Origin of the sequence: Pseudomonas mangiferae, from assembly GCF_007109405.1 — a bacterium.
Classification (GTDB): domain Bacteria; phylum Pseudomonadota; class Gammaproteobacteria; order Pseudomonadales; family Pseudomonadaceae; genus Pseudomonas_T; species Pseudomonas_T mangiferae.
Map to the genome: position 1 here is coordinate 56874 of NZ_VJOY01000013.1, position 43221 is coordinate 100094.

The window sequence follows — 43221 nt, forward strand, 5'->3', positions numbered from 1 at the left end:
CGGCCCCGCGCCGGCCCCGACAGGAGAACCTTCCATGCGCCGCCTCGCCCTGATGCTCTTCACCCTCTGCCTGGCCCTGCCCGCCGCCGCCGAACGCATGCAGCGCTTCGGTGACCTGGAGGTGCACTACAACGCCTTCAACTCCGGCTTCCTCCAGCCGGACACCGCCGCCGCCGCGGGCCTGGTGCGCAGCAAGACCCTGGGCGTGGTCAACGTCACCGTGCTCAAGGACGGCAAGCCCGCGCCGGCCCAGGTGGGCGGCGAGATCAAGGACCTGCTGGGCAAGCGCACCCCGCTGCAATTCAAGGAAGTCCGCGAGAGCGGCGCCCTCTACCACCTGGCGCAATTTCCCATCGGCAGCCGCGAAGTGCTGAGCTTCAGCCTGGACATCCGCGGCACCGACGGCGAGGCGCACCGCATCGACTTCAACCAGGAAATCTTCCCCGACGAATGAATACCCTCGACCAACTGGTGCTGGCCAGCCACAACGCCGGCAAGCTCAAGGAACTCCAGGCCATGCTCGGCGCGCGGGTGACGCTGCGCTCCGTCGGCGAATTCAGCCAGGTGGAGCCGGAAGAGACCGGCCTGTCCTTCGTCGAGAACGCCATCCTCAAGGCGCGCAACGCGGCGCGGCTGTCCGGCCTGCCGGCCCTGGCCGATGACTCCGGCCTGGCGGTGGACGCCCTGGGCGGCGCCCCCGGCATCTATTCGGCGCGCTACGCCGACGGCCAGGGCGACGCGGCCAACAACGCCAAGCTGCTGGCGGCCCTGGCCGACGTGCCGGACGCCGCGCGCGGCGCCCAGTTCGTCTGCGTGCTGGCCCTGGTGCGGCACGCCGACGACCCGCTGCCGATCCTCTGCGAGGGGCTCTGGCAGGGGCGCATCCTGCACCAGGCCCGGGGCGACCATGGCTTCGGCTACGACCCGCTGTTCTGGGTGCCGGAGCGGGACTGCTCCAGCGCCGAGCTGGCGCCGGCGGACAAAAACCAGATCAGCCACCGCGCCCGCGCCATGGCCCTGCTGAGGCAGCGCCTGGGGCTCTGAGGAGCGCATCGCCCGGCGAGGCGGATAGGGTTTCACGATCAGGTCCGACCGGGTAGGTCCGACCGGGCAGGTCCGGCCGGATAAGCCCGGCCCGGTGAGGCCCCGCGCCTCGACACGAACACCGCCGCGCGCCCCCCGGCACGGAGCCACGCCGCTCCTCGCCGGCGACAGCTCGTCCGCCGGCATTGGTAGTTGGGCGAACTCCTGCGACCATAGCGCCCCCTTCGACGCCTAGCCGTGACCCCAGCCGTGTTCCCGCTTCCGCCCCTGGCCCTCTACGTCCACATCCCCTGGTGCGTGCGCAAGTGCCCGTACTGCGATTTCAACTCCCACGCGGCCGGCCCGGCGCTGCCGGAAGACGCTTACGTGGACGCGCTGCTGGCGGACCTGGACGTCGACCTGCCCCAGGTCCACGGCCGGCCGCTGACCTCGATCTTCTTCGGCGGCGGCACCCCCAGCCTGTTCTCGGCCCGGGCGCTTGGCCGGCTGCTGGAGGGCGTGCAGCGGCGAGTGGCATTCGCCGCGGACATCGAGATCACCCTGGAGGCCAACCCCGGCACCTTCGAGCAGGCGAAATTCCGCGACTACCGGGCGCTGGGCATCAACCGCCTGTCCATCGGCGTGCAGAGCTTCCAGGGCGACAAGCTGGCGGCCCTGGGCCGCATCCATGACGGCGACGAGGCGATCCGCGCGGCGGACATGGCCCGCGCCGCCGGCTTCGACAACCTCAACCTGGACCTCATGCACGGGCTGCCCGGGCAGACCCTGGACGACGCCCTGGCCGACCTGCGAACCGCCATCGCCCAGGCACCCACCCACCTGTCCTGGTACCAGCTGACCCTGGAGCCCAACACGGTGTTCTGGAGCCAGCCGCCGCAGTTGCCGGAGGACGACACCCTCTGGGACATCCAGGAAGCCGGCCAGGCCCTGCTGGCCGAGCACGGCTTCGCCCAGTACGAGATCTCCGCCTATGCCCGCCCCGGGCGCCGGGCGCGGCACAACCTCAACTACTGGACCTTCGGTGACTTCCTCGGCCTCGGCGCCGGCGCCCACGCCAAGCTGACCGACCCCGACGGCCGTATCCGGCGCACCTGGAAGACCCGCCTGCCCAAGGACTACCTGGCCCCGGGCAATGCCTTCCGCGCCGGTGAGCGGCATCTGGACGCGGACGAGCTGCCGTTCGAGTTCCTGATGAACGCCCTGCGCCTCACCGAGGGCGTGGCCGCCGCCGACTTCCCTGCCCGCACCGGCCTGCCCCTGGCCGGGCTCGCGGCTGGCCGCCGCGAGGCCGAGCGCCGCGGCCTGCTGCTGCCCGACCCCGAGCGCCTGGCGGCCAGCCCCCGCGGCCAGCTGTTCCTCAACGACCTGCTGCAACTGTTCCTGCCCGACGACTCGACCCCGGTACGCGGCCCCGCGGGCTGATTCGCCGTCGGGGGCTGTGCCGCTCTCGCCGGCTCCAGGGTGCCCGGCGGGGCTCGCGACATCGCCGGGCAGGCCTGCCACGCCGCTCGCCCCGGCCCGCCAGACGACGGCCAACCGCGTCCCGGAGCGATTCGCTGCAGGCCACGCCGCCCGGGGCTTGCAACGGTTTACCGGCGTCAAATTACGGGCATTCCCGCACATCACAACCGTCGGCGAAAAAGGCCTGTCGCGGTTGCGCAAAAAGCCAAGCGTTCCGGTAGGCTATGCCGCGATTTCGTCATCGGGCACACGGAGCCGGCCGAGTGTTGGATCCCCGCAGCATCATCTTCATCCTGTCCGCCCTCAGCCTGCTGATGGCCGTGGTGCTGTTCGCCATGCCACGCTCGGTGCGCGAGCGGGTGGGCGGCGCGCGCTACTGGAGCAGCGCCATGCTGATGGTGGCCACCGCCTCGCTGCTCTACGGGCTGCGCGGGATGATCCCGGACTTCTTCTCCCTGACCCTGGCCAACTTCGCCGGGCTCGGCTCCATCGCCCTGATCTGCGCCGGCGGGCGCTGCTTCTTCGAACGGCCGCCGCGCCACGCCGCCCTGCTGGGCAGCGTGCTGCTGGCCAACGCCCTGATGTTCTACTTCTTCCACGTGGAGGATCGCCTGGCGGTGCGGGTGGTGATCTTCTCCTCCCTGTCGGCGGCGCTGATGGCCTACTTCGGCCTCGACGTGCTGCGCCACCGGCCGCGCCAGCCCGACCGCGCCCAGTTCCCCTACCTGTTCACCGCCGGCAGCGTGTTCATCGACGTGGCGATCTCCGGCCTGCGCATCCTCAACGCCCTGGCGATGCCCACCCAGGGTGGCGACTTCCTCGCGCCGACGCCCATCAACGTGCTGTATTTCTCCACCCACAGCCTGCTGGCCATCTGCATCTCGGTGGGCTTCATCCTGATGCTCAACGACCGCCTGCACGCGCTGCTGATGCACCAGCTCAGCCACGACGCCCTGACCAATGCCTACACCCGCCGCATCGTGGTGGACATGGCCACCCGCGAGCTGGCCGCTGGCGCGCGGAAGCCGGCGTCCCTGCTGCTGCTGGACATCGACCACTTCAAGCGGGTCAACGACGAGCGCGGCCACCAGACCGGCGACGAAGTGCTCAAGCACGTGGTGCGGGTGCTGATCGGCGGCCTGCGGGCCAATGAGCCCCTGGGCCGCTACGGCGGCGAGGAATTCATCGTGCTGCTGCGCGGCACCGACCTCGACACCGCCCTGCAGGTGGGCGAGCGCCTGCGCGCGCGCATCGCCGCCAGCCCCTACCGCGGAGGTGGCGACGCCGACCCGCAGGCCATCACCGTGAGCATCGGGGTGGCCACCGCCCGCCCCGACGAAACCCTGGAACAATGGCTCAGGCGCACCGACACCGCGCTCTACGACGCCAAGCGCCACGGCCGCAATTGCGTGGTCGCCGGCTGAACGAGGACTTCCCATGCAGTACGCACTCGACCTGATCGCCCACCTCTCGCGCCTGTGCCGCGCCCACCTCTCGGAGATCGCCCTGGCGCTGATGGCCACCCTGCTGGTGCTGCTGGGCCCCGGCCTCAATGCCTGGGTCCGGCAGCGCATCGGCGGGCTCAACCTGGTGCTGCGCAGCCTGCTGTTCGTCGGCCTGTGCCTGCTGGGCTACGGCCTGGCGATGGTCTGGCTGACTCCCTGGCTGGTGAAGGGCCTGGGCTACTTCAACAACTACACCCTGGCCCCTGCGCTGCTGCTGGCGCTGCTGCTGATCGGCATGCTGGCCGAACGCAACAACTGAGGACGACCGCGTGGGTGGGCCAGGCCCGGTTCACCTGACGGGAGCAGGCTGACGTCCAGGTCGGCGCAGCGAATCCCCCTGCCGGCGCTGACCCGCTTGAGATAGCCGCTGCGCCGAGCCAGCCCCCTGACGCGGCGGGCGGCGAATGGCGGCCGGTGGGCGCCAGGCAAAAAAAAGCCGCCCGAAGGCGGCGGGTTGGCCAGGCAGGCCGGAATCGGTATCAGATGCCCTCGCGGCGCAGCGCCTGCGGGGTGAAGTCGCGCGGCCCCAGGGGGGGATGGAAATCGTACATGGGCTCGTTGTTGTCCATGCCGTCGACGAAATAGCGGCCGCCGTTCAGGTCGTACAGCGTCTCCAGGGTGCTGCCGAACATCGGGACATCGTAGTAGCTGATGGGGTGGCTTTCCTGCAGCCCGCTCAACTGGCCGTTCTTGTCGTAGTGGTCGACGGCGAGGATCTGCCAGCTGTCCTCGTCCACGTAGAAGCGGCGCTTGGCCACCGGGTGGCTGAAGCCCTTGCGCAGGCTCGCCTCCACCACCCACACCCGGTGCAGCTCGTAGCGCAGCAGGTCAGGGTTGACGAAGTTGGGCGTCAGGATGCGCTCGTAGGGAATGCCCTTCTGGTGCACCGCGTAGCTGTTGTAAGGCACCAGCATTTCCTGCTTGCCCTTGAGCACCCACTCGTAGCGGTCCGGCGCGCCGTTGTAGGAGTCCACCATGTCCGAGGTGGCCATGCCGTTGGTGTCCGGCTGCAGCGAATCGTAGGCCAGCATCGGCAGGCGGCGCACCCGGCGCTCGCTGCGGTTGAAGCGCCAGGCCTTGCGGATCGACAGGACCTGGTCGAGGGTTTCCTGCACCACCAGGGCCGACCCCGCCAGCCGCGACGGCGCCACCACGGTGTACTTGTAGTAGAACAGGGTGTTGTTCAGGTCCTGGGGCGTCACGCCTTCGCGGCCGTAGACGAAGTACACGTCGCGGTCCAGCTTGAGCAGCGTGTAGGTGCCATTGGCCAGCACCGCCGCCTGGTTGGTGACGAAGTGAATCTGGTCGCCGCGGTAGCGCATGATGTGGTTCCAGATCACCTCCTGGCCGTTGGCCGGGATCGGGAACGGCACGCCGGAGGCGGCCCCTTCCACGCCGTTGCCGCCGGAGATCAGCTGCGCGTGGCCGGCGTTGTAGCGGGTCGCGTCGTAGATGCGCTGGGGCGCCGCGGCGCTGCGGTGGGTGGGGAACACCCGCACGTGGAAGTCCGGGTGGCGGCGCACCAGGTCCTTGAGCCCCTCCGGCAGCTGCGCCGCATAGCGGTCGACGTTCTGCGCGTCGATCACATACAGCGGTTTCTCGCCGGCGTAGGGGTCGGGATGGTGCATGCCGCTGCGGTAGTCCGCCGGCGGCGTGGCCAGGCCGCCGTTCCAGGCAGGGATGGTGCCGGCCGCGTTGCCGGCCCGCTCGCCGCCCAGCGGGGTCAGGTCCTTGCCCAGTTGCTCGACACGCGCGTCCTCCACCGCGGCCTGGGCCTGCAGGGCGCAGGCCGCCAGCAGCGTGATGCCTAAACGTTTCAACACAAGCGCTCTCCTCGCGGCGCTGGCCGGTGGCCGCGTCCGCTTTTGTTGTTATCGCCGTCGGCGGGGCCGCGGCATCGTCAGTGGCGTTGAGGTGAGGAAACCGTCCTGGGGTGCCGGGTGGTCCCGGTCTGTCTTTGTGTTCTTCCCTGGGGCAGCCGGACGGGCCGGCGCCGCGTGAATCGATGTGTCCTTCAGTCGATGCGTTCGAACTTCAAGTCCCAGACGCCATGGCCCAGGCGCTCGCCGCGGCGTTCGAACTTGGTCACCGGGCGTTCCTCCGGGCGCGGCACGTAGGTGCCGTCGGCGGCGCGGTTGCGGTACCCGGGCGCCGCGTTCATCACCTCCAGCATGTGCTCGGCATAGGGCGCCCAGTCGGTGGCCATGTGCAGCACCCCGCCGACCCGCAGCTTCTGCCGCACCAGCTCGGCGAAGGCCGGCTGGACGATGCGCCGCTTGTGGTGGCGGGACTTGTGCCAGGGGTCGGGGAAAAACAGCAGCAGGCGCTCCAGGCCGCCGTCGGGCACGCAGTCTCGCAGCACTTCCAGGGCGTCGCAGCTGTACACCCGCACGTTCTGCAGGTCTTGGGCGAGCAGGCCGCTGAGCAGCGCGCCGACGCCTGGCTTGTGCACTTCCACGCCGATGAAGTCCTGCTCCGGCGCGGCGGCGGCCATCTCCAGCAGGGACTGGCCCATGCCGAAGCCGATCTCCACGGTCAGCGGCGCGCGCCGGCCGAACACCTCGGCGAAATCCCGGCGACCGTCCTCCAGGGCCAGGCCGAAGCGCGGCCAGCCGCGGTCGAGGCCGCGCTGCTGGCCTTCGGTCATGCGGCCGGCGCGCATCACGAAGCTCTTGATGGTCCGGTGCGGGCGTGCCTCGGGCTGCACGTGTGGGTCGCTCATGGAAAACCTGTCTAGTGAATGCGCAACGCGGGGCGGCCATCCGCCCTGCGGAAAATCAGCGGACCAGCCCGTCCAGCGGCGAGGAGGCGCTGGCGTAGAGCTTCTTCGGCATGCGCCCGGCCAGGTAGGCCAGGCGCCCGGCGATGATCGCGTGCTGCATCGCCGCGCCCATCATCACCGGGTCGCCGGCATGGGCGATGGCGCTGTTCATCAGCACCCCGTCGCAGCCCAGCTCCATGGCGATGGTGGCGTCGGAGGCGGTGCCGACCCCGGCGTCCACCAGCACCGGCACCTTGGCTTCCTCCAGGATGATCCGCAGGTTGTAGGGGTTGCAGATGCCCAGGCCGGTGCCGATCAGCCCGGCCAGGGGCATCACCGCGATGCAGCCCATGTCGGCGAGCTGGCGGGCGATGATCGGGTCGTCGCTGGTGTAGACCATCACGTCGAAGCCATCGGCCACCAGGGTCTCGGCGGCGCGCAGGGTCTCGATGACGTTGGGGAACAGGGTCTTCTGGTCGGCCAGCACTTCCAGCTTGACCAGCGAGTGGCCGTCCAGCAGCTCCCGCGCCAGGCGGCAGGTGCGCACGGCCTCGGCGGCGTCGAAGCAGCCGGCGGTGTTGGGCAGGATGGTGTAGCGGTCCGGCGGGATCACGTCCAGCAGGTTGGGCTCGCCGGGGTTCTGGCCGATGTTGGTGCGGCGCACCGCGACCGTGACGATCTCCGCGCCGCTGGCTTCGATGGCTCGGCGGGTCTCGTCCAGGTCCTTGTACTTGCCGGTGCCCACCAGCAGGCGCGAGCCGTAGGTCCGGCCGGCCAGGGTGAAAGGCTTGTCGCGCAGAACGTCGCTCATCGGGGAAACCTCCAGTGCAGGGGACGGGGGAAGACCAGGCCGTCGGCCCTAGCCGCCGCCGATGGCATGCACCACTTCGACGCGGTCGCCTTCGCGAAGCACCGTAGTGGCGTGCTGGCTGCGCGGCACGATGTCCAGATTGAGTTCGACCGCGACGCGGCGGCCCACCAGTTGCAGGCGTTCGAGCAGGCCGGCGACAGGCTCGCCATCGGGCAACTCGAAAGGTTCACCGTTCAACTGGATGCGCATGACGGACGGTCACAACTGTGAGGGGGTCGGCATTCTAGCCCCGAACGCGGCGGATGACCAAGGCCGCGGGCGGCCTCCGGTCGCCCTCAGGCCAGGCGCCAGGCGCACAGCCCCAGGCAAGCCCAGCCCACCAGGAACGCCACTCCGCCGATCGGGGTAATCATGCCCAGGCGGCCGATACCGCTCAGGGTCAGGGCATAGAGGCTGCCGGAGAACAGCAGCACGCCCACCGCGAAGGCGCCGCCGGCGATCCCCAGGGTGCGGCTCGGGACGTGCAGGGCCAGCAGGCCGACCCCCAGCAGCGCCAGGGCATGCACCAGCTGGTACTGCACACCGGTGTGGAACACCGCCAGGTACTCGGCGCTCAGGCGGCTGCGCAGACCGTGGGCGGCAAAGGCGCCGAGGGCGACACCGGTAAAGCCGGCGAATGCCGCCAGCAGCAGGAACAGACGGGCCATGATCACTCCGGTACGGGCCGGCCATGCCGGCGGAAGACGGGTCGTGTGCCACCCCGAACGGCGGCGGGCGACGTGCGGTCTGTATAATGGCCCGCTTCCGCAGCCCAGGCCAAGCGCATGATCCGCACCCTGTTCCGCCGCCTGTTCAAGGTCCTCGCCTGGTTCGCCGCCGGTTCGGCGCTGGTGGTGCTGGCGCTGCGCTGGATACCGCCGCCGGGCAGCGCGCTGATGCTGGAGCGCAAGGTGGAATCCTGGGTCGACGGCACCCCGGTGGAGCTGCGCCGGGACTGGCGCCCCTGGCGCGAACTGCCGGACGACCTGAAGATCGCGGTGATCGCCGCCGAGGACCAGAAGTTCGCCGAGCACTGGGGCTTCGACGTCGGCGCCATCCGCGCCGCCATGGCCCACAACGAACGCGGCGGCACCCTGCGGGGCGCCAGCACCCTGAGCCAGCAGGTGGCGAAGAACCTGTTCCTCTGGTCCGACCGCAGCTGGCTGCGCAAGGGCCTGGAGGTCTGGTTCACCGCGCTGATCGAGCTGTTCTGGTCGAAGCAGCGGATTCTCGAGGTCTACCTGAACAGCGTCGAATGGGGCGACGGCGTGTTCGGCGCGGAAGCCGCCGCCCGCTATCACTTCGGTGTCGGCGCGCCCTACCTGTCCGCCCAGCAGGCCTGCCTGTTGGCGGCGGTACTGCCCAACCCCCGGGAATGGAGCCCCAGCCGCCCCGGCGCCTACGTCGCGCGCCGTGCCGGCTGGATCCGCCGGCAGAGCTATCAGTTGGGCGGTAGCCACTACCTCGACCAACTGCGCCCCCGCTACCCGGACGCCTGGCCCCAGGCCCTGCGCTGACGCGCCGATCCGCAGGCATGAAAAAGCCGCCTCCAGGGCGGCTTTTTCGTCGGGCGCGAACCCGGTTCGCTTACGCCTGAATGAAGCCTTTCAGCTTGTTCATGGCGTTCTTCTCCAACTGGCGAATGCGCTCGGCGGAGACGTTGTACTTCGCCGCCAGGTCGTGCAGGGTCGCTTTCTCCTCCGCCAGCCAGCGCTGGTAGAGAATGTCGCGGCTGCGCGCATCCAGCCCTTCCAAAGCCTCGTGCAGGTTGGCGTTGGCGCTGTCGCTCCAGTCCGCTTCCTCCAGCTGGCGTGCCGGGTCGTAGCGATGATCTTCCAGGTAATGGGCGGGCGACTGGTAGGCCGCGTCGTCGTCGGCATCCGCCGCCGGATCGAACGCCATGTCCTGGCCGGTGAGCCGGCTTTCCATCTCCCGCACCTCGTGGGGCTCGACCCCCAGGGTCTGGGCGACCGCATTGACTTCGTCGTTGTTCAGCCAGGCCAGCCGCTTCTTCTGGCTGCGCAGGTTGAAGAACAGCTTGCGCTGGGCCTTGGTGGTGGCCACCTTGACGATGCGCCAGTTGCGCAGGATGAACTCGTGGATCTCGGCCTTGATCCAGTGCACGGCGAAGGACACCAGGCGCACGCCCATCTCCGGATTGAAGCGCTTCACGGCCTTCATCAGGCCGACGTTGCCTTCCTGGATCAGGTCGGCCTGGGCCAGGCCGTAGCCGGCGTAGCTGCGGGCGATGTGCACGACGAAGCGCAGGTGCGCCATCACCATCTGCCGGGCCGCTTCCAGGTCCTGATGGTAGAAGAGGCTTTCGGCCAGTTCGCGCTCCTGCTCGACGCTCAGCAGCGGGATGCTGTTGACCGCGTGCACGTAGGCTTCGAGATTGGCTCCCGGCGCCAGGGCATAGACAGGTTGCAATGAAGTGGTCATGCGAATCCTCCGATTCACGAAACGGTCCGCAGTGTAGCATCGCCCCTTGGGCGGCAACACGGCTGGAAAAGTTCCTTTACAGATAGTGCCTATCGACCCTGTCGATGACGGCTCCAACCCAACGGTTCAGCGAGGCGCCAGTTCGCTCAGGTGCCGCGCCACCGCCAGCCAGGCGCCGATGTAGCCGAGGAACACCGCCCCCAGCAGCAGCGACAGGCCGTCGCCCATGGGCACACCGGTCAGGGCGAAGTCGCTGCCATACAGCCCGGCCAGGCGGATCACCGCGTCGTTCAGCCAGTGTAGCCCGTAGGCCAGCACCAGCCAGGACAGCAGCCCGGCGCCGACGCCGTACAGCGCGCCCATATAAAGGAAGGGACGTCGCACGTAGCCATCCGTTCCGCCTACCAGCTTGATGACCTCGATTTCGTTGCGGCGATTCTCGATGTGCAGGCGGATGGTGTTGCCGATCACCAGCAGCAGCGCCAGCACCAGCAGCACGGTGAGGCCGAAGATGAAGCGGTCGCCCAGGGTGAGAATCGCCCCCAGGCGCTCCACCCAGACCAGGTCCAGCTGGGCCTGCTGCACCTGGGGCATGTCCGCCAGGCGGGTGCGCAGGGCTTCCAGGCCGGCCTTGTCGAGAGTCGCCGGGGTCACCAGGATCACCCCGGGCAGCGGGTTCTCCGGCAGCTCCTTGAGGGCCTGGCCGAGGCCGGAGTCCTGCTGGAATTCCGCCAGGGCGCGCTCGCGGCTGATCCATTCCGCCTCCGCCACGTCCGGCAGGGCGGCGATCTCGTCGCGCAGGCGCTGGCCGTCCTGCTCGCCGGCGTCCAGTTGCAGGTAGAGGGAAATCTGCGCCGCCCGCTGCCAGGAACCGGCCAACCGCTCGACGTTGGTCAGCAGCAGCGACAGGCCCATGGGCAGGGACAGGGCGATGGCCATCACCAGGCAAGTGAAGAAGCTGCCGATGGGCTGCCGACCCAGGCGCCGCAGGCTGTCCAGCAGGCTGGCGCGGTGGCTTTCCAGCCAGGCGTGGAACAGCTGGCCGAAGCTGGGGCCGTCGTCCTTGTGTTCGGGTTTGCGTGGTGCGCCGCCGACCCGCTCGGCGGGCTGCGGCGAGGGTTCGCGGGTGGCGCTCATCGGCTCGCCTCCCCGTCGCCGATCAGGCGGCCGCGCTGCAGGGTGAGCATGCGGTGGCGCATGCGGGCGATCAGCGCCAGGTCGTGGCTGGCGATCAGCACGGTGGTGCCGAGCCGGTTGATGTCTTCGAACACGCCCATGATCTCCGCCGCGAGCCGCGGGTCGAGGTTGCCGGTGGGTTCGTCGGCCAGCAGCAGCGCCGGGCGGTGCACCACTGCCCGGGCGATGCCGACCCGCTGCTGCTGGCCGGTGGACAGGTCGGACGGCAGCTGGTCGGCCTTGTCCGCCAGGCTCACCCGCTCCAGGGCGACGCCGACCCGCTTGGCGATCTCCGGCTTGGACAGGCCGAGGATCTGCAGCGGCAGGGCGACGTTGTTGAACACCGTGCGGTCGAACAGCAGCTGGTGGTTCTGGAACACCACGCCGATCTGCCGGCGCAGGAACGGGATCTGCGCGTTGGTGATCTGCGCCAGGTCCTGGCCGGCCAGCAGCAGCTTGCCGGTGGTGGGCCGCTCCATCGCCAGCAGCAGCCGCAGCAGGGTGCTCTTGCCGGCGCCGGAGTGCCCGGTGACGAAGAGGAATTCGCCGCGTTTCACGCGAAAGGACAGCTCATGGATGCCGACATGGCCGTTGGCGTAGCGCTTGCCGACCTGTTCGAAGCGGATCATGACGGGGCCTGACCTCGGCTGGTTGTACGGATGGCGGGGCGGGACGGCGCCACTCAGGCGCCTCGCTCGGCGAACAGCGCCTGGACGAAGGCATCGGCCTCGAAGGTGCGCAGGTCGTCGATGCCCTCGCCGACGCCGATGTAGCGGATCGGCAGGCCGAACTGCTTGGCCAGGGCGAAGATCACCCCGCCCTTGGCGGTGCCGTCCAGCTTGGTCAGCGCCAGGCCGGTGAGTTCCACCGCCTGGTTGAACTGGCGGGTCTGGTTGATCGCGTTCTGCCCGGTACCGGCGTCCAGCACCAGCAGGACCTCGTGGGGCGCGCTGTCGTCCAGCTTGCCGATCACCCGGCGAACCTTCTTCAGCTCCTCCATCAGGTTGTCCTTGGTGTGCAGGCGCCCGGCGGTGTCGGCGATCAGCACGTCGGCGCCGCGGGACTTGGCGGCCTGCACCGCATCGAAGATCACCGAGGCCGAGTCGGCGCCAGTGTGCTGGGCGATCACCGCGATGTCGTTACGCTCGCCCCACACCTGCAGCTGCTCCACGGCGGCCGCGCGGAAGGTGTCGCCGGCGGCCAGCATGACCTTCTTGCCGTCCTGCTGGAGCTTCTTCGCCAGCTTACCGATGGTGGTGGTCTTGCCGGCGCCGTTCACGCCGACCACCAGGATCACGTAGGGCCGGCGGGTGTCGTCGATGCGCAGCGGCTGCTCCACCGGGCGCAGCAGGACGGCCAGCTCTTCCTGCAGAGCCTTATACAGCGCGCCGCTGTCCGCCAGCTCCTTGCGGGCGACCCGGCGGGTGAGGTTCTGCACGATCACGCCGGTGGCCTCGACGCCGACGTCGGCGGTGAGCAGGCGGGTCTCGATCTCTTCCAGCAGGTCGTCGTCGATGGCCTTGCGACCGAGGAACAGGCTGGCCATGCCCTCGCCAAGGCTGGCGCTGGTCTTCGCCAGGCCCTGCTTGAGGCGGGCGAAGAAGCCCCCGCGGGCCTCCTCGGCCGGAACCGCCGGCGGCGCGGCCACGGGCTCCAGCGGCTCGGCGCGGGGCGCGGCGGGCTCGGCCTCGCCCCGCAGGCGGGCGAAGAACCCGGTGGGCGCGGCCGCGGGCGCTGGCGTGGGCGCGCGGCCCAGCTCGGGGTCGCCGGTGACCTCGGCGGCCGGGGCCGCGGGCGGCGCGACGGGTTCGTCCTGGGGCACCGGCGCCAGGGGCGCGGTGGCCGGCGGCGCCAGCTCGACGGGCAGCGCCGGTGCACCAGGCGTCGAGGCGGATTGTTCGAATGCCGGAGCCGGAGCCGGAGCCGGAGCCGGAGCCGGAGCCGGAGCCGGAGCCGGTTCGACGGGCACCTGGGTGGAGGGGAGTTCCGCGTCCTCGGTGACGCCAGAGGGCACGTTAGCCGGGCGCCCGGCGCTCAGGGGCTCGACCGGCGTCGCGGTGAACGCCGCATCGGCGGGCGACGTATCGACCGGCACATCGGCCCGCGGCGCATCGACAATCGGCTCATCGACCGTTGGCGCAGCGGCGCCCGACGCGACGGCGCCCGACGCAGCGGCGCCCGACGTATCGACGGTCGGAGGGACGGGGGGGGATTCGGGAGCGACCGGGGCGTCCTGGGTCTTGCGCCGCAACCAGCCGAACAGCGATTTCTTCTCGGCGGGCTCCGCCGGGGTCTTCTTGTCGTCGTTGGAACCAAACATGGGTCGCTTGCATCTCAAGGGGGCGCTCGCGCCGGGCCTGGCCCGGCCTGCATCGCCGCCCCGTAAAAGGATGGGGTATCCTAGCACCTCTTTCGCCCGGCGGCGCCATGGCTGCCCCGGGCCGTCCAGAAGGTCCCTGATCACCCATGAATGTCACCGCCCGCCGCCTGGCTGGCCTGCTGCTCGGCACGCTGTGCGTGCCTTCGCTGGCCAGTGCTTCCGACCCGCAAGCCACCCATGAATTCAGCCTGGACAACGGCCTCAAGGTAATCGTCCGAGAAGACCACCGGGCCCCGGTGGTAGTTTCCCAGCTCTGGTACAAAGTCGGCTCCAGCTACGAGACGCCCGGCCAGACCGGCCTGTCCCACGCCCTGGAACACATGATGTTCAAGGGCAGCAGCAAGATGGGCCCCGGCGAGGCGTCCCGGGTGCTGCGCGACCTCGGCGCCGAGGAAAACGCCTTCACCAGCGACGACTACACCGCCTTCTACCAGGTCCTGGCTCGCGACCGCCTGCCGGTGGCCCTGGAGCTGGAGGCCGACCGCCTGGCCAGCCTGGCCCTGCCCGCCGACGAGTTCGAGCGGGAGATCGAGGTGATCAAGGAAGAGCGCCGCCTGCGCACCGACGACAAGCCCGGCGCCCTCGCCTTCGAGCGCTTCAACGCCATGGCCTACCCCGCCAGCGGCTACCACACGCCCACCATCGGCTGGATGGAAGACCTCAAGCGGATGAAGATCGAGGAGCTGCGCACCTGGCACGAAGCCTGGTACGCGCCCAACAACGCCACCCTGGTGCTGGTGGGCGACCTCACCGAGGCCGACGCCAGGCAACTGGTGCAGCACTACTTCGGCGCCATCCCCAGCCGCCCGACGCCGCCGGCCAAGAAGCCCCTGGAACTCCCCGAGCCGGGCGAGCGGCGTACCGTGCTGCACCTGAAGACCCAGCTGCCGAGCCTGCTGTTCGGCTTCAACGTGCCGGGGCTCGCCACCGCCGCCGCGCCCCGCGAGGCCCAGGCCCTGCGCCTGATCGCGGCGCTGCTGGACGGCGGCTACAGCGCGCGCCTGCCGTCGCGCCTGGAACGCGGCGAGGAACTGGTGAGCGGTGCCTCCGCCAACTACGACGCCTTCACCCGCGGCGACAGCCTGTTCGTGCTCAGCGCCACCCCCAATGCCCAGAAAGGCAAGACCCTGGAGCAGGTGGAAGCCGGCCTCTGGCGCCTGCTGGACGACCTGAAGCAGACCCCGCCCAGCGCCGAGGAGCTGGAACGGGTGCGCGCCCAGGTGATCGCCGGGCTGGTCTACGAGCGCGACTCCATCACCAGCCAGGCCACCACCATCGGCCAGCTGGAGACCGTCGGCCTGTCCTGGAAGCTGATGGACGAGGAGCTCAGCGCCCTGGAGGCGGTGACCCCGGCCGACGTCCAGGCCGCCGCCCGCACCTACTTCACCCGCTCGCGCCTGAGCGTCGCCCACATCCTGCCCGAGGAGGCGTCCCATGACTGAGCGCACCGCCCTGCGTCGCGGCCTGCTCGGCCTCACCCCGCTGCTGCTGGGCGCCCTGCTGGGCGTCGCGGCGCCCGGCGCCCTGGCCGAGCCCGTCGCCCGGCCGGCCCTGGAATCCCTCGCCGCGCTCAACGGCCAGGCCCCCGCCCGGCGCACCCTGGACATCCAGAGCTGGCGCACCGCCGAAGGCGCCCGGGTGCTGTTCGTGCCGGCCCCGGAACTGCCGATGTTCGACCTGCGCCTGACTTTCGCCGCCGGCAGCGCCCAGGACGGCGACGCGCCCGGCCTCGCCCTGCTGACCAACGCCATGCTCAACGAAGGCGTGCCGGGCAAGGACGTCACCGCCATCGCCCAGGGCTTCGAGGGCCTCGGTGCCCAGTTCGGCAACGGCGCCTACCGCGACATGGCGGTGGTCTCCCTGCGCAGCCTGAGCGCCGCCGACAAGCGCGACGCCGCCCTCGACCTGTTTACCCGGGTCATCGGCCAGCCCACCTTCCCCGAGGACTCCCTGGCGCGGATCAAGAACCAGATGCTCGCCAGCTTCGAGTTCCAGAAGAAGAACCCCGGCAAGCTGGCCGGCGATGCGCTGTTCGCCCGGCTCTACGGCGACCACCCCTATGCCCACCCCAGCGACGGCGACGAGAAGTCCGTGCCGGCCATCGGCGTCGAGCGCCTGCGGGCCTTCCACGCCAAGGCCTACGCCGCCGGCAACGTGGTCATCGCCCTGGTGGGCGACCTGGACCGTTCCCGCGCCGAGGCCATCGCCGCCCAGGTCTCCAAGGCCCTGCCCAAGGGCCCGGCGCTGCCGCGGCTGCCCGCGCCCAAGGCGCCCGAGGCCGGCACCCAGCACATCGAGTTCCCCTCCAGCCAGACCCACCTGATGCTGGCGGAACTGGGCATCGAGCGGAACGACCCGGACTGGCCGGCCCTGTACCTGGGCAACCAGATCCTCGGCGGCGGCGGCTTCGGCACCCGGCTGATGGAGGAGGTGCGGGAGAAACGCGGCCTGACCTACGGCGTGTACTCCGGCTTCACCGGCATGCAGGCCCGCGGGCCGTTCCTGATCACCCTGCAGACCCGCGCCGAACTCAGCGAGAACACCCTGGGCCTGGTGCGCACGATCCTGGCCGATTACCTGGCCGGGGGTCCCACCCAGAAGGAGCTGAACGACGCCAAGCGCGAAACCGCCGGCAGCTTCCCGCTGTCCACCGCCAGTAACGCCGATATCGTCGGCCAGCTCGGCGCCATCGGTTTCTACGACTTGCCGTTGACCTACCTGGAGGACTTCATGGCCAAGGTCCAGGCGTTGAGCGTGGCGGACGTGAAGGCGGCAATGGCGCGCCACCTCGACCCGAACGCGCTGGTGATCGTCACCGTGGGCCCGAAGGTGGCGCAGCAGCCGCTGCCGGCGCCCACCGAAAAGCCTCTCGAACAACCCCTCGCGGTCCCGGAACACTGATGCGCGGCCAGACGGTCAAGCCGGCCAAGGCGCCGGCCAAGCCCCACGGCGGCGAGGGCTCGTTGCGGATCATCGGGGGCGAATGGCGCAGCCGGCGCTTCGCCTTTCCCAACGGGCCGGGCCTGCGGCCCACTCCGGACCGGGTGCGCGAAACGCTGTTCAACTGGCTGGCGCCGCACATCGAGGCGGCGCGGGTACTGGACGCCTTTGCCGGCAGCGGCGCGCTGTTCCTCGAGGCGCTGTCCCGGGGCGCCGGCCAGGCCCTGGCCCTGGACACCAACGGAGAGGCCCTGGCGGCCCTGCGCAAGCACCTGGACACCCTCGGCTGCCCCCGCGGCCAGGTGGTCCAGGGCGACGCCCTGCGCTACCTGGAGAACCAGCCGGCGCAGCCTTTCGACGTGGTGTTCCTCGACCCGCCGTTCCACCAGAACCTGCTGCAGACCGCCTGCGAATCGCTGGAAAACCGCGGCTGGCTGGCGGACCATGCCTGGATCTACAGCGAGAGCGAGGCCCCACCCTCCACCCTGGGGCTGCCGGGCGCCTGGCGCCTGCACCGGGAGAAACAGGCGGGCCACGTCCACTACGCCCTGTGGGAACGGGGCTGAGGCCGACCTCCCGCGTACCGGCCGCGCGCGAGCCGGACCGCGCACCACCGGGCTGAGCCGGCTGAACACCGGCCTTCCCTGGCGAACCGACAGGCCGCGACCCCTTCAGGATGACGGGCGCCGGCCCGTCGCTCGCTTCATTTTCGGAACACCCGATGCCCGACGCCGCTTCCGCCCCCTTCCGCCCCGCCTGGTGGCTGCCAGGGCCGCACCTGCAGACCCTGTGGTCGCCGTTCTGCCGGCCCGCGCCGCGCCTGGAACGGCAGCGCGAGCGCCTATGGCTGGCGGACGGCGACTTCATCGACCTGGACTGGCACGGCGCGCACCGGGCCGATGCGCCCCTGGTGCTGGCGCTCCACGGCCTGACCGGCTCCTCCGCCTCGCTTTATGTGCTCGGCCTGCAAGAGGCCCTGGCGGCCCGCGGCTGGGCCAGCGTGGCGATCAACTGGCGCGGCTGTTCCGGCGAACCGAACCTGCTGCCGCGGGCCTACCATTCCGGCGCCAGCGACGACCTGGGCGAGGTGATCGAGCACCTGCAGGCGCGCCGGCCTCTGGCGCCGCTCTATGCGGTGGGCTATTCCCTGGGCGGCAACGTGCTGCTCAAGTACCTGGGCGAACGGGGCGCCGACTGCCCGTTGCAGGGGGCGGCGGCGGTGTCCGTGCCGTTCCGCCTGGACCAGTGCGCCGACCGCATCGGCAGCGGGTTCTCGCGGGTCTACCAGGCGCATTTCATGCGGGCCATGGCGGCCTACGTGCGGGACAAGCAGCGGCTGTTCGCCCACCAGGGCATGGCGGACCGGCTGTCGGCCCTGGAGCGCCTGGGGCCCCTGGACGGGCTGCGTACCTTCTGGGAGTTCGACGGGCGCTTCACCGCCCCGCTGCACGGCTACCGCGACGCCGAGGACTACTACCGGCGCGCGTCGAGCCGCTACTTCCTGGGGGCGATCCGCACGCCGACCCTGCTGATCCAGGCCCTGGACGACCCCTTCGTGTTCCGCCACAGCCTGCCGGAGCCGGGCGAGCTGTCGCCCAGCACCACCTTCGAGGCGCAGGCCCGGGGTGGGCACGTGGGATTCGTGGAGGGGTCGCCGCGGGCGCCGGGGTACTACCTGGAGCGGCGCATTCCGGCCTGGCTGGCGGCGGTGCACGGCGACGCCTGAGGCGTCGCGTCACGGTGAAGGCGGGGAGTCCGGCGGCGGCCCGCCGGGTCAGGCGTCGTCGCCGGCGTCGTCCTCGTCCTGGCCGTCACGGGCCGCCCGCAGGGGCTGCACCCGCTCGGACAGGGGGATCTCGTCCGGGTTTTCCTGCCGCGCCACCTTGGAGAAGGCGAAGATCACCTCGCGGACGATCTTGCGCTGGCTCGCCGGCAGGCAGAGGAAGGCATCGATGGTCTCGCGCTCCAAGTAGTTGAGGTCCTGCCAGCGCTGTTCGTATTCGTTGATGCGGTTGTCCACGTCGGTGCCGAAGCGCAGGTACTGCGGCGGCACCTTGAGCCATTCGGCCAGCACCAGGACCTTGTCCTCGGACGGGTAGGTCTCGCCACGCAACCAGCGGCGCACCCCGTGCAGGGTCACCGTCCGGCCCCAGCTGCGCAGGTTGAACTCGCGCTCCAGCACGGCCGGGCGGGGTTCGTAGCCGGCGCGGCGCATGGCGTCCTGCAGGCGTTCGGCGAATTTGATCTTGGCTTCGTTCATGGAGATCGACGTGGCGGCAAAGGCGGCCACGTTACGGGAAATTGCAAAGCGATTACGTAATCGGATGGATTATTCGGTTAAGTTTTCGCTAGACTTTCGGTCACCGACCTTCCGGTGTGTGATCCATGTCCAAAAGTCTGCTGGAGCAACTTCCCGATATCGTCGCCCGCGGGCGGCAGCAAGCCGAACGCCTGCTGGAAAGCCTCGAGGGCCGCCACCGCATCGCCCTGCAAACCCGCGAATGGGTACTGCCGGCGCGGGATGCGGCGATGCCCGACTGGGTCGACGGCCTGCGCGACCAGGCGCCCGAGCCCGGCGCCTGGAGCAACCGGCTGATCTACGGCGACAACCTGCTGGCCATGGCCGCGCTGCTGGCCGGCGACGAGGACGGCACGCCGAGCCTGCGTAACCGCATCGACCTGATCTACATCGACCCGCCCTTCGATTCGCGCACCGACTACCGCACCAAGGTGCTGCTGCCGGGGGTGGAACTGGAGCAGCGGCCGACGGTGATCGAGCAGTTCGCCTACTCCGACACCTGGTCCGAGGGCACCGCCTCCTACCTGGCGATGATCACCCCGCGGCTGCTGCTGATGCGCGAGCTGCTGGCCGCCCACGGCTCCATCTACGTGCACCTGGACTGGCACGTCGGCCACTACGTGAAGCTGGTGATGGACGAGGTGTTCGGCAAGGAGAACTTCGTCAACGAGCTGATCTGGCAGGGCGCGGTGGGCGACACCTCGGCGAAGAACCGCAAGTTCATCAAGTCCCACGACACCCTGTTCTTCTACCGCAAGGGCGCCGCCGAGCCGGTCTGGAACGACGTCTTCCAGCCCTTCAGCGATGCCAGCGACAAGCTCTACAGCCGCCAGGACGCCGGCGGGCGCTTCCGCCTGGCGCCGGTGGACAACCCCGGCGGCGGCGGGTACGTCTACGACCTGGGTCTGGGCGAGAAGATGCCGCGCAACGGCTACCGCATGCCCCTGGCCACCGCCCTCGACTGGCTGCGCCAGGGCCTGCTGCTGGTGGAGCCGGGCAAGGTGCCCGGCAAGAAGCTCTACAAGAATCCCCACGGCGTGCGCTGTCGCGACGTCTGGACCGACGTGCGCTCCCTGCAGGGCAGCGAGAGCATCGGCTACGCCACCCAGAAGCCCAGCGGCCTGCTGGAGCGGGTGATCGCCGCCTCGACCCGGGAGGGCCAACTGATCGCCGACTTCTTCGGTGGCTCCGGCACCACCGCGGCGGTGGCCGAGCGCCTGGGCCGGCGCTGGATCACCAGCGACCTGGGCAAGCCGGCCTGCATGATCATGCGCAAGCGGCTGATCGACCAGGGCGCGCGGCCGTTCCTCTACCAGGCCATCGGCGACTACCAGCTGGAGGCGGCGAAGCACACCCTGGGCCGCAGCTTCCGCATCGGCGACCTCTCCGGGATCGTCCTCGCCCTGTTCGGCGCCCGGCCGCTGCCGGCGGACGCCAACCCCCAACGCAACCTGGGCGCCCTGGATGACGGCAGCCGCACCCTGGTGCTGGCCGACTCCCCCAACAAGCTCACCGGCGGCGCCACCCTGCGCCGCGCCGTGGCCCTGCGGGACAGCCTGCTGGGGGGCTGGGACAAGGTGGTGGTGCTGGGCTGGAACTTCGACCCGGCCATCGGCCAGAGCCTCGACGCCCTGGCCGACCCGCGCCTGGAGGTGCTGGTGATCCCGCCGGACCTGCTGGACCGCCTGAAGAAGGGCGGCCTCGACCGCCTGCGCGCCCAGGTGCGCTTCTCCAGCCTGCAGTACCTCAGCCTGCACCCGGTGGAGCGCCAGCGCCGGGGCGACGCCGAGTCGCTGCGGGTGCGCCTGGCCAACTACGTGCTGCTCTCCCCCGAGGCGATCAACCTGGACGACGCCAACCGCGCCAAGCTGCACCGGGTGATGAACGCCGAGCCCCTGGCGCTGATCGAGTACTGGGCGGTGGACCCGGACTACGACGGCGAGGTGTTCCGCTCGGTCTGGCAGGACTACCGGGGCAACGCCGCCCACGCCGGCGACCCGCTGCGGGTGTCGCCGGAGGCACGCCTGGAAGTGCCCTACCGCGAGGGGCCGCGACGCCTGTGCGTGCGGGCGGTGGACGTGTTCGGCTTCGAGGCCGAGGTCAGCCTGGACCTGGCGGAGGTGCGGCCATGACCGCCCCGGCCGCCGGCACGCTGCCCCTGGTGGCGGCCCTGGGCGAGCTGGCCGCGCGCCTGGAGACCGAGCTGGCCCGGCACGACGCCGGCGGCCCGCCCGGGGAGCTGCTGGCGCGCTTCACCCCCACCAGCGCCGGGCTGCTGCGCTGGTGGTTCGGCGAGAGCGCCTGCGCGACCCGCCCGGTGCGCTTCCACGCCGGCCAGCGCCAGGCGATCCTGCACACCCTGATCGCCCACGAGCTGTTCGACGCCGCCGACCTGGGCGGCCTGCACGCAGGGCTCGGCCTGCTGGACGCCCTGGACCCGGCCCAGCGCGCCGGCTTCGACAAGCCGCGCCACCGCCACCCCAAGTACTGCCTGAAGATGGCCACCGGCACCGGCAAGACCTGGGTGCTGCAGGCCCTGCTGGTGTGGCAGTGGGCCAACCACCGGGCGGCCTGCGCCGCCGGCCGCGACGACCCGCGCTTCACCCGGCGCTTCCTGGTGGTAGCCCCGGGGCTGATCGTCTACGAGCGGCTGCTGGACGCCTTCCTCGGGCGCCGCGGCGGCGACGGCGAGCGCGACCCGGACAGCGCCGACCTGGTACGCCACGCCGAGCTGTTCGTGCCGCCGGAGCTGCGCGCGCCGCTGCGCCAGTTCGTCCTCGCCAACCTCTGCGAGAAGCACGAGATCGGCCGCAAGTGCACCGGCAACGGCCTGCTGGCCCTGACCAACTGGCACCTGCTGGCCGAGACCACCGAGCGCCCCGACGACAAGGCCGCCGACCTGGACGACGCCCTGGCGGCGGAGGAGCACGGCGCCTACCGCGTGCTGCCCCTCGCCCCGGGGCGCGGCGCCGGCAACGAACTGGAGCGCCTGGACCGTCGCCACGGCCGCGACGACCCGCTGGCCGCCCTCGCCGCCCTGCCCGACCTGCTGGTGTTCAACGACGAGGCGCACCACGTCCACGCCCTGCGCGCCGGCGAGGACGACAGCGAGGTGGAATGGCAGAAGAGCCTGCTGCGCCTGGCCCGGGACAAGGGCCGGCGCTTCATCCAGGTGGACTTCTCGGCGACCCCGTACAACGACCTGGGCAACGGCCGCAAGGCGTACTTCCCCCACATCGTCGCCGACTTCGACCTGCGCGCGGCCCTCGGGGCCGGGCTGGTGAAGTCCCTGGTGCTGGACCGTCGCAAGGACATCGCCGCGCTGCCCTTGGACTTCCTCGCCGAGCACGACGCCGACGGCCGCCTGCGCCTATCCGAGGGCCAGCGCCTGATGATCCGCGCCGGCCTGGGCAAGCGCGAGCGCCTGGAGCGGGACTTCGCCGTCCTCGACCCACGGCGCACGCCGAAGCTGCTGGTGGTCTGCGAGGACACCGCGGTGGCAGCGCTGGTGGAAGCCTTCCTGCTGGAGGAAGGCCTGCCCGCCGACGACGTGCTGCGCATCGACTCCGGGCGCCGCGCGGAGCTGGGCGAGCGGGAGTGGGCGCCGCTGCGCCGGCGCCTGTCCAGCCTGGACGCCGGGCCGCAGCCGCGGGTGCTGGTCAGCGTGCTGATGCTGCGGGAGGGCTTCGACGCCGAGACCATCTGCGTGATCGTGCCGCTGCGCGCCAGCCGCGCGGCGATCCTGGTGGAGCAGACCGTGGGCCGCGGCCTGCGCCTGATGTGGCGCGGCGAGGTCTACGAGGCCCTGCGCCGGGAGAACCGCGAGCGCATCGACCACGGCGAGGAGCCGTCCAGCCTGATCGACATCCTGTCCATCATCGAGCACCCCGCCTTCGCCCGCTTCTACGACGAGCTGCGGGACGCCGGCCTGCTGGTGCACGGCAGCGACGCGCCGGTGGCCGGCACCGGCGACCTGATCACCATCGGCCTGCGGGACGGCTACGAACGCTACGACTTCAGCGTGCCGGTGCTGGTGGAGGAAGCCGAGGAGCGCCTGGAGCACGCCGACTTCGACGAGGGCGCGCTGCCGCCCTTCTCCGGCCCCTCCCGGGAGGCCCTGGCGGAGCTGCTGGGCCGGGGCGACACCTTCACCTCCCTGGACCTGCAGAGCGCCACCCTGTTCGGCGACTACCGGGTGGACGGCGCGGTGCTGCAGGCCGGCGGCTACAACGAGCTGCTGTCGCGCCTGACCCGGCGCATCGCCCAGGCCCTCAGCCAGCCCCTGGCGGGCGGTACCCGGGTGGCGCCGCGGCAGCCACGGCCGTACCTGCAGACCCGGGGCGCCTGGCTGGCCCAGCGCCTGGACCGCTACATCCGCGGGCGGCTGTTCGGCGCGCCCTTCGACCCCCTGGCGGACGACGGCTGGCGCCTGCTGCTGGTGCGCCCGGTGCACGAGCACCTGGTGCGGGTGTTCGCCCTGGCCCTGGTCTGCGCCGAGCGCCGCCGCCCCGGGCAGCCGGCCCGGGTGCAGACGCGCAGCCTGTCCGAGGTGGCGCAGCTGACGGTGCGCGCCGGCGAGGTGCTGGCGGTGCGCAAGTGCCTTTACACCCACCTGCCGCTGCCCGGCCGGCATACCGGCCTGGAACGGGCATTCATCGAATGGGCCGAGTGCGACACCGGCATCCGTGCCTACTGCCGCATCAGCGAGCAGCGCCACCCCTTCGTGCACCTGCCGTACCTGCGCGAGGACGGCCGCCCGGCCCGCTACAGCCCGGACTTCCTGGTGCGCGGCGAACGCGCCACCTACCTGGTGGAGACCAAGGCCGAGAACCAGCTCAACCACCCCGACGTGCGTCGCAAGGCGGCCGCCGCCGGCGCCTGGTGCGCGCGCCTGGACGCGGTGCCGGAGGCCCGGCCGGACGGCCTGCCCTGGCGCTACGCGCTGGTGGGCGAGGCGTTGTTCCACGACTGGCGGCGCCGCGGCGCGCGCCTGGAGGACCTGCTGGCGCTGGCCAGCCTCTATCGCCCGGCGGTGGCCGGCGACCAGGGGCGGCTACGCCTGGAGGCGCCGCGCGACATGATCTAGGCGCCGGGCCATGAGGGGCCGGACGCCGCTCGATTCAACACAGGCACCACACAGGGAAAGAGCGATGAAGGAAACGCATCCGAACAAGGTTGTCGACCTCACGGCGCACCGCGCCAGGCGTCACGGCAGCGCCAGGGAACCGTTGTACGCCACGCCGCCAAGGGACGCGGCCGAGGAGGTCCCGGAGATGGGCGACAAGGAAAAGGTTTGGTGGCGCAACACGCTGTTCTTCACCGAACGGCTGGTGCACAACCCGGCCTACGGCGCGGTGCGCTTCCGCCTGGCGCGGCTGCGCGACCAGCGGCGCATGCTGCACTTCACCTGCAAGCTCTACGAAGCCTATTACACGCTGGACGACTGCCTGATGATCGACTTCGAGCAGCCGGTGATGCTGGTCCGCTGGAGCGGCCGCAACGACCCCGGCTACCCGCTGGTGCCGCGGCCGGCGGTGCTCCACGAGGAATGAGCGGCGGCCTCAGCCGGCCAGGGTCGGCGACTCGGCGATGACCTCTTCCAGGGGCACGTGCAGGCGTTCGTACAGTGCCTGCACCGCATCCCGGGCGCTGTCGGCGATGTAGCCGTCCTCCAGCGCCAGCACCTGGTAGATGCCCCGGCGCAGCAGGTCTTCGCTGAGGTCGCCGGGGTCGCCGCGGGTGGTGCAGAGGAAGCGCACCCAGGAGGTCATGACGATCCAGGCGTTGAGGGCCAGGGCCTCGATCTGCACCGGGGTCATGCGCAGGATGCCGGCCTCGACGAAGCCCTGGTAGATGTCCTGGGCGCGGTTCAGGCAGCGGCGGGCGAACCAGCGGTAGCGCCAGGCCAGTTCCGGGTCGGCCTCCAGGAGGTGCTCCAGGTCGCGGTGCAGGAAGCGGTAGTGCCACATGGAGGCCAGCAGCGCCTCCAGGTAGAAGGTCTTGTCCGCCACCGTCATCGCCCGCCCCGGCGGCCGCTGCAGCACGCTGTCGACCCGGTCCTCGTACTGCAGGAACAGCTCGGCGATGATCTTCTGCTTGTTACGGAAGTGGTAGTACAGGTTGCCGGGCGACATCCCCAGGTGGGCGGAGATGTGGTTGGTGGTGACGCTGCGCTCGCCCTGGGCGTTGAACAGCTCCAGGCTGGCCTGGACGATGCGGTCACGGGTCTTCGGTGCTGCCATCTGAACTCGTCTCGTACGGGGGGTGGCGCGTGTGCGGAAGGCCGCAAAGGTACACGGAAACATCGACGACAAAACGCTACGCCATCGACACTTCCAACATACTGGCAGGAGTCGCCGACCATTGGTACGACCGTCCGATTGACAATTTAGAGCAATTACTCTAAATATCCCGGAAACCCGCGCGCCACGGCGCCTCCCACCCAATCCGCTTTTTTGCCCCGAGGTCACCGATGCGTGTCGACGCCGCCCTGCCGTTGCCTGCCGCCGATGCGGGTGCCCGCGATCCGCTGCAAGAAACCTTCCAGACCCTGCGCGAGGCTTTTTGCGCGCATCCGATGCCACCCGCCGAGGAACGCCTGCAATGGCTCGACGCCCTGCGCCGGGGGTTGCTGGCGAACCGCGACACCCTGGTCAGGGCCATCGCCGAGGACTTCGGCAACCGCTCCGCCGACGAGACCCTGCTGGCCGAGCTGATCCCCAGCCTGCATGCCATCCGCTACGCGCGGCGCCGGCTGCGGCACTGGATGAAGCCCGCGCGGCGCGGCGTGGGGGCGATGTTCCAGCCGGCCTCGGCGCGGGTGGTCTACCAGCCCCTGGGGGTGGTGGGGGTGATCGTGCCGTGGAACTACCCGCTGTACCTGGCGGTGGGGCCGCTGGTGGGTGCCCTGGCCGCCGGCAACCGGGTGATGCTCAAGCTCAGCGAGGCCACCCCGCGCACCGCCCGGGCGCTGGCCGAGCTGCTGGCCGCCACTTTCCCGGACAACCTGGTGAGCGTGGTGCAGGGCGAGGCCGAGGTGGCCGCGGCCTTTTCCCGGCTGCCGTTCGACCACCTGCTGTTCACCGGCTCCACCGAGGTGGGCCGCAAGGTGATGCGCGCCGCCGCCGAGCACCTCACCCCGGTGACCCTGGAACTGGGCGGCAAGTCGCCGGCCATCGTCTCGGCCGACGTGCCCCTGGAGCATGCTGCCGAGCGCATCGCCTTCGGCAAGTGCCTGAACGCCGGGCAGACCTGCGTGGCGCCGGACTACGTGCTGGTGCCGCGGGCGCGCCTGGACGGCTTCGTCGAGGCCTACGGCCGCACGGTGCAGCGCTTCTTCCCGCGGCTGGCGGACAACCCCGACTACACCAGCATCGTCAACCCGCGCCAGGCGGCGCGCCTCGCCGCCTACCTGGACGACGCCCGGGCCCGTGGCGCGACGGTGCTGCCGCTGCTGCCGGCGGCGGCCGACCGGCGCCTGCCGCCGACCCTGCTGCTGGAGGTGGACGACGCCATGCAGGTGATGCAGGAGGAAATCTTCGGGCCGCTGCTGCCGGTGGTGCCCTATGACCACCTGGACGACGCCATCGCCTACGTCAACCAGCGCCCGCGGCCCCTGGCCCTCTACTATTTCGGCTACGACCGCGACGACCAGCGCCGCGTGCTGGAGCGCACCCATTCCGGCGGCGTGTGCCTCAACGACACCCTGCTCCACGTGGCCCAGGACGACCTGCCCTTCGGCGGCATCGGCGCCTCGGGCATGGGTCACTACCACGGCCACGAGGGCTTCCTCACCTTCAGCAAGGCCAAGGGGGTGTTCGCCAAGGGCCGATTCAACGCCGCGCGGCTGGTCTACCCGCCCTACGGCCGGGCGATCCAGTCCCTGATCTACCGCCTCTTCCTGCGCTGAGGGCCCGCGATGAACGACCCCGTTTCCGACGACGCCTCCCGCCCGCAGCGGCTGGCCATGGCAGGCCTCTCCCGGCGCCAGGTGCTCAAGGTGGGCCTGCTGGGCGGGCTGCTGCTGGGCGGCGCCGGGCTGGCGGTGAGCCTCGGCCGCCCGGCGGACGACCCGGCTGGCGGCTATGCCCGCCTGCGCAGCGCCGACCTGGAGGTGCTGGGCGCCCTGGTGCCGGTGATCCTCGCCGGCGCGGTACCGGCAGAGCGCATGCCCGCGGCCCTGGCCGGCACCCTGCGGGGCATCGACGACAGCCTGACCCGGCTGTCGCCGGCGATGCTCGGCCTCACCGTGCAGCTGCTGGACGTGCTGGCGCTGCCCCTCACCCGCGGCCCGCTCACCGGCATCTGGGGCGCCTGGTCCGAGGCGACGCCCGCCGACCTGGGGCGCTTCCTCGACCGCTGGCGCGACAGCCGCCTCGCCCTCTTGCAGCGCGGTCACGCCTCGCTGCTGCAACTGGTACTGATGAGCTGGTACGGCCGGCCGGAATCCTGGGCCCACTGCGGCTACCCGGGCCCGCCGGCCATCTAATCGCCGGGCCGTGCTTGCCACCGGGTGGCACAGCCCACCCTGGCCATGCACCACGAAAGAACACCCGACACCGCTTCCGCTTCACCGGCTGACGCACACCCAAGGGCCCAAACGAGAACAAGACCATGCCCGTACCCGATCCCTTCGCCGAGGGCCTTGCCCGTGGCTGGAAGACCCGCGACGGCTCGCGCCTGAGCGAAGACCTGACCCTGGAGACCGACGTCGCCATCGTCGGCAGCGGCGCCGGCGGCGCCACCACCGCGGAAATCCTCAGCGCCGCCGGCCTGCGGGTGCTGCTGATCGAGGAAGGCCCGCTGCGCAGCAGCCGCGACTTCAACCTGCAGGAGCCGGAGGCCTACGGCACCCTCTACCAGGAAGGCGTCGGGCGCATGAGCAAGGACGGCGCGGTGACCATCCTCCAGGGCCGCGCCGTGGGCGGCACCACCCTGGTCAACTGGACCTCCAGCTTCCGCACCCCGGAACCGACCCTGCAGCACTGGGCCGAGGCCCACGCCGTGGCGGGCCACGGGGTGGCGGACATGGCGCCCTGGTTCGAGCGCCTGGAGCAGCGCCTCGGGGTGGCGCCCTGGGCACTGCCGCCGAACCCCAACAACGAGGTGCTGCGCCTGGGCTGCGAACGCCTGGGGCTGCACTGGAAGGTGATCCCGCGCAACGTCCGCGGCTGCTGGAACATCGGCTACTGCGGCCTGGGCTGCCCCACCAACGCCAAGCAGTCGATGCTGGTCACCAGCATCCCGGCGACCCTGGACCACGGCGGCGAACTGCTCTACCTGACCCGCGCCGAACGCCTGGTGCTGGCCGGCGGGCGCGTCGACTTCCTGGAATGCCGCGCCCTCGACGCGCGCGCCGTGGCCCCCACCGGGCGCACCGTGCGGGTGCGGGCGCGGCACTACGTGCTGGCCGGCGGCGGCATCAACACCCCGGGCATCCTGCTGCGCTCCCAGGCGCCCGACCCCCACGGGCGGGTCGGCCGGCGCACCTACCTGCACCTGGTGAACTTCTCCGCGGCGCAGTTCGAGCACACCATCGACCCGTTCTACGGGGCGCCGCAGTCCATCTACTCGGACCATTTCCAGTGGGACGACGGCACCACCGGGCGCATGTCCTACAAGCTGGAGGTGCCGCCCCTGCAACCGGCCCTGGCGGCGACCCTGCTGGGCCGCTTCGGCGTCGACAATGCCCTGCGCATGGAGCAGTTGCCCCACACCCACGTGATGCTGGCGCTGATGCGCGACGGCTTCCACCCGGACAGCGCCGAAGGCCGGGTGGAGCTGCGGGACGATGGCAGCCCGGTGCTGGACTACCCGCTCACCGACTACACCCGGGACGGCCTGCGCCGCGCCTACCACACCATGGCGGAGATCCAGTTCGCCGCCGGCGCCCAGGCGGTGCTGCCGCTGCACGCCGACGCCGGCTTCGCCCGCACCCTGGCCGAGGCCCGGGCGCAGATCGACGACCTGGACCTGGCGATCCACCGCACGCGCCTGGGCAGCGCCCACGTGATGGGCGGCTGCGCCATGGGCGAGGACCCGCGCCAGGCGGTGACCGACAGCTGGGGCCGCCACCACCAGTTGGAGAACCTGTCGATCCACGACGGCTCGCTGTTCCCCACCAGCGTCGGCGCCAACCCGCAGCTGTCCATCTACGCCCTCACCGCCCAGCTCGCCACCGCCCTGGGCGAGCGGCTGGCGGCGGGCTGAACGGCCGCGACGGCGGCGGCTTGGCCCTCGCCGGCCGCTGCGCTACCATCGGTTCCTTTGCCACTGCCAGGACGTCGCGATGAACCGAGTGCTTTATCCGGGCACCTTCGACCCCATCACCAAAGGTCACGGCGACCTGATCGAGCGGGCCTCGCGGCTGTTCGACAGCGTGGTCATCGCGGTGGCGGCCAGCCCGCGAAAGAACCCGCTGTTCAGCCTGGAAGAGCGCGTGGCCCTGGCCCGCGAGGTCACCCGGCACCTGCCCAACGTCGAGGTGGCGGGCTTCTCCACCCTGCTGGCGACCTTCGCCCAGGAGCAGCAGGCCAACGTCTTCCTGCGCGGGCTGCGGGCGGTGTCCGACTTCGAATACGAATTCCAGCTGGCCAACATGAACCGCCAGCTGGCGCCCAACGTGGAAAGCATGTTCCTCACCCCGTCCGAACGCTACGCCTTCATCTCCTCCACCCTGGTCCGCGAGATCGCCGCCCTGGGGGGCGACATCGACCAGTTCGTCCACCCCGCGGTAGCCGCCGCGCTCAAGGCCCGCTTCGAGCGCTGAGCCCGCGTCGCGCGACGGTCGGCCCGCCAGGAAGGTGCGCCGGCCCGGCGGTTGCGGCACAATTCGCGCGTTCCCTTTGTCTGCGTTGCCGCGGTTCGCCCCGGCAGGAGTGGTTGTTCCCATGTCCCTGATCATCACCGACGACTGCATCAACTGCGACGTCTGCGAGCCGGAGTGCCCCAACGGCGCGATCTCCCAAGGCGAGGAGATCTATGTGATCGATCCCAACCTGTGCACCGAATGCGTCGGTCACTACGACGAGCCGCAGTGCCAGCAGGTCTGTCCGGTGGATTGCATCCCCCTCGACGAGCACCGTGTCGAGAGCAAGGACGAACTGATGAAGAAATACTTGATCATAACCGGCAAGGCCTGATTCCCGTCCGGCGCACCGGGGCGTGGCGCGGGCGATTCCCGCCGCGAGGCGAAGCTGGAGCGACACGCCGATGACCACCCCGAGCCGGTTCTTCCCGACCTCTCCCGCCGTGCCCCGCTGGCGCGCCCTGGCCGCCTTCCTGCTGCTGTGCGCGAGCCTCTCCGCCCTGGCCGCCCAGGCCCCGGGCAAGGCGGCGGTGGCCACCGCCCACCCCGCGGCCACCGTGGCCGCCCTGGAAACCCTGGCCCTGGGCGGCAACGCCTTCGATGCCGCGGTGGCGGTGGCCGGCGCCCTGGCGGTGGTGGAGCCCTACGGCTCCGGCCTTGGTGGCGGCGGGTTCTTCCTGCTGCGGGAAGCCGGCGACACGCCCACCTACCGCTTCCTCGACGCCCGGGAAAAAGCCCCCCAGGCGGCCCACCCCGACCTCTACCGCCGCCAGGGCAAGGTGGACCCGACCCTCTCGGTGAACGGCGCCCTGGCCGCCGGCATCCCCGGCCTGCCGGCCGCGCTGGTGGAGCTGGCCGGGCGTTTCGGCAAGCTGCCCCTCTGCGACAGCCTGGCGCCGGCGATCCGCCTGGCCCGGGACGGCTTCGCCGTGGACCGGGTCTACCGCGAGCGCGCCGGCTGGCGCCTGGCGGCGCTGCGGGACGACCCGGAAAGCGCGCGGCTGTTCCTCGACGACAAGGGCAACGTGCCCGAGGACCGCAGCCTGCTGCGCCAGCCGGAGCTGGCCGCCACCCTGGAGCGCCTGGCCCGGGAAGGCCGCAGCGGCTTCTACGGCGGCGAGACCGCCGAACGGCTGGTGAGCGGCGTGCGCGCCGGGGGCGGTGTCTGGAGCCTGCGGGACCTGACGGACTACCAGGTGGTGGAGCGCCGGCCCCTGCGCTTCCCGCTGGCCGAAGGCCGCGAGCTGATCAGCGCGCCACCACCGTCCGCTGGCGGCGTGGCCCTGGCCCAGAGCCTGGCGATCCTCCAGCAGCTGCCGTGGCGCCAGGTCGATGCGCCCCAGCGCAGCCACTACGTGCTGGAGACCCTGCGTCGGGTCTACCGCGACCGCGGCCTCCTGGGCGACCCCGACTTCATCGCCAACCCCCTGGCGCGGCTCCTGGCACCGGACTACCTGGCGAGCCTCGCCGCCGGCATCGACCCGCGCCGCGCCACCCCCAGCGCCAGCCTGCCGCCAGCGCCGGCCTGGCGCGAAGGCGACCACACCACCCACTTCACGGTGATGGACGCCGAGGGCAACGCGGTGGCCGCCACCCTGTCGGTGAACCTGCCCTTCGGCGCCGCCTTCAGCGTGCCGGGCACCGGCGTGGTGCTCAACGACGAGATGGACGACTTCGCCGCCGACCCCCGGGGCGCCAATGCCTATGGCCTGAGCGGCAGCCAGGCCAACGCGGTGGCCGCCGGCAAGCGCCCGCTGTCCAGCATGAGCCCCACCTTCCTGGAAAGCCGCGAGCGCTTCGCCGCCTTCGGCACCCCCGGCGGCAGCCGCATCCCCAGCATGGTGCTGCTGGCGATCCTCGGCGACCTGGACGGCCGCCCGGTGGCGGACTGGCCGGCGATCAAGCGCTACCACCACCAGTACCTGCCGGACGTGGTGGAGTACGAGCCGGGCGCCTTCGACGCAGCCCAGGCGGCGGACCTGCAGGCCCGCGGCTACACCCTCAAGCCCCTGGAGGCGTCCTACGGCAACCTGCAGGTGCTGGCATGGGACAAGGCCGCCGGGCGCGTCGAAGCCGCCAGCGACCCGCGGGGGATCGGCGAGGCTCAGGTGATGGCGGTGAAACGGGTGGAGCGGCCCGCGGCCGCGGGCGCCAAGCCGACCGCCGAAACCGTGCCGGTTCCGGCCCCGGTCCCGGTTCCCGCGGCGGCAGACACGAAAAAGCCGGTCGATTGACCGGCTCTTCGGGGTGACGCGGCGACGGGATCAGTCGCGCTTGTAGCCGCTGGTGGTGCAGCCCAGGCAGCGCACGAAGGCTTCCTTGCCGGGGTCGACCACCAGGGCCTTGCCCGCATCCTTGACGTTACCGCCCAGGGCGGTGAACGGCAGGCTGACCACGAACGCCACGGTGCCCACGGCGGTGGCGGCGATCAGCAGCGGGCGGGCGATCAGCAGGTCGCCGATCATCGAGTAGGCCGGCGGCGCCTCCACCTCGTAGACGGGGTTGCCACTGGCGTTCTGCTGCACCACCTCGGCATGTGCCGGCAACGCCAGCAGGCCGGTGGTCAGCGCCAGGACAGCAGCGGAGCGATGAAGCAGGTTCATGGATGCAATCCTTTGATGGGACGATGAGTGTCGCTAACTATAACAGCGCCGCACGGATTGTCAGCGTGATGGCCGTCAATCGCCGGAGCGAATCCTGGCGCTTTTCGGGGCCTCCAGCGCCCCCGATCACCGGCCTCAGCGCTGGCAACGCGGGCAGTAGACGCTGGCCCGCTGGCCGAGGCGCACGTCCCGCAGGGTGCTACCGCAGACCTTGCAGAATTCGCCGCCACGGCCATAGACGAACAGCTCCTGCTGGAAGTAGCCGGGCAGGCCGTCGCCACCGACGAAATCCCGCAACGTGGTGCCGCCGCGCTCGATGGCGTAGGCCAGTACCCGCTTGATCTCCGCCGCCAGCTTCAGGTAACGCGCCCGGGACACCGCGCCGGCGCTGCGCCGCGGGTCGATGCCGGCGGCGAACAGCGCCTCGCTGGCGTAGATGTTGCCCACCCCCACCACCACCGCGTTGTCCATGATGAACGGCTTGATGGCCATGGCCCGGCCCCGGGACAGGCGGAACAGCCGCTCGCCGTCGAAGGCATCGGTCAGCGGCTCCGGCCCCAGGTTGCGCAGCAGCTCGTGGGCCAGGGGCTCCTGGCTCCAGAGCAGCGCGCCGAAACGCCGGGGGTCGGTGTAGCGCAGGGACATCCCCGACTCCAGTTCCACGTCCACGTGTTCGTGCTTGAGCGCCGGCTGCCCCGCGGGCACCAGGCGCAGGCTGCCGGACATCCCCAGGTGAGCGATCAGGGTGCCGCTCTCGGCCTGCAACAGGAGGTACTTGGCGCGCCGCTCGACCCGCTCGATGCGCTGGCCGGACAGGCGCACATCCAGGTCCTCGGGGATCGGCCAGCGCAGCCGGCGTTCGCGGACGATCACGCGGAGGACCCGCTGCCCCTCGACGTGGGGGGCGATGCCGCGGCGGGTGGTTTCGACTTCGGGGAGTTCAGGCATGGGGCGTGGGCGCAGAGCAGGGGCGAAGGCCGCAGCCTACCAGAGCCGGTGCCCCGTCGCTGCCGAAGGCGCCGCGAGGCGCCGGGGCGGTCAGTAACCGGCCCGGCCCACGCCCATTTCCTGGATGCTTTCCTCCAGGTTGACGAAGTCGTAGTCGGACAGCCCCACGTAGTCCAGCACCCGAGCGCGAATGGAGTTCCACTCGTGGTCGGTGTCCTGCTGGCCCAGCACCCGGTAGCAGTTGCAGATGTGCTCGGCCATCTTCAGGATCGCCAGCAGGTTGCGCATCTGGCTGTCGCGGCTGCCTTCCTCGGTGAACACCGAGAGGGCGTTGTGGTGGTTGGCGATGGCGTCGCAGACGTGAGCCGGCAGGCGCCAGGAGCGGGCGGTGAAGTAGCCCACCACGGCGTGGTTGGTGTTGAGCAGGCGGTTCTCCGTGTCCACCACCCGCACCTCGTCGCTGGCCAGGGCGTAGGCCTCTTCCAGCACCGCCATGTAGTCGGGGAAGCGCTTGAGCATCAACGGGATGCCGCAGTTGTGGAACAGCCCCAGGGCGTAGGCCTCGTCCACCGACTCGTAACCGACCCGCTTGGCCAGGGTCAGGCAGGTCATGGCCACGTCCTGGGCGGTGTCCCAGAAGCGGTTGAGGGTGACGATAGTCTCGTCGTTCATCTCGCCCTTGATGGACTGGGCGTTGATCAGGTTGATCACCGAGCGGCTGCCCAGCAGGGTCACGGCGCGCTCGATGGAGGTGATGCGGTTGGCGAGGCCGAAGAACGGTGAATTGACCAGCTTGAGCAGGGCGCCGGAGAGGCCCGGGTCCTGGCTGATCAGCTTGGCGATGGCCTTGAGGTCCGGGTTCGGCATGACCTGCTCCATCTGCAGGTCGACCATGATCTGCGGCTGCGGGGGCACGCTGATCCCCTGGAGCACTTGCATGATCTGTTCGGCGGAGAGTTCTTGGGCCATGACGACACACACATGGAGGGACCGGATGAAGTGCCCAGTCTAGCCCTTCGGGACCGACGAGGGGATGAAAATCGACAGGAACTTTACCAGACGCGGCAGGGGTCGGAATTCAGTATCCGTCCCAAGAACCCCGACGAAAAAGGAGTCCCCCATGTCCCTGTCCGCTTCCGGAAAACGTGTCGCCCTGCTGGTCACCGATGGCTTCGAGCAGGCCGAACTGACCGGACCGAAGGAAGCCCTGGAGAAGGCCGGCTACACCGCCGAGATCGTCTCGGCCAAGCCCGGCACGGTCACCGGCTGGAACCACACCACCCCGGCCGACAGTTTTCCGGTCGACACCACGTTCGACGCGGCGAAGATCGAGGACTACGCGGCGATTGTGCTGCCCGGCGGCGTGGTGAACTCCGACACTATCCGCACCGATGCCAAGGCCCAGGCCCTGGTCAAGGGCGCCGCCCAGGCCAACAAGCCCATCGCGGTGATCTGCCACGGCGGCTGGATCCTCGCCTCCACCGGCCTGGTCAAGGGCAAGACCATGACCAGCTGGCCCTCCCTCACCGACGACCTGAAGAACGCCGGTGCCACGTGGGTGGACAAGGAAGTCGTGGTGGATGGCAACCTGATCAGCAGCCGCAAGCCCGACGACATCCCGGCCTTTAACCAGAAGCTGCTGGACGCGCTGTCGGCCTGACCGCCCCGGTTCTCCGCGGCGGGCGCCCAGGGCGCTCGTCGCCGGAGCCCAGTCTTTATCGCGCCCGCTTCCGGGCGCCCCTCTCGGGGTTGAGGCAGGCGACGGTCTGTTCGTCCCGCCTTTCATACCCGCCCCGCCCAGGCGACGGCTGAATCGCCAGCCGTCCTGTTTCCTACCCTGCCCTTTCCTGGCCCACTGAACTGCCCTCACCGATCGTCCGGGTCAGGCGCTGCGCGCCTGGTTCAGCAGGCCGCCGATCATGCTGCCGGTTTCCTCCAGGTCGATGTGCCACTGCAGGGCTTCCCGCAGCAGGTGCGGGGTGTGGCCGCCCCTGGCGCAGGCGCGCTGGAAGTAATCGTCCAGGGCACCGCGGTAGGACGGGTGCACGCAGTGGTCGATGATCGCCCGGGCCCGCTCCCGGGGCGCCAGGCCGCGCAAGTCGGCGAGGCCCTGCTCGGTGACCAGGATGTCCACGTCATGCTCGGTGTGGTCCACGTGGCTGACCATGGGCACCACACTGGAGATGGCCCCGTCCTTGGCGATGGACTTGGTGACGAAGATCGCCAGGTGCGCGTTGCGGGCGAAGTCCCCCGAGCCGCCGATGCCGTTCATCATCCGGGTGCCGCCCACGTGGGTGGAGTTGACGTTGCCGTACAGGTCGAACTCCAGGGCGGTGTTGATGCCGATGATCCCCAGCCGGCGCACCACCTCCGGGTGGTTGGAGATTTCCTGGGGCCGCAGCACCAGGCGGTCCTTGTAGCGCTCCAGGTGGCCGAACACGTCGGCGTTGCGCCGTGGCGAGAGGGTGATGGAGCTGCCCGAGGCGAAGCGCAGCTTGCCCGCGTCCAGCAGGTCGAAGGTGGAGTCCTGCAGCACCTCGGAGTACATGGTCAGGTTCTCGAAGGGCGAGGCCAGCAGGCCGCACATCACCGCGTTGGCGATGCTGCCGATACCCGCCTGCAGCGGGCCCAGGTCGTTGCCCATGCGCCCGGCGGCCACTTCGCCCTTGAAGAAGTCGATCAGGTGGTCGGCGATGGCCTGGGTCTCGGCGTCCGGCGGCAGCACGGTGGAGGGCGAGTCGGGCTGCTGGCTGACCACGATGGCGACGATCTTCGCCGGGTCGATGGGAATCGCCGGCACGCCGATGCGGTCATCCACCCGGGTCAGCGGGATCGGCGTGCGGGTCGGCCGGTAGCTGGGGATGTAGACGTCGTGCAGCCCTTCCAGGTTGGCGGCGTGGGCCAGGTTGATCTCGACGATCACCCGCTCGGCGAAGATGGCGAAGCTGGCCGAGTTACCCACCGAGGTGGTGGGCACGAGGTGGCCCTGCTCGGTGATGGCCACCGCCTCGATCACCGCGATGTCCGGGCGCTTGAGCTGGTGGTTGCGCAGCTGTTCGACGGTCTCCGACAGGTGCTGGTCGATGAACATCACCTCGCCGGCGTTGATCGCCCGGCGCAGGGTGCCGTCCACCTGGAAGGGCATGCGCCGGGCCAGCACGCCGGCCTCGGTGAGCTGCTTGTCCAGGTCGTTGCCCAGGCTGGCGCCGGTCATCAGGCTGATCTTCAAGGGGGTCTGCCGGGCGCGCCGGGCCAGGGCCTGGGGCACCGCCTTGGCCTCGCCGGCCCGGGTGAAGCCGCTCATGCCGACGGTCATGCCGTCCTCGATCAGGGCCGCTGCCTGGTCGGCGCTCATCAGCTTGTCGAGCAGGGCAGGCAGGCGCACGCGTTCCGTATGCATGGTGAGGTCCTCGGCTGTCGAAAAGCTGCGCAGCCTACGCCAACCCGCCGGCCCTGGGCCCACCCCTGCGACCAAAGTCGAATCCCGCCGGGCGCCGGCGGACGGTTCGCCGACCGCCGCCGGGCCGGCGCGGTATAATCCGCGCTTTTGCCCGGAGCCCGCTGCATGACCCTGCCCCGCCTGCGCCTCAAAGCCAACGCCGACCGCCGCCTGCGCGCCGGCCACCTGTGGGTCTACAGCAACGAGGTGGACGTGGCCGCCACCCCGCTGAACGGCTTCGCCGCCGGCGACCAGGCGGTGCTGGAGGCGGCCGGCGGCAAGCCCCTGGGCGTCGTCGCGCTGTCCCCCAACAACCTGATCTGCGCCCGCCTGCTGTCCCGGGACGCCGAACTGGCCCTGGACAAGTCGCTGCTGGTGCATCGCCTGAACGTGGCCCTGTCCCTGCGCGAGCGGCTGTTCGACACGCCCTTCTACCGCCTGGTGTACGGCGACGCCGACCTGCTGCCCGGGCTGGTGGTGGACCGCTTCGGCGACATCCTGGTGGTGCAGCTGGCCTCGGCCACCATGGAGCGCAACAAAGACGCCGTGCTGGAAGCCCTGCTGCAGGTGCTCAAGCCCCGCGGTGTGCTGTGGAAGAACGACTCCGCCGCCCGCGACGCCGAAGGCCTGGAACGCTACGTGGACGTGGCCCACGGCGACGTGCCGGACTGGGTCGCCCTGGAAGAGAACGGCGTGAAGTTCGAGGCGCCGGTGCGCGACGGGCAGAAGACCGGCTGGTTCTACGACCACCGGATGAACCGTGCGCGCCTGGCCCCCTACGTCAAAGGCAAGCGGGTGCTGGACCTGTTCAGCTACATCGGCGGCTGGGGCATCCAGGCCGCGGCCTTCGGTGCCAGCGAAGTGGTCTGCGTGGACGCCTCGGAATTCGCCCTGGACGGCGTCGAGCGCAACGCCGCGCTGAACGGCCTCAGCGAGGTGGTCGCCAGCATCGAGGGCGACGTGTTCGAGGCCCTGCGCGAGCTCAAGGCCGCCGAGGAGCGCTTCGACGTGGTGGTGGCCGACCCGCCGGCCTTCATCAAGCGCAAAAAGGACCTGAAGAACGGCGAGGCCGCCTACCGCCGCCTCAACGAACAGGCCATGCGCCTGCTGAACAAGGACGGCATCCTGGTCAGCGCCTCCTGCTCCATGCACCTGCCGGAGGACGACCTGCAAGGCCTCCTGCTGGGCAGCGCCCGCCACCTGGACCGCACCCTGCAACTGCTGGAACGCGGCGGCCAGGGCCCCGACCACCCGGTCCACCCCGCCATCCCCGAAACCCGCTATATCAAGAGCCTCACCTGCCGCCTGCTGCCCAATGCGTGAGCGGTAAGCGGTAAGCGGTAAGCGGTAAGCGGTAAGCGGTAAGCGGTAAGCGAGGGTCGAGGGTCGAGGGTCGAGGGTCGAGGGTCGGACCCTACAGCCGGAACATGCGCCCTCGTCCCTCCCACACAGCGCAGCACCGATGGCTTTGTAATCCCCGCCTTGGCGACGATCCCGTAGGATGGATGACGCTTTCCTCATCCACCTTGCGAAGGTCCAGCCACACGAGCGTACCGACAGACGAAGACGTCGCATTCGGCACATACACGGCCAGGTGCGCCAACGCAGAGAGCCCCATCCCCTGTCTGCCCGCCCCTGCCGTGCGCGTGGCCCGGCGGATGATTCCAGGGCACGCGCGCCCAACCCGTAGCCCAGCCTCCAGCTGGTCGTTGCTCGCTCCAACGAAGCCCCCAGCCGCCCAACGCACGCATGGTGGATGAAGACAGCGTCATCCACCCTACACACCATTCCGCGGTAGAGAACCCTCGCCGCCAGCGCATCCGTCGCCTGGCCCATCCCCTCCACCCGTCGCGTTGTCATCGGTTCGCAACGCCGATGGGGTGCCATGGAACTGCGCTGCAGGAATGCGCCAGCCCTCCCGACGAGCAAGGACGAGCCCATGACCCCGATTCCCCTCCGCCGCCTGCTGGCGGCCTTCTGCGTTTCGCTGCTGACCGCCCAGGCCCAGGCGGGCGACGACAAGGTGCTGTTCTTCGGCATCGACGGCTTCAAGGCCGACGCCATCCCCGCAGCCGGCATGGTCAACCTGGAGCGGCTGATCGCCCGGGGCGTCTACACCGACGGCGGCTGGTCGCCGGACACCTCGGTGAGCGGCCCCGGCTGGTCGACCCTGTTCACCGGCGTCGAGCGGGACAAGCACGGGGTGCGCGACAACACCTTCGCCGGGCAGAACTACGCCCGCTACCCGCACTTCCTCAGCCTGATCGAGCAGCGCAAACCGGAACTGGTGACCGCCTACGCCTACAACTGGTCGCCCCTCTACGCCCAGATGAAGCCGGTGGCCGACCTGCGCTTCGACGGCCCCGAGGCGGACGATGCCCGGCTCGTCGACCAGGCCGAGACATGGCTGCGCACCCGCGCCGACCTGGACGTGCTCAGTACCTACTTCTATGGCGTCGACGAGGCCGGCCACCAGTTCGGCTTCCATTCCGACACGCCCCAGTACCTGCAGGCCATGGGCCGCGCCGACGCCGCCCTCGGGCGCCTGCTCACCGCCATCGAGGCGCGCCCCACCTACGCCCGGGAGCGCTGGCTGATCGTGGTCAGCACCGACCACGGCGGCACCGGCACCGGTCACGGCGCCAATCGCCCGGAGCACCGCAAAGTGGCGGTGGTGATGAGCGGCGCCGGCATCCCGGCCCTGGGCCGCAACACCCTGGCCGAACCGCTGCGCCAGGTGGACGTGCTGCCCACCCTGTTCCAGCACCTGGGGGTACCCACCGCCGGCCTCGACCTGGACGGCCGCTCGCGGCTGAACCCGCAGCCGCGGCGCTTCGCCTTCGGCCGCAACCTGCTGGCCAACCCGGGCGCCGAGTACGGGGCCGCCCATAGCGACCTGGCCTACGACCCGGACATCGCCGGCTGGACCAAAGGCGGCACCCAGACGGTGATGGCCTACGGCACCCGGCCCGACCTGCCCGCCGGCCAGGGCCACCTGTTCGTCGGCACCGGCACGGGTTCCCTGACCCAGCGCATCCCGCTGCCACCGGAGGCGGCCGGGCGGCCATTCCGCCTGGATGCCCGGCTCGGCACCAGCGCCGGCAGCGCCCACGATGCCCGGGTGATCCTGCGCTTCCGCGGTGGCGAGAAACGCACCGCGGTGAACTGGACCGACGACACCGGCTACTTCTTCGTCGGCGACCGCTACTACCGCTACGACTTCGCCCGCGACCGGGTCGCCGACGGCTACCCGAAACCCATCGCCGGCAACTGGCTGGGCTTCGACCAGCTGCCCGGCGGCCCGCGGGACCTGGATGCCGGCTTCAACGCCGGCAACGGCAAGGCCTACTTCTTCAAGGGCGACCAGTACCTGCGCTTCGACGTCGCCAGCGACCGGGTCGACAGCGGCTACCCCAGGCCCATCGCCGGCAACTGGCCGGGGCTGGAACGCCTGGCCGGCGGCGCCCGCGACCTGGATGGCGTGCTGGCGGTGAGCGGCAGCAAACTGTACGTGTTCAAGGGCAGCCAGTACGTGCGCTACAACCTGACCCAAGGCGACAAGGCGGACGCCCGCTACCCCCTGGACCTGTCCGGCGCCACCTGGTCCGGTGTGCAGCACTGGCCCCTGGGGGTGGACACGGTGTTCAAGCGCAACGCCGGGGTGGCCTACTTCTTCGACGGCGGCGAATACATCCGCTACGACCTGGTGGCCGACAAGGCCGCCGCCGGCTACCCGCGGGCGGTGACCGCCGCCACCTGGCCGGGCCTGGACGCCTTCCGCGCCGAGGGCCGCTTCTTCGCCAGCGAGCCCCTGGGCGCCGCCGAGCGCACCGGCCAGCCGCTGGACCGCGCCCTCTACGGCAGCGTGCCGGAAGGCGCCACCGCCGTGGAGGTGGAGGTGCGCCTGGCGAAAGGCAGCGGCGCCGGCTTCCCCTTCGCCGACGACCTGGACCTGCGTATCGACTGAGGCCACCCGGGCGGTCCACTGGCGCGAGGCCGGTGAAACCGCCCGCGACCCTCCGGGGTCTTCCGGAGAACGGCGCCGGCCTCGCAGCGGGCACCGCCCGATCCGTCCCGACGCTCCAGGAGGCCCCATGGCCCGCGCCTACGCCCCGCTCGTTCTCGCCCTGTTGGGCGCCACCGTCCAGGCGGCGGACCTCAGCGTCGCCGAACACCCCCTGGCCGCCTGCGTCGACCTGCGCCTGGCGCCGGCGACCCGCTCCGCCAACCTGGTGACCACCGCCGCCACCCTCGCCCTGAAGAACCCCATCGGCACCTGCGGCTGCCCCTCGGCCCTGGCCACCTACACCAGCAGCGTGACGGTGAACGGCGTGGAACAGGTGCTGCAGGAAGGCCTGCTGGGCCTGCGGGACGGCGGCCAGGCCGTGCTGGTCCTGGCCACCGACCCCACCCTGTTCGACGGCCACCCGGCCCGGGTCGCCCTGTCCTGCGCGCGATCGTTGTAGCGACTCCACAATCCATCGCCGGCGCCACTGCCTGGTGGGCAAGTAAAACGTTGCCCACCCTACAGGCCACCCTATGTCCGCCCGACGACCCATGCCCGCGTAATCCGGGTACGTTTTCCACCGGCACCACCCGGCCCGTCGGCCTTTCGTGTCGGCGGCGGCTGGGATTAGAATCCCGGTTCCCCTGCCACACCCTCAGGCGGGCAGTGAGCCCCGGCCGGGCGCGCGGCGATCCCGCGAGACCCAGGCCATGGCCGGACCGGCGACCACGATCGCCCGCCCCCGGCCCCGTCCCGCTCACCCAAGACCATCACCTGATCAGCCTGCAGGAATGCCGTAATGCCCGATTACCGCTCGAAAACCTCCACCTTCGGCCGCAACATGGCCGGCGCCCGCGCCCTCTGGCGTGCCACCGGGATGAAGGACGAGGACTTCAAGAAGCCGATCATCGCCATCGCCAACTCCTTCACCCAGTTCGTGCCCGGTCACGTGCACCTGAAGGACCTCGGCCAGCTGGTGGCCCGCGAGATCGAGAAAGCCGGCGGCGTGGCCAAGGAATTCAACACCATCGCGGTGGACGACGGCATCGCCATGGGCCACGACGGCATGCTCTATTCGCTGCCGAGCCGCGAGATCATCGCCGACTCGGTGGAGTACATGGTCAATGCCCACTGCGCCGACGCCATCGTCTGCATCTCCAACTGCGACAAGATCACCCCCGGCATGCTGATGGCCGCCCTGCGCCTGAACATCCCCGTGGTGTTCGTCTCCGGCGGGCCGATGGAAGCCGGCAAGACCAAGCTGGCCAGCCACGGCCTGGACCTGGTGGACGCCATGGTCATCGCCGCCGACGACTCGGCCAGCGACGAGAAGGTGGCCGAGTACGAGCGCAGCGCCTGCCCCACCTGCGGCAGCTGCTCCGGCATGTTCACCGCCAACTCCATGAACTGCCTGACCGAGGCCCTGGGCCTGTCCCTGCCGGGCAACGGCTCGACCCTGGCCACCCACGCCGACCGCGAGCAGTTGTTCCTGCGCGCCGGGCGTCTGGCGGTGGAGCTGTGCCAGCGCTACTACGGCGAGGGCGACGCCTCGGTGCTGCCGCGCAACATCGCCACCTTCGAGGCGTTCGAGAACGCCATGATGCTGGACATCGCCATGGGCGGCTCGACCAACACCATCCTGCACCTGCTGGCCGCGGCCCAGGAAGCCGAGGTCGACTTCGACCTGCGCGACATCGATCGCCTGTCGCGCCGGGTGCCGCAGCTGTGCAAGGTGGCGCCGAACATCCAGAAGTACCACATGGAAGACGTGCACCGGGCCGGCGGTATCTTCTCCATCCTCGGCGAGCTGGCCCGCGGCGGCCTGCTGCACACCGACGTTCACACCGTGCACAGCCCGAACATGGCCGACGCCATCGCCCAGTGGGACATCACCCAGACCCGGGACGATGCGGTTCACCACTTCTTCAAGGCCGGCCCCGCCGGCATTCCAACGCAGACCGCGTTCAGCCAGGACACCCGCTGGCCGAGCCTGGACGACGACCGCGCCGCAGGCTGCATCCGCAGTGTCGCGCACGCCTATTCCCAGGAGGGCGGCCTGGCGGTGCTGTACGGCAACATCGCCGAGGACGGCTGCGTGGTGAAGACCGCGGGCGTCGATGAGTCCATCCACGTCTTCGAGGGCCGCGCCAAGGTCTACGAGAGCCAGGACGCCGCGGTGAAGGGCATCCTGGCCGACGAGGTCGTCGCCGGCGACATCGTCATCATCCGCTACGAAGGGCCCAAGGGCGGCCCGGGCATGCAGGAAATGCTCTACCCCACCAGCTACCTGAAGTCCAAGGGCCTGGGCAAGCAGTGCGCCCTGCTCACCGACGGCCGCTTCTCCGGCGGCACCAGCGGCCTGTCCATCGGCCACGCCTCGCCGGAAGCCGCCGCCGGCGGCGCCATCGGCCTGGTGCGCGACGGCGACAAGGTACTCATCGACATTCCCAACCGCCGCATCGACCTGCAGGTCTCCGCCGAAGAACTGGCCCACCGCCGCGCCGAGCAGGACAAGGCCGGCTGGAAACCCGCCGCCCCCCGCCCCCGCAAGGTCACCACC

Annotated in this window: 38 protein-coding genes and 1 pseudogene; 24 read left to right on the forward strand and 15 right to left on the reverse strand. The window is 70.6% G+C overall.

The annotated features are described in order from the left end of the window. The first annotated feature begins 34 nt into the window (after positions 1 to 34). From FM069_RS16895 to FM069_RS16915, 5 genes are all read left to right on the forward strand, one after another. On the forward strand, positions 35 to 454 hold the full coding sequence (locus FM069_RS16895; protein ID WP_143489546.1) for a DUF4426 domain-containing protein: 420 nt from the start codon (positions 35 to 37) through the stop codon (positions 452 to 454). Further along, complete coding sequence (gene rdgB / locus FM069_RS16900; RefSeq protein ID WP_143489547.1) at positions 451 to 1044, forward strand: RdgB/HAM1 family non-canonical purine NTP pyrophosphatase; 594 nt, start codon at positions 451 to 453, stop codon at positions 1042 to 1044. Before FM069_RS16895 ends, rdgB begins: the two co-directional genes overlap by 4 nt. 237 nt (positions 1045 to 1281) lie before the next feature. Continuing rightward, positions 1282 to 2466 (forward strand): radical SAM family heme chaperone HemW, encoded by a 1185-nt coding sequence (gene hemW / locus FM069_RS16905; RefSeq protein WP_143489548.1) that lies wholly within the window; start codon positions 1282 to 1284, stop codon positions 2464 to 2466. 302 nt (positions 2467 to 2768) lie between these two features. Beyond that, positions 2769 to 3929, forward strand: a complete 1161-nt coding sequence (locus FM069_RS16910) for a GGDEF domain-containing protein (protein ID WP_143489549.1) — start codon at positions 2769 to 2771, stop codon at positions 3927 to 3929. Between the two features lie 13 nt (positions 3930 to 3942). After that, a complete protein-coding gene (locus FM069_RS16915; protein ID WP_143489550.1) occupies positions 3943 to 4269 on the forward strand; it encodes a DUF3392 family protein in 327 nt (108 codons plus the stop codon). Positions 4270 to 4489: 220 nt separating this feature from the next. On the opposite strand, the gene FM069_RS16920 is transcribed toward FM069_RS16915, so the two are convergent. From FM069_RS16920 to FM069_RS16940, 5 genes are all read right to left on the reverse strand, one after another. Further along, the gene (locus FM069_RS16920; protein WP_143489551.1) at positions 4490 to 5833 is read right to left on the reverse strand and encodes a DUF1329 domain-containing protein; all 1344 of its coding nucleotides are present in this window, start codon (positions 5831 to 5833) and stop codon (positions 4490 to 4492) included. A 191-nt stretch (positions 5834 to 6024) separates the two neighbouring features. Next, complete coding sequence (trmB, locus tag FM069_RS16925) at positions 6025 to 6732, reverse strand: tRNA (guanosine(46)-N7)-methyltransferase TrmB (RefSeq protein WP_143489552.1); 708 nt, start codon at positions 6730 to 6732, stop codon at positions 6025 to 6027. Positions 6733 to 6787: 55 nt separating this feature from the next. Continuing rightward, positions 6788 to 7582, reverse strand: a complete 795-nt coding sequence (locus tag FM069_RS16930) for a thiazole synthase (RefSeq protein WP_143489553.1) — start codon at positions 7580 to 7582, stop codon at positions 6788 to 6790. A gap of 48 nt (positions 7583 to 7630) precedes the next feature. Next, on the reverse strand, positions 7631 to 7831 hold the full coding sequence (gene thiS, locus FM069_RS16935) for a sulfur carrier protein ThiS (RefSeq protein WP_143489554.1): 201 nt from the start codon (positions 7829 to 7831) through the stop codon (positions 7631 to 7633). A gap of 86 nt (positions 7832 to 7917) precedes the next feature. Further along, positions 7918 to 8289 (reverse strand): DUF423 domain-containing protein, encoded by a 372-nt coding sequence (locus FM069_RS16940; protein WP_143489555.1) that lies wholly within the window; start codon positions 8287 to 8289, stop codon positions 7918 to 7920. A 117-nt stretch (positions 8290 to 8406) separates the two neighbouring features. On the opposite strand from FM069_RS16940, the gene mtgA reads away from it, so the two are divergent. Further along, entirely contained in the window at positions 8407 to 9138 is a 732-nt protein-coding gene (gene mtgA / locus FM069_RS16945) for a monofunctional biosynthetic peptidoglycan transglycosylase (RefSeq protein ID WP_143489556.1), read from the forward strand. A gap of 70 nt (positions 9139 to 9208) precedes the next feature. Here mtgA and rpoH read toward each other — a convergent pair whose 3' ends face one another. From rpoH to ftsY, 4 genes are all read right to left on the reverse strand, one after another. Further along, the gene (gene rpoH, locus FM069_RS16950) at positions 9209 to 10063 is read right to left on the reverse strand and encodes an RNA polymerase sigma factor RpoH (RefSeq protein ID WP_143489557.1); all 855 of its coding nucleotides are present in this window, start codon (positions 10061 to 10063) and stop codon (positions 9209 to 9211) included. 126 nt (positions 10064 to 10189) lie between these two features. After that, a complete protein-coding gene (ftsX, locus tag FM069_RS16955) occupies positions 10190 to 11200 on the reverse strand; it encodes a permease-like cell division protein FtsX (protein ID WP_143489558.1) in 1011 nt (336 codons plus the stop codon). Then, positions 11197 to 11868, reverse strand: coding sequence for a cell division ATP-binding protein FtsE (gene ftsE, locus FM069_RS16960; protein WP_143489559.1), 672 nt, complete (start codon positions 11866 to 11868; stop codon positions 11197 to 11199). The genes ftsX and ftsE overlap by 4 nt, the downstream gene beginning before the upstream one ends. Positions 11869 to 11921: 53 nt before the next feature. Continuing rightward, a complete protein-coding gene (ftsY, locus tag FM069_RS16965) occupies positions 11922 to 13559 on the reverse strand; it encodes a signal recognition particle-docking protein FtsY (RefSeq protein ID WP_143489560.1) in 1638 nt (545 codons plus the stop codon). Between the two features lie 146 nt (positions 13560 to 13705). On the opposite strand from ftsY, the gene FM069_RS16970 reads away from it, so the two are divergent. The 4 genes from FM069_RS16970 (at position 13706) to FM069_RS16985 (ending at position 18285) form a co-directional block, all read left to right on the forward strand. Beyond that, positions 13706 to 15061 carry a M16 family metallopeptidase gene (locus FM069_RS16970; protein ID WP_143489561.1) on the forward strand — a complete coding sequence of 452 codons (1356 nt, stop codon included), beginning with the start codon at positions 13706 to 13708 and terminating at the stop codon, positions 15059 to 15061. After that, on the forward strand, positions 15054 to 16520 hold the full coding sequence (locus tag FM069_RS16975) for a M16 family metallopeptidase (RefSeq protein WP_143489562.1): 1467 nt from the start codon (positions 15054 to 15056) through the stop codon (positions 16518 to 16520). Before FM069_RS16970 ends, FM069_RS16975 begins: the two co-directional genes overlap by 8 nt. Beyond that, positions 16520 to 17125 carry a 16S rRNA (guanine(966)-N(2))-methyltransferase RsmD gene (gene rsmD, locus FM069_RS16980; RefSeq protein ID WP_143489563.1) on the forward strand — a complete coding sequence of 202 codons (606 nt, stop codon included), beginning with the start codon at positions 16520 to 16522 and terminating at the stop codon, positions 17123 to 17125. Before FM069_RS16975 ends, rsmD begins: the two co-directional genes overlap by 1 nt. A 155-nt stretch (positions 17126 to 17280) precedes the next feature. Next, positions 17281 to 18285: a hydrolase gene (locus FM069_RS16985; RefSeq protein ID WP_143489564.1), complete on the forward strand. Its 1005-nt coding sequence runs from the start codon at positions 17281 to 17283 to the stop codon at positions 18283 to 18285. Between the two features lie 48 nt (positions 18286 to 18333). Here FM069_RS16985 and FM069_RS16990 read toward each other — a convergent pair whose 3' ends face one another. Further along, the gene (locus FM069_RS16990) at positions 18334 to 18819 is read right to left on the reverse strand and encodes an XRE family transcriptional regulator (RefSeq protein WP_143489565.1); all 486 of its coding nucleotides are present in this window, start codon (positions 18817 to 18819) and stop codon (positions 18334 to 18336) included. Positions 18820 to 18944: 125 nt separating this feature from the next. Between FM069_RS16990 and FM069_RS16995 the strand changes: the two genes are divergently transcribed. From FM069_RS16995 to FM069_RS17005, 3 genes are all read left to right on the forward strand, one after another. Then, positions 18945 to 20990 (forward strand): site-specific DNA-methyltransferase, encoded by a 2046-nt coding sequence (locus FM069_RS16995; RefSeq protein ID WP_143489566.1) that lies wholly within the window; start codon positions 18945 to 18947, stop codon positions 20988 to 20990. Beyond that, on the forward strand, positions 20987 to 23944 hold the full coding sequence (locus FM069_RS17000) for a DEAD/DEAH box helicase family protein (RefSeq protein ID WP_143489567.1): 2958 nt from the start codon (positions 20987 to 20989) through the stop codon (positions 23942 to 23944). The genes FM069_RS16995 and FM069_RS17000 overlap by 4 nt, the downstream gene beginning before the upstream one ends. 64 nt (positions 23945 to 24008) lie before the next feature. Further along, a complete protein-coding gene (locus tag FM069_RS17005; RefSeq protein ID WP_143489568.1) occupies positions 24009 to 24410 on the forward strand; it encodes a hypothetical protein in 402 nt (133 codons plus the stop codon). Positions 24411 to 24419: 9 nt separating this feature from the next. Here FM069_RS17005 and FM069_RS17010 read toward each other — a convergent pair whose 3' ends face one another. Then, positions 24420 to 25100: a TetR/AcrR family transcriptional regulator gene (locus FM069_RS17010; RefSeq protein ID WP_143489569.1), complete on the reverse strand. Its 681-nt coding sequence runs from the start codon at positions 25098 to 25100 to the stop codon at positions 24420 to 24422. 230 nt (positions 25101 to 25330) lie between these two features. Here FM069_RS17010 and FM069_RS17015 point away from each other — a divergent pair, with 230 nt between their 5' ends. From FM069_RS17015 to ggt, 6 genes and pseudogenes are all read left to right on the forward strand, one after another. Then, positions 25331 to 26767 carry a coniferyl aldehyde dehydrogenase gene (locus FM069_RS17015; protein WP_143489570.1) on the forward strand — a complete coding sequence of 479 codons (1437 nt, stop codon included), beginning with the start codon at positions 25331 to 25333 and terminating at the stop codon, positions 26765 to 26767. Between the two features lie 9 nt (positions 26768 to 26776). Next, a complete protein-coding gene (locus tag FM069_RS17020) occupies positions 26777 to 27346 on the forward strand; it encodes a twin-arginine translocation pathway signal protein (RefSeq protein WP_233282072.1) in 570 nt (189 codons plus the stop codon). Between the two features lie 125 nt (positions 27347 to 27471). Then, the gene (locus FM069_RS17025; RefSeq protein ID WP_143489571.1) at positions 27472 to 29067 is read left to right on the forward strand and encodes a GMC family oxidoreductase; all 1596 of its coding nucleotides are present in this window, start codon (positions 27472 to 27474) and stop codon (positions 29065 to 29067) included. Positions 29068 to 29146: 79 nt separating this feature from the next. Continuing rightward, positions 29147 to 29626, forward strand: a complete 480-nt coding sequence (coaD, locus tag FM069_RS17030) for a pantetheine-phosphate adenylyltransferase (RefSeq protein WP_143489572.1) — start codon at positions 29147 to 29149, stop codon at positions 29624 to 29626. A 121-nt stretch (positions 29627 to 29747) separates the two neighbouring features. Then, positions 29748 to 29999: a YfhL family 4Fe-4S dicluster ferredoxin gene (locus FM069_RS17035; protein ID WP_143489573.1), complete on the forward strand. Its 252-nt coding sequence runs from the start codon at positions 29748 to 29750 to the stop codon at positions 29997 to 29999. 70 nt (positions 30000 to 30069) lie between these two features. Beyond that, positions 30070 to 31764 (forward strand): annotated as a pseudogene (ggt, locus tag FM069_RS17040) (gamma-glutamyltransferase); the annotation flags it as partial. Between the two features lie 165 nt (positions 31765 to 31929). Here ggt and FM069_RS17045 read toward each other — a convergent pair. The 3 genes from FM069_RS17045 to FM069_RS17055 form a co-directional block, all read right to left on the reverse strand. After that, positions 31930 to 32268, reverse strand: a complete 339-nt coding sequence (locus FM069_RS17045) for a multidrug transporter (protein ID WP_143489575.1) — start codon at positions 32266 to 32268, stop codon at positions 31930 to 31932. A 135-nt stretch (positions 32269 to 32403) separates the two neighbouring features. Next, a complete protein-coding gene (mutM, locus tag FM069_RS17050; protein WP_143489576.1) occupies positions 32404 to 33216 on the reverse strand; it encodes a bifunctional DNA-formamidopyrimidine glycosylase/DNA-(apurinic or apyrimidinic site) lyase in 813 nt (270 codons plus the stop codon). 90 nt (positions 33217 to 33306) lie between these two features. Beyond that, positions 33307 to 34131 (reverse strand): HDOD domain-containing protein, encoded by an 825-nt coding sequence (locus FM069_RS17055; RefSeq protein ID WP_143489587.1) that lies wholly within the window; start codon positions 34129 to 34131, stop codon positions 33307 to 33309. A 205-nt stretch (positions 34132 to 34336) separates the two neighbouring features. Between FM069_RS17055 and FM069_RS17060 the strand changes: the two genes are divergently transcribed. Then, positions 34337 to 34876, forward strand: coding sequence for a type 1 glutamine amidotransferase domain-containing protein (locus FM069_RS17060; protein ID WP_143489577.1), 540 nt, complete (start codon positions 34337 to 34339; stop codon positions 34874 to 34876). Between the two features lie 222 nt (positions 34877 to 35098). Here FM069_RS17060 and FM069_RS17065 read toward each other — a convergent pair whose 3' ends face one another. Next, positions 35099 to 36616, reverse strand: coding sequence for an acetyl-CoA hydrolase/transferase family protein (locus tag FM069_RS17065; protein WP_143489578.1), 1518 nt, complete (start codon positions 36614 to 36616; stop codon positions 35099 to 35101). Positions 36617 to 36781: 165 nt separating this feature from the next. On the opposite strand from FM069_RS17065, the gene FM069_RS17070 reads away from it, so the two are divergent. The 4 genes from FM069_RS17070 to ilvD all read left to right on the forward strand — a co-directional run. Further along, positions 36782 to 37978, forward strand: coding sequence for a class I SAM-dependent rRNA methyltransferase (locus FM069_RS17070; RefSeq protein ID WP_143489579.1), 1197 nt, complete (start codon positions 36782 to 36784; stop codon positions 37976 to 37978). A 616-nt stretch (positions 37979 to 38594) separates the two neighbouring features. After that, complete coding sequence (locus tag FM069_RS17075) at positions 38595 to 40622, forward strand: hemopexin repeat-containing protein (RefSeq protein WP_178106794.1); 2028 nt, start codon at positions 38595 to 38597, stop codon at positions 40620 to 40622. A 127-nt stretch (positions 40623 to 40749) separates the two neighbouring features. Then, entirely contained in the window at positions 40750 to 41121 is a 372-nt protein-coding gene (locus tag FM069_RS17080) for a DUF2195 family protein (RefSeq protein WP_143489581.1), read from the forward strand. A 339-nt stretch (positions 41122 to 41460) separates the two neighbouring features. Then, positions 41461 to 43221: dihydroxy-acid dehydratase (gene ilvD, locus FM069_RS17085; RefSeq protein WP_143489582.1), on the forward strand; the 1761-nt coding region annotated here is incomplete at its 3' end.

What these genes read in the sequence shown, in the direction of transcription:
- FM069_RS16895 (WP_143489546.1), top strand. Translation starts at nt 35, where the DNA reads ATGCGCCGCCTCGCCCTGATGCTCTTCACCCTCTGCCTGGCCCTGCCC.
- rdgB (WP_143489547.1), top strand. Translation starts at nt 451, where the DNA reads ATGAATACCCTCGACCAACTGGTGCTGGCCAGCCACAACGCCGGCAAG.
- FM069_RS16915 (WP_143489550.1), top strand. Translation starts at nt 3,943, where the DNA reads ATGCAGTACGCACTCGACCTGATCGCCCACCTCTCGCGCCTGTGCCGC.
- trmB (WP_143489552.1), bottom strand. Translation starts at nt 6,732, where the DNA reads ATGAGCGACCCACACGTGCAGCCCGAGGCACGCCCGCACCGGACCATC.
- FM069_RS16930 (WP_143489553.1), bottom strand. Translation starts at nt 7,582, where the DNA reads ATGAGCGACGTTCTGCGCGACAAGCCTTTCACCCTGGCCGGCCGGACC.
- thiS (WP_143489554.1), bottom strand. Translation starts at nt 7,831, where the DNA reads ATGCGCATCCAGTTGAACGGTGAACCTTTCGAGTTGCCCGATGGCGAG.
- FM069_RS16940 (WP_143489555.1), bottom strand. Translation starts at nt 8,289, where the DNA reads ATGGCCCGTCTGTTCCTGCTGCTGGCGGCATTCGCCGGCTTTACCGGT.
- mtgA (WP_143489556.1), top strand. Translation starts at nt 8,407, where the DNA reads ATGATCCGCACCCTGTTCCGCCGCCTGTTCAAGGTCCTCGCCTGGTTC.
- rpoH (WP_143489557.1), bottom strand. Translation starts at nt 10,063, where the DNA reads ATGACCACTTCATTGCAACCTGTCTATGCCCTGGCGCCGGGAGCCAAT.
- ftsX (WP_143489558.1), bottom strand. Translation starts at nt 11,200, where the DNA reads ATGAGCGCCACCCGCGAACCCTCGCCGCAGCCCGCCGAGCGGGTCGGC.
- ftsE (WP_143489559.1), bottom strand. Translation starts at nt 11,868, where the DNA reads ATGATCCGCTTCGAACAGGTCGGCAAGCGCTACGCCAACGGCCATGTC.
- ftsY (WP_143489560.1), bottom strand. Translation starts at nt 13,559, where the DNA reads ATGTTTGGTTCCAACGACGACAAGAAGACCCCGGCGGAGCCCGCCGAG.
- FM069_RS16970 (WP_143489561.1), top strand. Translation starts at nt 13,706, where the DNA reads ATGAATGTCACCGCCCGCCGCCTGGCTGGCCTGCTGCTCGGCACGCTG.
- FM069_RS16975 (WP_143489562.1), top strand. Translation starts at nt 15,054, where the DNA reads ATGACTGAGCGCACCGCCCTGCGTCGCGGCCTGCTCGGCCTCACCCCG.
- rsmD (WP_143489563.1), top strand. Translation starts at nt 16,520, where the DNA reads ATGCGCGGCCAGACGGTCAAGCCGGCCAAGGCGCCGGCCAAGCCCCAC.
- FM069_RS16985 (WP_143489564.1), top strand. Translation starts at nt 17,281, where the DNA reads ATGCCCGACGCCGCTTCCGCCCCCTTCCGCCCCGCCTGGTGGCTGCCA.
- FM069_RS16990 (WP_143489565.1), bottom strand. Translation starts at nt 18,819, where the DNA reads ATGAACGAAGCCAAGATCAAATTCGCCGAACGCCTGCAGGACGCCATG.
- FM069_RS16995 (WP_143489566.1), top strand. Translation starts at nt 18,945, where the DNA reads ATGTCCAAAAGTCTGCTGGAGCAACTTCCCGATATCGTCGCCCGCGGG.
- FM069_RS17000 (WP_143489567.1), top strand. Translation starts at nt 20,987, where the DNA reads ATGACCGCCCCGGCCGCCGGCACGCTGCCCCTGGTGGCGGCCCTGGGC.
- FM069_RS17005 (WP_143489568.1), top strand. Translation starts at nt 24,009, where the DNA reads ATGAAGGAAACGCATCCGAACAAGGTTGTCGACCTCACGGCGCACCGC.
- FM069_RS17010 (WP_143489569.1), bottom strand. Translation starts at nt 25,100, where the DNA reads ATGGCAGCACCGAAGACCCGTGACCGCATCGTCCAGGCCAGCCTGGAG.
- FM069_RS17015 (WP_143489570.1), top strand. Translation starts at nt 25,331, where the DNA reads ATGCGTGTCGACGCCGCCCTGCCGTTGCCTGCCGCCGATGCGGGTGCC.
- FM069_RS17020 (WP_233282072.1), top strand. Translation starts at nt 26,777, where the DNA reads ATGAACGACCCCGTTTCCGACGACGCCTCCCGCCCGCAGCGGCTGGCC.
- FM069_RS17025 (WP_143489571.1), top strand. Translation starts at nt 27,472, where the DNA reads ATGCCCGTACCCGATCCCTTCGCCGAGGGCCTTGCCCGTGGCTGGAAG.
- coaD (WP_143489572.1), top strand. Translation starts at nt 29,147, where the DNA reads ATGAACCGAGTGCTTTATCCGGGCACCTTCGACCCCATCACCAAAGGT.
- FM069_RS17035 (WP_143489573.1), top strand. Translation starts at nt 29,748, where the DNA reads ATGTCCCTGATCATCACCGACGACTGCATCAACTGCGACGTCTGCGAG.
- FM069_RS17045 (WP_143489575.1), bottom strand. Translation starts at nt 32,268, where the DNA reads ATGAACCTGCTTCATCGCTCCGCTGCTGTCCTGGCGCTGACCACCGGC.
- mutM (WP_143489576.1), bottom strand. Translation starts at nt 33,216, where the DNA reads ATGCCTGAACTCCCCGAAGTCGAAACCACCCGCCGCGGCATCGCCCCC.
- FM069_RS17060 (WP_143489577.1), top strand. Translation starts at nt 34,337, where the DNA reads ATGTCCCTGTCCGCTTCCGGAAAACGTGTCGCCCTGCTGGTCACCGAT.
- FM069_RS17065 (WP_143489578.1), bottom strand. Translation starts at nt 36,616, where the DNA reads ATGCATACGGAACGCGTGCGCCTGCCTGCCCTGCTCGACAAGCTGATG.
- FM069_RS17070 (WP_143489579.1), top strand. Translation starts at nt 36,782, where the DNA reads ATGACCCTGCCCCGCCTGCGCCTCAAAGCCAACGCCGACCGCCGCCTG.
- FM069_RS17075 (WP_178106794.1), top strand. Translation starts at nt 38,595, where the DNA reads ATGACCCCGATTCCCCTCCGCCGCCTGCTGGCGGCCTTCTGCGTTTCG.
- FM069_RS17080 (WP_143489581.1), top strand. Translation starts at nt 40,750, where the DNA reads ATGGCCCGCGCCTACGCCCCGCTCGTTCTCGCCCTGTTGGGCGCCACC.